This window comes from Streptomyces sp. NPDC045470 (assembly GCF_040646595.1).
Lineage (GTDB): Bacteria > Actinomycetota > Actinomycetes > Streptomycetales > Streptomycetaceae > Streptomyces.
Genome location: NZ_JBEZAN010000002.1, coordinates 632,764 through 686,869, shown reverse-complemented (window position 1 = coordinate 686,869; position 54,106 = coordinate 632,764). Strand labels below are relative to the sequence as shown.

At 72.6% G+C, this 54,106-nt stretch carries 58 protein-coding genes and 1 pseudogene (2 of these 59 running past the window's edge); 26 read left to right on the top strand and 33 right to left on the bottom strand.

The genetic code is table 11. From position 1 onward, the window contains the following. On the top strand, positions 1-564 hold the 3' portion of the coding sequence (locus tag AB0A97_RS09380) for a PAS domain-containing sensor histidine kinase (RefSeq protein WP_361146773.1). It extends 906 nt beyond the left edge of the window; 564 of the gene's 1,470 nt are visible here — the last part of the coding sequence; its start codon lies off the left edge, out of view; its stop codon occupies positions 562-564. Positions 565-995: 431 nt separating this feature from the next. Here AB0A97_RS09380 and AB0A97_RS09375 read toward each other — a convergent pair whose 3' ends face one another. Next, on the bottom strand, positions 996-1,253 hold the full coding sequence (locus AB0A97_RS09375; protein WP_003983230.1) for a WhiB family transcriptional regulator: 258 nt from the start codon (positions 1,251-1,253) through the stop codon (positions 996-998). 321 nt (positions 1,254-1,574) lie between these two features. Next, positions 1,575-2,543, bottom strand: coding sequence for a diacylglycerol kinase family protein (locus AB0A97_RS09370; protein ID WP_030017263.1), 969 nt, complete (start codon positions 2,541-2,543; stop codon positions 1,575-1,577). Between the two features lie 82 nt (positions 2,544-2,625). On the opposite strand from AB0A97_RS09370, the gene AB0A97_RS09365 reads away from it, so the two are divergent. Continuing rightward, positions 2,626-3,240 (top strand): hypothetical protein, encoded by a 615-nt coding sequence (locus AB0A97_RS09365; RefSeq protein WP_361146770.1) that lies wholly within the window; start codon positions 2,626-2,628, stop codon positions 3,238-3,240. 315 nt (positions 3,241-3,555) lie between these two features. Here the strand turns inward: AB0A97_RS09365 and AB0A97_RS09360 are convergent, their stop codons facing one another. The 4 genes from AB0A97_RS09360 to AB0A97_RS09345 form a co-directional block, all read right to left on the bottom strand. Then, positions 3,556-4,497, bottom strand: a complete 942-nt coding sequence (locus AB0A97_RS09360) for an RNA polymerase sigma factor SigF (protein WP_031001162.1) — start codon at positions 4,495-4,497, stop codon at positions 3,556-3,558. A gap of 43 nt (positions 4,498-4,540) precedes the next feature. Then, positions 4,541-4,954: an anti-sigma factor gene (locus tag AB0A97_RS09355; protein ID WP_003985353.1), complete on the bottom strand. Its 414-nt coding sequence runs from the start codon at positions 4,952-4,954 to the stop codon at positions 4,541-4,543. A gap of 269 nt (positions 4,955-5,223) precedes the next feature. After that, a complete protein-coding gene (locus AB0A97_RS09350) occupies positions 5,224-5,712 on the bottom strand; it encodes a GNAT family N-acetyltransferase (RefSeq protein WP_361146767.1) in 489 nt (162 codons plus the stop codon). 237 nt (positions 5,713-5,949) lie between these two features. Continuing rightward, complete coding sequence (locus AB0A97_RS09345; RefSeq protein WP_031001164.1) at positions 5,950-6,210, bottom strand: UBP-type zinc finger domain-containing protein; 261 nt, start codon at positions 6,208-6,210, stop codon at positions 5,950-5,952. Positions 6,211-6,316: 106 nt separating this feature from the next. On the opposite strand from AB0A97_RS09345, the gene AB0A97_RS09340 reads away from it, so the two are divergent. Beyond that, on the top strand, positions 6,317-7,921 hold the full coding sequence (locus AB0A97_RS09340; protein WP_361146764.1) for a Na+/H+ antiporter: 1,605 nt from the start codon (positions 6,317-6,319) through the stop codon (positions 7,919-7,921). A gap of 110 nt (positions 7,922-8,031) precedes the next feature. On the opposite strand, the gene AB0A97_RS09335 is transcribed toward AB0A97_RS09340, so the two are convergent. The 3 genes from AB0A97_RS09335 to AB0A97_RS09325 all read right to left on the bottom strand — a co-directional run bounded on the left by AB0A97_RS09335 (position 8,032) and on the right by AB0A97_RS09325 (position 10,018). Continuing rightward, on the bottom strand, positions 8,032-8,949 hold the full coding sequence (locus AB0A97_RS09335) for a pyridoxal-phosphate dependent enzyme (protein WP_361146762.1): 918 nt from the start codon (positions 8,947-8,949) through the stop codon (positions 8,032-8,034). 76 nt (positions 8,950-9,025) lie between these two features. Next, positions 9,026-9,619: an N-acetylmuramoyl-L-alanine amidase gene (locus AB0A97_RS09330; protein WP_361146759.1), complete on the bottom strand. Its 594-nt coding sequence runs from the start codon at positions 9,617-9,619 to the stop codon at positions 9,026-9,028. Positions 9,620-9,784: 165 nt separating this feature from the next. Next, positions 9,785-10,018, bottom strand: coding sequence for a hypothetical protein (locus AB0A97_RS09325; protein WP_361146756.1), 234 nt, complete (start codon positions 10,016-10,018; stop codon positions 9,785-9,787). Positions 10,019-10,260: 242 nt separating this feature from the next. On the opposite strand from AB0A97_RS09325, the gene AB0A97_RS09320 reads away from it, so the two are divergent. From AB0A97_RS09320 to AB0A97_RS09310, 3 genes are all read left to right on the top strand, one after another. Then, the gene (locus AB0A97_RS09320) at positions 10,261-10,932 is read left to right on the top strand and encodes an AraC family transcriptional regulator (protein ID WP_361147369.1); all 672 of its coding nucleotides are present in this window, start codon (positions 10,261-10,263) and stop codon (positions 10,930-10,932) included. A gap of 10 nt (positions 10,933-10,942) precedes the next feature. Beyond that, positions 10,943-11,854, top strand: coding sequence for a glutaminase (locus tag AB0A97_RS09315; protein ID WP_361146754.1), 912 nt, complete (start codon positions 10,943-10,945; stop codon positions 11,852-11,854). 65 nt (positions 11,855-11,919) lie between these two features. Continuing rightward, positions 11,920-12,168, top strand: coding sequence for a hypothetical protein (locus AB0A97_RS09310; RefSeq protein WP_361146751.1), 249 nt, complete (start codon positions 11,920-11,922; stop codon positions 12,166-12,168). 76 nt (positions 12,169-12,244) lie between these two features. Here the strand turns inward: AB0A97_RS09310 and AB0A97_RS09305 are convergent, their stop codons facing one another. From AB0A97_RS09305 to AB0A97_RS09290, 4 genes are all read right to left on the bottom strand, one after another. Further along, complete coding sequence (locus AB0A97_RS09305; protein ID WP_361146748.1) at positions 12,245-12,670, bottom strand: VOC family protein; 426 nt, start codon at positions 12,668-12,670, stop codon at positions 12,245-12,247. Positions 12,671-12,786: 116 nt separating this feature from the next. Then, positions 12,787-13,725 carry a beta-ketoacyl-ACP synthase III gene (locus AB0A97_RS09300; protein WP_361146746.1) on the bottom strand — a complete coding sequence of 313 codons (939 nt, stop codon included), beginning with the start codon at positions 13,723-13,725 and terminating at the stop codon, positions 12,787-12,789. Positions 13,726-14,054: 329 nt separating this feature from the next. After that, the gene (locus AB0A97_RS09295) at positions 14,055-16,340 is read right to left on the bottom strand and encodes a heavy metal translocating P-type ATPase (RefSeq protein ID WP_361146743.1); all 2,286 of its coding nucleotides are present in this window, start codon (positions 16,338-16,340) and stop codon (positions 14,055-14,057) included. A gap of 87 nt (positions 16,341-16,427) precedes the next feature. Then, positions 16,428-17,426: a YafY family protein gene (locus tag AB0A97_RS09290; protein WP_361146740.1), complete on the bottom strand. Its 999-nt coding sequence runs from the start codon at positions 17,424-17,426 to the stop codon at positions 16,428-16,430. A gap of 163 nt (positions 17,427-17,589) precedes the next feature. On the opposite strand from AB0A97_RS09290, the gene AB0A97_RS09285 reads away from it, so the two are divergent. Then, positions 17,590-19,143 (top strand): MFS transporter, encoded by a 1,554-nt coding sequence (locus tag AB0A97_RS09285; RefSeq protein ID WP_361146738.1) that lies wholly within the window; start codon positions 17,590-17,592, stop codon positions 19,141-19,143. A 33-nt stretch (positions 19,144-19,176) separates the two neighbouring features. Here the strand turns inward: AB0A97_RS09285 and AB0A97_RS09280 are convergent, their stop codons facing one another. Next, on the bottom strand, positions 19,177-19,761 hold the full coding sequence (locus AB0A97_RS09280) for a TetR/AcrR family transcriptional regulator (protein WP_361146735.1): 585 nt from the start codon (positions 19,759-19,761) through the stop codon (positions 19,177-19,179). A gap of 75 nt (positions 19,762-19,836) precedes the next feature. Between AB0A97_RS09280 and AB0A97_RS09275 the strand changes: the two genes are divergently transcribed. Beyond that, complete coding sequence (locus tag AB0A97_RS09275; RefSeq protein WP_361146732.1) at positions 19,837-21,240, top strand: FAD-dependent monooxygenase; 1,404 nt, start codon at positions 19,837-19,839, stop codon at positions 21,238-21,240. A gap of 32 nt (positions 21,241-21,272) precedes the next feature. Here AB0A97_RS09275 and AB0A97_RS09270 read toward each other — a convergent pair whose 3' ends face one another. The 3 genes from AB0A97_RS09270 to AB0A97_RS09260 form a co-directional block, all read right to left on the bottom strand. Further along, positions 21,273-22,403, bottom strand: a complete 1,131-nt coding sequence (locus AB0A97_RS09270) for a magnesium and cobalt transport protein CorA (protein ID WP_361147367.1) — start codon at positions 22,401-22,403, stop codon at positions 21,273-21,275. Between the two features lie 595 nt (positions 22,404-22,998). Next, complete coding sequence (locus tag AB0A97_RS09265; protein WP_361146729.1) at positions 22,999-24,300, bottom strand: MFS transporter; 1,302 nt, start codon at positions 24,298-24,300, stop codon at positions 22,999-23,001. Then, a complete protein-coding gene (locus AB0A97_RS09260) occupies positions 24,293-25,051 on the bottom strand; it encodes a FadR/GntR family transcriptional regulator (RefSeq protein WP_361146726.1) in 759 nt (252 codons plus the stop codon). The genes AB0A97_RS09265 and AB0A97_RS09260 overlap by 8 nt, the downstream gene beginning before the upstream one ends. 215 nt (positions 25,052-25,266) lie before the next feature. Here AB0A97_RS09260 and AB0A97_RS09255 point away from each other — a divergent pair, with 215 nt between their 5' ends. The 5 genes from AB0A97_RS09255 to AB0A97_RS09235 all read left to right on the top strand — a co-directional run bounded on the left by AB0A97_RS09255 (position 25,267) and on the right by AB0A97_RS09235 (position 28,232). Continuing rightward, a complete protein-coding gene (locus AB0A97_RS09255) occupies positions 25,267-25,788 on the top strand; it encodes a CrcB family protein (RefSeq protein ID WP_361146723.1) in 522 nt (173 codons plus the stop codon). Then, positions 25,785-26,159 (top strand): fluoride efflux transporter CrcB, encoded by a 375-nt coding sequence (crcB, locus tag AB0A97_RS09250; RefSeq protein WP_361146720.1) that lies wholly within the window; start codon positions 25,785-25,787, stop codon positions 26,157-26,159. The genes AB0A97_RS09255 and crcB overlap by 4 nt, the downstream gene beginning before the upstream one ends. Before the next feature lie 233 nt (positions 26,160-26,392). Next, a complete protein-coding gene (locus AB0A97_RS09245) occupies positions 26,393-26,752 on the top strand; it encodes an STAS domain-containing protein (protein ID WP_361146717.1) in 360 nt (119 codons plus the stop codon). Positions 26,753-26,917: 165 nt separating this feature from the next. Beyond that, entirely contained in the window at positions 26,918-27,661 is a 744-nt protein-coding gene (locus AB0A97_RS09240) for a GAF and ANTAR domain-containing protein (protein ID WP_361146715.1), read from the top strand. 25 nt (positions 27,662-27,686) lie between these two features. Continuing rightward, positions 27,687-28,232, top strand: a complete 546-nt coding sequence (locus tag AB0A97_RS09235; RefSeq protein ID WP_361146712.1) for a hypothetical protein — start codon at positions 27,687-27,689, stop codon at positions 28,230-28,232. A 179-nt stretch (positions 28,233-28,411) separates the two neighbouring features. Here the strand turns inward: AB0A97_RS09235 and snpA are convergent, their stop codons facing one another. Then, positions 28,412-29,056, bottom strand: a complete 645-nt coding sequence (snpA, locus tag AB0A97_RS09230; protein ID WP_361146709.1) for a snapalysin — start codon at positions 29,054-29,056, stop codon at positions 28,412-28,414. 224 nt (positions 29,057-29,280) lie between these two features. Here snpA and AB0A97_RS09225 point away from each other — a divergent pair, with 224 nt between their 5' ends. Beyond that, positions 29,281-30,240, top strand: a complete 960-nt coding sequence (locus AB0A97_RS09225) for a LysR family transcriptional regulator (protein WP_361146706.1) — start codon at positions 29,281-29,283, stop codon at positions 30,238-30,240. Positions 30,241-30,326: 86 nt separating this feature from the next. Here the strand turns inward: AB0A97_RS09225 and AB0A97_RS09220 are convergent, their stop codons facing one another. From AB0A97_RS09220 to sodN, 5 genes are all read right to left on the bottom strand, one after another. After that, complete coding sequence (locus tag AB0A97_RS09220) at positions 30,327-31,046, bottom strand: ANTAR domain-containing protein (protein WP_361146703.1); 720 nt, start codon at positions 31,044-31,046, stop codon at positions 30,327-30,329. 23 nt (positions 31,047-31,069) lie between these two features. Continuing rightward, the gene (locus AB0A97_RS09215; RefSeq protein ID WP_361146700.1) at positions 31,070-31,927 is read right to left on the bottom strand and encodes a GAF domain-containing protein; all 858 of its coding nucleotides are present in this window, start codon (positions 31,925-31,927) and stop codon (positions 31,070-31,072) included. Positions 31,928-31,954: 27 nt separating this feature from the next. Next, entirely contained in the window at positions 31,955-33,823 is a 1,869-nt protein-coding gene (locus AB0A97_RS09210; protein ID WP_361146697.1) for a CheR family methyltransferase, read from the bottom strand. Beyond that, complete coding sequence (locus AB0A97_RS09205) at positions 33,823-34,422, bottom strand: chemotaxis protein CheB (protein WP_361146694.1); 600 nt, start codon at positions 34,420-34,422, stop codon at positions 33,823-33,825. Before AB0A97_RS09205 ends, AB0A97_RS09210 begins: the two co-directional genes overlap by 1 nt. Before the next feature lie 182 nt (positions 34,423-34,604). Then, a complete protein-coding gene (gene sodN / locus AB0A97_RS09200) occupies positions 34,605-35,000 on the bottom strand; it encodes a superoxide dismutase, Ni (RefSeq protein WP_361146692.1) in 396 nt (131 codons plus the stop codon). Between the two features lie 186 nt (positions 35,001-35,186). On the opposite strand from sodN, the gene sodX reads away from it, so the two are divergent. After that, positions 35,187-35,651 (top strand): nickel-type superoxide dismutase maturation protease, encoded by a 465-nt coding sequence (sodX, locus tag AB0A97_RS09195; protein ID WP_032926229.1) that lies wholly within the window; start codon positions 35,187-35,189, stop codon positions 35,649-35,651. Here the strand turns inward: sodX and AB0A97_RS09190 are convergent. Further along, the gene (locus AB0A97_RS09190; RefSeq protein WP_361146689.1) at positions 35,555-36,184 is read right to left on the bottom strand and encodes a CGNR zinc finger domain-containing protein; all 630 of its coding nucleotides are present in this window, start codon (positions 36,182-36,184) and stop codon (positions 35,555-35,557) included. The two genes, sodX and AB0A97_RS09190, sit on opposite strands and share 97 nt — an antisense overlap. Positions 36,185-36,263: 79 nt before the next feature. Here AB0A97_RS09190 and AB0A97_RS09185 point away from each other — a divergent pair, with 79 nt between their 5' ends. Then, complete coding sequence (locus AB0A97_RS09185) at positions 36,264-37,025, top strand: class I SAM-dependent methyltransferase (protein ID WP_361146686.1); 762 nt, start codon at positions 36,264-36,266, stop codon at positions 37,023-37,025. Between the two features lie 99 nt (positions 37,026-37,124). Here AB0A97_RS09185 and AB0A97_RS09180 read toward each other — a convergent pair whose 3' ends face one another. The 3 genes from AB0A97_RS09180 to AB0A97_RS09170 form a co-directional block, all read right to left on the bottom strand. Continuing rightward, positions 37,125-37,898 carry an amino acid ABC transporter ATP-binding protein gene (locus tag AB0A97_RS09180; protein WP_361146683.1) on the bottom strand — a complete coding sequence of 258 codons (774 nt, stop codon included), beginning with the start codon at positions 37,896-37,898 and terminating at the stop codon, positions 37,125-37,127. After that, positions 37,895-38,842, bottom strand: a complete 948-nt coding sequence (locus AB0A97_RS09175; RefSeq protein ID WP_361146680.1) for an amino acid ABC transporter permease — start codon at positions 38,840-38,842, stop codon at positions 37,895-37,897. Before AB0A97_RS09175 ends, AB0A97_RS09180 begins: the two co-directional genes overlap by 4 nt. 85 nt (positions 38,843-38,927) lie before the next feature. Further along, positions 38,928-39,902, bottom strand: a complete 975-nt coding sequence (locus AB0A97_RS09170; RefSeq protein WP_361146678.1) for an ABC transporter substrate-binding protein — start codon at positions 39,900-39,902, stop codon at positions 38,928-38,930. A gap of 649 nt (positions 39,903-40,551) precedes the next feature. Between AB0A97_RS09170 and AB0A97_RS09165 the strand changes: the two are divergent. From AB0A97_RS09165 to AB0A97_RS09150, 4 genes and pseudogenes are all read left to right on the top strand, one after another. Further along, positions 40,552-41,700, top strand: a pseudogene (locus AB0A97_RS09165) (NADP-dependent malic enzyme); the annotation flags it as partial. Between the two features lie 278 nt (positions 41,701-41,978). Beyond that, positions 41,979-42,242 (top strand): hypothetical protein, encoded by a 264-nt coding sequence (locus tag AB0A97_RS09160; RefSeq protein ID WP_361146675.1) that lies wholly within the window; start codon positions 41,979-41,981, stop codon positions 42,240-42,242. A 113-nt stretch (positions 42,243-42,355) separates the two neighbouring features. Then, the gene (locus AB0A97_RS09155; protein WP_361146672.1) at positions 42,356-43,318 is read left to right on the top strand and encodes a zinc-binding dehydrogenase; all 963 of its coding nucleotides are present in this window, start codon (positions 42,356-42,358) and stop codon (positions 43,316-43,318) included. Positions 43,319-43,373: 55 nt separating this feature from the next. Beyond that, positions 43,374-43,997: a HutD family protein gene (locus tag AB0A97_RS09150; protein WP_361146669.1), complete on the top strand. Its 624-nt coding sequence runs from the start codon at positions 43,374-43,376 to the stop codon at positions 43,995-43,997. A 56-nt stretch (positions 43,998-44,053) separates the two neighbouring features. Here the strand turns inward: AB0A97_RS09150 and AB0A97_RS09145 are convergent, their stop codons facing one another. Beyond that, the gene (locus tag AB0A97_RS09145) at positions 44,054-45,025 is read right to left on the bottom strand and encodes a LysR family transcriptional regulator (RefSeq protein ID WP_361146666.1); all 972 of its coding nucleotides are present in this window, start codon (positions 45,023-45,025) and stop codon (positions 44,054-44,056) included. Between the two features lie 129 nt (positions 45,026-45,154). On the opposite strand from AB0A97_RS09145, the gene AB0A97_RS09140 reads away from it, so the two are divergent. Next, positions 45,155-45,754, top strand: a complete 600-nt coding sequence (locus AB0A97_RS09140) for a short chain dehydrogenase (RefSeq protein ID WP_361146663.1) — start codon at positions 45,155-45,157, stop codon at positions 45,752-45,754. 38 nt (positions 45,755-45,792) lie between these two features. Here AB0A97_RS09140 and AB0A97_RS09135 read toward each other — a convergent pair whose 3' ends face one another. Then, entirely contained in the window at positions 45,793-46,074 is a 282-nt protein-coding gene (locus tag AB0A97_RS09135; protein ID WP_361146660.1) for a hypothetical protein, read from the bottom strand. Positions 46,075-46,209: 135 nt separating this feature from the next. On the opposite strand from AB0A97_RS09135, the gene AB0A97_RS09130 reads away from it, so the two are divergent. From AB0A97_RS09130 to AB0A97_RS09120, 3 genes are all read left to right on the top strand, one after another. Continuing rightward, complete coding sequence (locus tag AB0A97_RS09130; RefSeq protein ID WP_361146657.1) at positions 46,210-46,989, top strand: TetR/AcrR family transcriptional regulator; 780 nt, start codon at positions 46,210-46,212, stop codon at positions 46,987-46,989. Between the two features lie 234 nt (positions 46,990-47,223). Beyond that, positions 47,224-47,433 carry a helix-turn-helix domain-containing protein gene (locus AB0A97_RS09125; protein WP_031001233.1) on the top strand — a complete coding sequence of 70 codons (210 nt, stop codon included), beginning with the start codon at positions 47,224-47,226 and terminating at the stop codon, positions 47,431-47,433. Continuing rightward, positions 47,433-47,996 (top strand): Clp protease N-terminal domain-containing protein, encoded by a 564-nt coding sequence (locus tag AB0A97_RS09120; protein WP_361146654.1) that lies wholly within the window; start codon positions 47,433-47,435, stop codon positions 47,994-47,996. The genes AB0A97_RS09125 and AB0A97_RS09120 overlap by 1 nt, the downstream gene beginning before the upstream one ends. 75 nt (positions 47,997-48,071) lie before the next feature. On the opposite strand, the gene AB0A97_RS09115 is transcribed toward AB0A97_RS09120, so the two are convergent. The 4 genes from AB0A97_RS09115 to AB0A97_RS09100 all read right to left on the bottom strand — a co-directional run bounded on the left by AB0A97_RS09115 (position 48,072) and on the right by AB0A97_RS09100 (position 51,580). Beyond that, positions 48,072-48,956, bottom strand: a complete 885-nt coding sequence (locus AB0A97_RS09115; RefSeq protein ID WP_361146651.1) for a hypothetical protein — start codon at positions 48,954-48,956, stop codon at positions 48,072-48,074. Between the two features lie 204 nt (positions 48,957-49,160). Continuing rightward, entirely contained in the window at positions 49,161-50,318 is a 1,158-nt protein-coding gene (locus tag AB0A97_RS09110) for a helix-turn-helix transcriptional regulator (protein ID WP_361146648.1), read from the bottom strand. 5 nt (positions 50,319-50,323) lie between these two features. After that, on the bottom strand, positions 50,324-51,202 hold the full coding sequence (locus tag AB0A97_RS09105) for a DUF4097 family beta strand repeat-containing protein (protein WP_361146645.1): 879 nt from the start codon (positions 51,200-51,202) through the stop codon (positions 50,324-50,326). A gap of 198 nt (positions 51,203-51,400) precedes the next feature. Then, the gene (locus AB0A97_RS09100; RefSeq protein WP_030017204.1) at positions 51,401-51,580 is read right to left on the bottom strand and encodes a DUF6104 family protein; all 180 of its coding nucleotides are present in this window, start codon (positions 51,578-51,580) and stop codon (positions 51,401-51,403) included. A 151-nt stretch (positions 51,581-51,731) separates the two neighbouring features. Here AB0A97_RS09100 and AB0A97_RS09095 point away from each other — a divergent pair, with 151 nt between their 5' ends. After that, positions 51,732-52,136, top strand: coding sequence for a CU044_2847 family protein (locus AB0A97_RS09095; protein ID WP_361146642.1), 405 nt, complete (start codon positions 51,732-51,734; stop codon positions 52,134-52,136). Then, positions 52,136-54,106: the 5' portion of a trypsin-like peptidase domain-containing protein gene (locus AB0A97_RS09090; protein WP_361146639.1), read on the top strand. The gene runs 303 nt beyond the window's last position; the window shows 1,971 of its 2,274 coding nt (coding positions 1-1,971); it begins with the start codon at positions 52,136-52,138; its stop codon lies beyond the right edge, outside the window. Before AB0A97_RS09095 ends, AB0A97_RS09090 begins: the two co-directional genes overlap by 1 nt.

Below are 54,106 nucleotides of genomic sequence, written 5' to 3'. Positions count from 1 at the left end.
GCCGCCCTGCTGCGTCTCCAGTCCCGCCGGATGGACTCCGAACAGGGGCGCGAGGCGCTCAACGAGGCCGTACGCAGGGTCGGTTCGATCGCGATCGTGCACGAGACGCTGTCCCAGAACCTGGACGAGCGCGTCGAGTTCGACGAGATCGCCGACCGGGTGCTGGCCATGGTCGCCGAGATCGCGCCAGGCGCCGTGACCACTCGCCGTACGGGCCGCTTCGGCATACTCGACGCCGAGGTCGCCACCCCGCTCTCCATGGTCCTCACGGAGGTCCTGCAGAACGCCCTCGAACACGCCTTCGTGCCGGGTGACCAGGGGTCCGTCGAGGTGGGCGCGGTCCGCGGCGGCAGCCGTACGGAACCCCGCCTGCTGGTCACGGTCCAGGACAACGGCCGCGGCCTCCCGGACGGGTTCGACCCGCACCGGACCGGGAATCTCGGGCTGCAGATCGTACGCACGCTCGTCGAGGGTGAGTTGGGTGGAAAGTTCGACATGGTGCCGGGAGCCGAACGGGGTACCCAGGTGATTCTCGACATTCCCGTACGCGCCGAGAAGCACTGATGAAGGAGCCGCTCATCAAGTGAGCGGCGGAAGTGTGAAATTCGGGAAATCCGGCGGAAAGCCCGCACGGTGCACCCGGCCCGCCGAATGGCCGTACAGCAGAACGAGGTAACGGAAGAGTGACGGCGGGGACGGTGAATGGACAACGGCTGGGAGGGGTAAGTCACCAGGGTCGTCCGGGAGATGAAGGTCCGGACCTTTGTGAGGCGAGAACGGAGACCGGGTGAGGGGCGTGCTGAGGGAGCTCGGGGTGGCCGGCCGGTGGTGAGGCGTCGGCGGCCGCAGCGGGTCCGGACAGCAGTAAGCCCCGGACCCATTCGGTCCGGGGCTCAAAGCTCACGTTGCGTGGGGAGCTCCCAGGCGCCCGGGGCGCTGGGGGAGCATCGGGGGTACTGCGCGCTGCGGCTCGGGGGCCACGGGGCGTCTGGCGGTCAGGCGCTGGCGTTGCGCGCCCGGTTGCGAGCTGCACGGCGCTTCATGGCGCGGCGCTCGTCTTCGCTGAGACCACCCCAGACGCCGGAGTCCTGGCCGGACTCAAGCGCCCACTGCAGGCACTGCTCCATGACGGGGCAGCGGCGGCAGACGGCCTTGGCTTCCTCGATCTGCAGCAGCGCAGGACCGGTGTTGCCGATGGGGAAGAAGAGCTCGGGGTCTTCCTCGCGGCAAACGGCGCGGTGACGCCAGTCCATGGCTGCTCCATCTCCTCGTGTGACGGGATCGTTGCTTGTGAATGTGAACGCTTTCACGAATCCCTCCACAAGGGAAGGGCCGAACCCCAGTTGAGAACTGGTGCGGTCCTGAAGAATGAGGAGGAGGATTCGGGCTCTCAAGGGGGCCGGTAGAAACGGCCGTCCCGATCGCCATGAAGAGACTCGCAAACCTCGGCGGCGGATACAACCCCTTCCGGAAACTTTTTTTTGATTCCTTGGTGTCGCCTAGGTCACAGCCGTACTTCTAGGGGGTGGAAGTCAGCCTAAACGTTCGACTGAAAGGACTTTAGGCCCTACTGCTCACACAATCACACGCAGTGCACGGCGAACGCCTGTGAACGTCACGCTCGTACGGAGTCCTAGGTGGTCACCGTCCATCTGGAAGGGCAGTGGCGCCTGCGAATGCAAGGTGAAGTCCGTCAAGTCATGGAGCGAGACCACGTGCTTGCCCCGGGGGCCGCGCTCCGGTGTTGACGCCAGGAGCTGGGTCGCGTAGCGGGTCACCGCAGATGCGGACAGTTTGGACAGGGCGAACACGTCGAGCGCCGTGTCGAAGGAGGCCGCCGGGGCCGGGTAGACCGGGCGATTGCCCAGGTAGGTCCAAGGGGCGGTGTTGCAGATTATCGACATGACGAGCTGTTCCACCGGGTCCTCGCCCGGGCGCTCCAGCGTGATCGTGCCGTGCCGGCGGTTCGACTCGCCGACGTACTGGCGCAGCACCTGCCGCATGTAGAGCGAGTGCGTCGAACGCTTGCCCCGCTCCCGCTGCTGTTCGACCCGGCCGACCACACCCGCGTCGAAGCCGAAGCCCGCGCAGAACGTGAACCAGCGAGCCGGTACGCCCTCGTCCTCCGTGCCGGGCGTGCCGGCGGCCAGGCCCAGGCCGACGGTGCGTTCGCTGCCGTCACGCAGCGCGTCCAGAAGGGCGCCGGTCGCCTCGACGACATCGTTGGGCAGGCCGAGGGCCCGGGCGAAGACGTTGGTGGAGCCGCCGGGGACGACGGCCAGGCGCGGGAGGGATTCGGGGGCGGGGCCGTGCGTCAGCAGACCGTTGACGACCTCGTTCACCGTGCCGTCGCCGCCGAGCGCGACGACCAGCTCGATCTGACCGCCCTCGGCCGCCTGCCGGGCCAGGTCCCGGGCGTGTCCGCGGTAGCGGGTCTCGGCGACCTCCAGCTTCAGGTCGCTGGCCAGCGCGTGGGTGAGGACTTCACGCGTACGCGCACTGGTGGTGGTAGCTGCGGGATTGACCACGAGAAGTGCGCGCATGTGCAGCAGGGTACCTACCTGCCGGTACCCGACCCACTCCCTGCCCGCCGTGCGGAGGGGGTCCCGGGGCTACCCTGCTGGGGTGAGCAGTGAGCAGAAACGGCCGGCGGCCGAGGCGGCCAAGCCCTCCCGGCGGGCCGAGGCGACGCGGGGCAGCAAGCCGGACCGGCGGAACGCGCAGGCCGGGGGCACGAAGGCCGGATCGGGCGGAAAGTCCGGGAGGACCGAGAAGTCTGGGAAGGGCGGCAAGGCGACCGGGCAGAGGCCGGACGGCAAGGGCGGCGCCACCGCCTCTCCCGCGCCGAGCGGGCCGCGGCCGGCCCGGCTCACCGCCGCCGCGGTGCTCACCGCCGTCGAAGGCCTGGCGCTGGCCGCCCTCGGCGTCTACATGCTCATCGACGGGCTGACCGGCTCGCCCGACAGTCCCCGCCAGGCGGAGACGGGCGGCCTGACCGTGATCGCGCTGGCGGTGCTGCCGCTGGTCGCGGCGCGCGGACTGTGGCTGCGGCGCCGCTGGAGTCGCGGCCCCTCGCTGATCACCCAGATCGTGGCGTTCCCGGTGGCCTGGACGCTGATCAACGGTGGCGGCGCGCTGATCGCGGCCGGTGTCGGCCTGGCGGTGGTCGCGGTCGCCGTACTCGGACTGCTGGTGAACCCGACGGCCACCGAGGCGCTGGGGATCACTCCCAGGGAGTGAGGACGGGGCCGGGGCCCGGCCCCCGCGGCCGGCTGGGGAGTGCGCCCAGGGTGGCTGTGGGCGACCGGACGCCGGTTCCCGGCCACCGGCCCGGGTGGTAAGCGCGGGTCTGCTCCTGGGGGTGCGGAGTGGCCCGCACGGGGCCCCGTACGGCACGTGTGTCGTACGACATCCCGCGCGCGGTTCGGCCACTCGGCGTCCCTCGCGTGATGCCCACGCCGCCGCACGACGGACGCCCCATGCACGACGCCCCGGGCTCGATACCGAGGCCGGGGCGGTGGCGGTGGTGCAGGCACAGGTGCCGGTGCTGCCGGGCTACTCCTCCACCAGGAGCTTGTCGCGGAGCTGGGCCAGGGTGCGGGCCAGCAGGCGGGAGACGTGCATCTGGGAGATGCCGACCTCCTGGGCGATCTGCGACTGGGTCATGTTGCCGAAGAAGCGCAGCAGCAGGATCTTCTTCTCCCGCGGCGGCAGGTCCTCCAGCAGCGGCTTGAGCGACTCGCGGTACTCGACGCCCTCCAGCGCCTCGTCCTCGGCGCCCAGGGTGTCGGCGACGGCCGGCGACTCGTCGTCGGTGTCCGGCACGTCCAGCGACAGCGTGCTGTACGCGTTGGCCGACTCCAGGCCCTCCAGGACCTCCTCCTCGGAGATCGCGAGATGCTCGGCCAGCTCGTGGACCGTGGGGGAGCGGCCGTGGCGCTGCGAGAGCTCGGCGGTCGCGGTGGTCAGCGACAGCCGCAGCTCCTGGAGGCGGCGGGGCACCCGGACCGCCCAGCCCTTGTCGCGGAAGTGCCGCTTGATCTCGCCGACGACCGTGGGCGTGGCGTACGTGGAGAACTCCACGCCGCGGTCGGGGTCGAAGCGGTCCACGGACTTGATCAGGCCGATGGTGGCGACCTGGGTCAGGTCGTCCAGCGGCTCGCCGCGGTTGCGGAAGCGCCGGGCCAGGTGCTCGACGAGCGGCAGATGCATCCGCACGAGCGTGTTGCGCAGCTCGGCGCGCTCCGCCGATCCGTCGGGCAGCTTGCGGAGCTCGTAGAACATCGCCCGCGCGCCGCTGCGGTCATGGGGGTCGTGAGGGTCATGGGGGTGGTGCGGGGTGTGCGGATCGCGCTCGTTCCGCTTGTTCTCGCTCTGGTCCATGTGGTCCGCCCGCTCTGCCTGCTCCGCCGCGTCCAAACGGCCGCCGTGGTCATCCGCGCCCACCGGTTGCGGCCGGGCATGATGCTGCTCGGGGATGGCCGTGACGGGCGCCATCCGCGTGCCGCTTTCAAGATCCTTCACGGGGCCCCCTGTTCGGTCATGACGGTCCGGGACCGGCGCCGCGCTCCTTGTACAGGCTGATGGTGACCGTACGGTCCTCGGCGACGGTGGAGTCGACCTTGCCGGCCAGCGCGGAGAGCACCGTCCAGGCGAAGGTGTCGCGCTCGGGGGCGCGGCCGTCGGTCGTCGGGGCCGAGACGGTCACCTGCAGCGCGTCGTCGATCAGGCGGAAGACGCAGCTCAGCACGGAGCCCGGCACAGCCTGTTGCAGAAGAATCGCGCACGCCTCGTCCACGGCGATCCGCAGATCCTCGATCTCGTCGAGGGTGAAGTCCAAGCGGGCTGCGAGTCCGGCCGTGGCCGTACGCAGCACCGACAGGTAGGCACCCGCAGCGGGCAGCCGGACTTCCACGAAGTCCTGGGTCCCGGGCTCGCCTGCGATCTGGGACACCCTCACCTCCAAGGTGACACAAGCTGGTTGAGCTGATATTCGCGCCGGTCGCGGCCCCTCTCGTGACAAGAGGAGAACGATCCGGCGCGGCACATGGTTCGCCTGCGACGCTATCGCGATCTGCGGGGCGATGTCGCCCGGAAGAGGCAGCGCCGGCTTCCGGTACGACGGCTGGACTCACAGCGTCCCGCAGTCCCACGACTGTCACTCATTGTAAGCCTACGGGTACGGACAGTGGCTAGGGGTCTGCACTGCCAAATCGGAACCAGTTACGCTGCGTTGACGTTCGAGACGCCCGCGAGGTTGTACAGCGCATCTCCAGTGAGCCGGAAGACGGTCCATCCGTCCATGGGTTCGGCGCCGATGGACCGGTAAAAACCGATGGACGGTTCGTTCCAATCCAGGACTGACCACTCGAAACGCTCGTAGCCGCGCTCCGTGCAGATCTCCGCGAGCGCCGAGAGGAGCGCCTTGCCGTGGCCGCCGCCGCGCGCCTCCGGACGGACGTAGAGATCCTCCAGATAGACACCGTGCGTGCCCGTCCACGTCGAGAAGTTCCGGAACCACAGGGCGAAGCCGACCGGGCCCTCGGCGTCCTCCGCTATGAGCGCGAACGCCGCCGGATGTGCGCCGAAGAGCGCCTCGCGCAACTGCGCCTCGGTGGCCTTCGCGGACTCCCGGGCGCGCTCGTACTCGGCCAGCTCGCGGATCATCGTGTGGATGACGGGTACGTCGTCGACCGTCGCGGTGCGGATCATGCCTGAAGGCTAGCGGGCGGCACTGACATCCGGCCCCGGGGTGCGGTGATCCCGCCGGGCCGGGCCTGCGCAAGGCACCCAAAGGGGACGGAAGGTGTCATGGTGGCTGCGCGGACGGGGCCTCGTCGGCTCGCACGGCCTGTCGGCTCTCGGGGGCCCTCGGCTCGCGGTCCGTCGGCTCGCGCGGTCCCTCGGCCCTCGCCGTCCGCCGGCCCGGTCGACGGTCCCGTCGCCGGCTCAGACGACGGTCTCGTCGACGAAGCACCACCGCCAGCTCTCGCCCGGCTCGTACGAGCGCATCACCGCGTGGCCGGTCGCCGCGAAGTGCGCCGTCGCATGCCGGAACGGCGAGGAGTCGCAGCAGCCGACGTGGCCGCACACCAGGCACAGCCGTAGCTGCACGGGGTGGCTGCCGACCGCCTCGCACTCGGGGCAGGTGGCGCTCAGCGCGGCGGGTTCGGGGCGCGGCAGACCGGGAACATGCGGGCACTCGCTCATGATTGCCAGGTTAGATCGCCGGAGCGGGCGCGGCACGGGCGGCCGCGACGGCGACCGGGGCGGCACGGGCCGGCCACGGTGGAACAGGACAGGACGGTCGGGACCGATGGATGTGATGCCACTACTGCTGCTGGTCGCGGGGAGCGCGGCGGTCGCCGGGGCCGCCCGGCGCACGCCCGTACCGGGACCGCTGCTGCTCGTCGCCACCGGCCTGGCGGCGGCCTACATCCCGGGCGTACCGGACTACACGCTCGATCCGCACATCGTGCTGCCGCTGTTGTTGCCCCCGCTGCTGCACACCGCGGCACTGGAGAGCTCCTACCTGGACCTGCGGGCCAACCTGCGGCCGGTGGCGCTGCTGTCGGTCGGCTACGTGCTCTTCGCGACGGTCGCCGTCGGGTACGTCGCCTACCTGGTCGTCCCGGACCTTCCGCTGGCGGCGGCGCTCGTCCTCGGCGCGGTGGTCGCGCCGCCGGACGCCGTGGCCGCCACCGCCATCGCCCGCAGACTGCGCCTGCCGAACCGGATCACGACGATCCTCCAGGGCGAGTCGCTGGTCAACGACGCCACCGCGATCACCGCGTACAAGGTGGCGGTGGCCGCCGCCGCGGGGGTGGGCGCGACCTGGACCGACGGCATCCGCGCGTTCGCGGTCGCGGCGCTCGGCGGCATCGGCGTCGGAGTGGTGCTGATGATCCCGCTGCACTGGCTGCGCTGCCGGCTGCGGGACGCGCCGCTGCTGGAGAACACCCTGTCGCTGCTCATCCCGTTCGTGGCCTATCAGGTCGCCGAGGAATTCGGGGCGTCCGGTGTGCTGGCGGTCGTCGTGGTCGCGCTCTACCTCGGACACCGCTCCTGGCAGGTCGACTTCGAGACGCGCCTCCAGGAGGAGGCCGTGTGGAAGATGGTCTCCTTCGTGCTGGAGTCGTCGGTGTTCGCGCTGATCGGTCTGCAACTGCCGGTCGTACTGCGCGGGCTCGGTGAGTTCAGCGGCGTCCAGGCCGCCTGGTACGCCGTCCTGGTCTTCCTGGTGGTGGTGCTCACGCGCTTCGTCTGGGTCTTCCCCGCGACGTTCCTGCCGCGCATGCTGTCCGAACGCATCCGCACCCGCGAACCCGGCACGAACTGGAAGGCGCCGGTGATCGTCGGGTGGGCCGGGATGCGCGGCGTGGTGTCGCTGGCGATCGCCTTCTCGATCCCGGTGACCGTCCAGGACTCCGGCGACGGGTTCCCGGCGCGCAACCTGGTGCTCTTCCTGACCTTCACGACCGTCATCGGCACCCTCGCCGTCCAGGGGCTGACGCTGCCGCCCCTGATCCGCGCGCTGCGGCTGCCCCCACGGGACGTACAGGGCGAGACGCTCGCCGAGGCACAGGCCCAGAACGAGGCGTCACGGGCCGCGGAGCAGCGGCTGGCCGAACTGCTGGAGGACGAGCGCAACGCGCTGCCGGGCCCGCTGGCCGACCGGCTGCGCACGGTCATGGAGCGGCGGCGCAACGCGGTGTGGGAGCGGCTGGGCACGGTCCACGAGGCGACGGGGGAGTCGGCGGACGACACGTACCGGCGGCTGGCGCGGGAGATGATCGACGCCGAGCGCAAGGTGTTCGTACGGCTGCGGGACGAGCGGCGGATCGACGACGAGATGATGAGCGTGCTGCTGAAGCGGCTGGATCTGGAGGAGGCCGCGGCGTACCGGGAGGGGGCCGACTAGGGCGGCGGGCTCGGGGCGTCGCCCTACGGGCCGCGGCTTGAGGACCGCGGACCACGGGGGCGTGGGTCCGGGGGCCGCGGATTACGGGGCGTGGGTCCGAGGGCCGCGCATCACGGAGTCGGAGCCCCTGTCACGACCGCCGTGACGGTGCTGCCGGGCGGGAAGGCGCCCTCCTGGGCCAGGGTCGTCAGCCCCAGGAGGAGCTTGGCGACGTAGAGGCGTTCCAGGGGTATGCCGTGCCGGTCCTCGAAGTCGGCGGCGAAGGCGTCCAGTTCGGGGGTACGGCGGGCGTATCCGCCGCAGTGGAAGCGGTCGTCCAGGTCCCAGGTGCCGCGCCGGCCGCCGAAGGCCGCGTACTGGAGGCGTTCGGTCTCCGCGGCGAGGAAGTGCGGTGTGCCGCCCTTGAGGACGGGTATGCCGAGGGCCCGCTGGTCCGGCGCCAGTCCGGCGGCCAGGCCAGCCAGTGTGCCGCCGGTGCCGCAGGCGACGGCGACGACGTCCGACGCGCCGTGCAGTTCCCGGCCCAGGGCCGTGCAGCCCTGGACGGCGAGGGCGTTGCTGCCCCCTTCCGGTACGGCGTAGTGCGGTCCGAAGCGTTCCCGGAATGCGGCGGCGGTCTCCGGCTCGGCCTTGCGGCGGTATGCGGCGCGGTCGACGAAGTGCAGGCGCATGCCGTCGGCGGCGCAGCGTGCCAGGGACGGGTTCAGCGGCTTGTCCGCCAGTTCCGCGCCGCGTATGACGCCGACCGTCGCGAACCCCAGGAGACGACCGGCCGCGGCGGTGGCGCGCAGATGGTTGGAGTACGCGCCGCCGAACGTGAGCAGCGTGTGCTCACCGGCCTCGGCCGCCGCCCGCAGGTTCAGCTCCAGCTTGCGCCACTTGTTGCCGGGCAGCTCGGGGTGGATCAGGTCGTCCCGTTTGAGCAACAGCCGCACACCGCGGCGCGCGAACCGCCCGTCCTCGACGTGCTGGAGGGGGGACGGCAGGCGCGGCCGCAGTGCGGCGAGGTCGGGGACGGCGGAGGTCACCCGGCCATTGTCGCGTGCCGGCGGGCGCTGCTTCACCCGCCGTCAGGCCCTACGGGCGGGACGGGTGCCGCGGGTGCTACTTGAGGCGGGCGCCGATGCGGGCGCGCATGTCCTTCATCGTGAAGCCCTTGGGGTCTATCTTGTCCGCGCGCCATTCCAGGTGGCCGACGACCGAGTACTCGTTCCAGCCATGGACCCGGCACAGCGCCGCCGCGGCCTTCTCGATGGCCTCCAGCTGGGCCTCGGGCCACGGGTCCTTGCCGTCGCCCATGTTCTCGCACTCGAAGCCGTAGAAGTGGACGTTGCCGTCGGCGTTGTACTGGTTGGTGGGGGGCAGCTGCTTCCGCTCGGCGATCACGGCGTTCAGGACGTCGCGGTCGCCGCTGCCCGCGTGGTTGGTGCGCCCGCAGCCGACCAGGTGCACCCGGCCGTCCTTGGTGATCACGCCGTGGCACAGCGGCCCCGGCAGCGCCGAGGTGCCGTGGTAACACAGGCGGACCGTGCTCTCCGTCCCGGACGTGACGGTGTGGTGGATCACCACACCGTGCACCGGGCCCCAGTCACCGTGGCCGTCGCGGTTGTGCGTACGCCACTCGCCGACCTCGACGATCTCCAGGCCCTCGTCTCTGAGGGCCTTGATGAAGGTGTTCGCGGACATGGGTGGGGCCATGGCCGACTCCGTTCGGTGCGCGGCGGCCGCCGACCGCGCACCGCCTCATAAAACGCTTGTACTGGAACGTCAGGTCACAGACCAGCCGTTCGTCGCGTGTACGAGCGGATGAGCGAGCGGTTTCAGCCGCTTTCCACCGCTTTCAGCCGTGGGAAGCACCGCCTTTCAGCCGCGCAGGAAACCGTCACCGTGCGTGGCGATGTGAGCCTCCAGCGCGCTCAGCGCCTCCTGGGTGGCGTCGGCGGTGCCGTTGCCGCGACGTTCCGCATAGTAGGCCGCGCCCAGCTTCTTCAGCAGGTCGTTGCCGGCCCGCTGCTGCTGGACCTCGTCGACCTTCTGCTTGCCCTGGTTGAGCGCGCTCTGTGCCTGCTCCTTGGCGCGGTCGAGAAAGCCTGCCATTGCTGCCTCCGGTGAGGTTGGGGGAGGGGCGGACGGCCCCGCTGCCGTCGCGGTGCCGTACCGGATCAACGGACCGGACGTTACCCGCGTTCCCGTGCCAGGCTGGGGAGGTGGACAGGGGTACGGAGGGGACCGCGGACGAAGAACCGGACGGGAAACCGGGCGCGGACCCGGGCTTGGAACCGGGCCCGGACCGGGACGCGGCCGCGGACCCGGGCGGGTACCGGGAGCGGGCCGCGCGGCTGCCCGGCGCGGTCGTCTGGGAGAAGCGGACGCCCGGCGGCCCGGCGCCGCAGCGGGTGCTGCCCGACGGCTGCACGGACCTGATCTGGTGGGGCGGCCGGCTGACCGTGGCCGGGCCGGACACCACCGCGCACACCCCCGCCGCGCGGCCGGGCGAGATCGTTGTCGGACTGCGCTTCGCCCCCGGCCAGGGGCCCGCCGTCTTCGGCGTGCCGGCCCACACGCTGCGCGATCAGCGGGTGCCGCTGGAGGAGCTGTGGCCCCGGGGCCTGGTGGACCGGCTGGCCGGAACGGTGGCCGGGACCGATTCACCCGGACGGGTGCTGGAGGAGATCGCCGTACACCGCCTCCGGGAGGCCGCCGGCCCGGCCGACCCCGCGCACAGCGCGATCGCCGCGGCGCTCGGCCGCGGCCGGTCCGTGGCGGAGGCCGCCCGGGCCGTGGGCATCGGCGAGCGGCAGCTGCACCGCCGGTGCCTGGAGGCGTTCGGGTACGGTCCCAAGATGCTGGCCAGGGTGCTGCGCCTCGGCCGCGCGCTGGAACTGGCCCGCGGCGGGACGCCGTACGCGGAGGTGGCGGCCCGCGCCGGGTACGCGGACCAGGCGCATCTGGCGCGTGAGGTGAAAGCGCTGGCGGGGGCCCCGCTGGGGGTGATCGTGGCCCCGAGGTAGCTTGTCCGTCATGGACTACCAGGCCGTTCTTGAGGAGGTAGCGGCCTATGCGAGGCCGTATGTCGGACATGGGCAGGTTGCCGATTACATACCGGCGCTGGAGAAGGTGCCGACGGACCGCTTCGGCATAGCGGTGGCCGACATCAACGGTGAGGTGTACGGGGTGGGGGACTGGGAGGTCCCGTTCTCCGTCCAGTCCATATCGAAGACCTTCTCGCTGGCGCTGGTCATGGCCAACGACAGCGAGGACATCTGGAAGCGGGTCGGCCGCGAGCCGTCGGGCACGCCGTTCAATTCGCTGGTGCAACTGGAGTGGGAGAACGGCGTACCGCGCAATCCCTTCATCAACGCGGGCGCGCTCGTCGTCACCGACCGGCTGCAGACGCTGACCGGCGACGCCAGCACCACGATGCTGCACTTCCTGCGCGAGGAGAGCGGCAACCCGGACCTCGCCTTCGACCAGGCCGTGGCGGACTCCGAGGCGGAGCACGGCGACCGCAACGCGGCGCTCGCCCACTTCATGGCCAGCTTCGGCAACCTGGAGAACCCCGTCCCCAGCGTCATCGAGCACTACTTCTGGCAGTGCTCGATCGAGATGAGCTGCCGCGACCTGGCGGCGGCCGGCGGGTTCCTGGCCCGGCACGGACTGCGCGCCGACGGCAGCCGCCTGCTGGAGGCGCGCGAGGCCAAGCGGATCAACGCGGTGATGCTGACCTGCGGCACCTACGACGCGGCCGGCGAGTTCGCGTACCGGGTGGGGCTGCCCGCCAAGAGCGGCGTCGGCGGCGGGATCGTCGCGGTCGTACCGGGCCGCTGCACGCTGTGCGTGTGGAGCCCCGGCCTGGACAGCCGCGGCAACTCGGTCGCGGGCGCGGCGGCGCTGGACCACTTCACGTCGCTGACCGGCTGGTCGGTGTTCTGAGCCGGCCGCCCGGTGGCGGGCGGTGCTTCCCCGGGCGCATCGTGGGGGCGAGGAGGTGCGTCGCCATGGAGCACGAGATGCGCGCCGAGTACGCCGAGGACGCTGCGGGCACTGCGGACGCGGAGGCAGGTTCGCCGCAGACGCACGACCCGGTGAAGCTGTGGCACATGGTGCGGCTGGACGGTACCCGGTCGATGTGCGGCCGCGAACTGCGACCGGACGCGGCGGTGCAGTCCGCGGACGTCTGGGGCACGGCCGCGGCCGAACCTTTCTGCCACTCCTGCGGGGCGCTGTACCTGCGCGAGGTGCCGTAGCCCCGGCGGCGGGCCTCAAGAGGGCTCGCATCCGTATCCATACCCGCGTATCCGTACCCGTGCCTGTCCCGCGCGCCTACGCCAGCGCCGCGAACAGGTCCACTCCGTGCCCGTCCGGGTCCCGGACCATCGCGTACCGCTGCCCCCAGGGCGCGTCCCACGGTTCCTTCTCGCCGGTGTACCCGGCGGCGGTCAGCTCCGCGTAGACCTTGTCGACCCCGGCCGGGTCCGCACACTCGAAGGCCAGGCCCGTCGGGGTGCCGGCCCCCGGCGGCGTCCACTCGGGGTCGATGGAGCGCGCGACGGCGTACGTGTCCCACATCAGGCGCAGACCGCCGGGCAGTGTCGCCTCGGCGTGCGGGGCGGTGTCGGCCTCCGCCGGGACCGGCAGGCCCAGGCGGCGGTAGAAGGCGAGGGAGGCCGCCATGTCGGCGACGACGATGCCGATCGCCGCCAGGCGCGGTGTCGTGGTTCCGGGGGTGGGGTGCGTTTCGTTGCTCATACGGGGAGCGTAGGGAGCGCCGCGTGGCCTGGTCTTGAACGAATCGGACACCGGTACGGGACGGGCACCGCTGTGGACAGGGGACGGGCACCGCTACGGCACGGGAGGCGGCGGCTTCACGGGCACCGGATGACCTGCCCCGCGTACGACAGGTTGCCGCCGAACCCGAAGAGCAGCACAGGGGCGCCGGGCTGGATCTCCCGCCGTTCCACCAGCTTGGACAGGGCCAGCGGTACGGAGGCGGCCGAGGTGTTGCCGGACTCGACGACATCGCGCGCGATCACCGCGTTGACCGCGCCGATGCGTTCCGCGAGCGGCTCGATCAGCCGCAGGTTGGCCTGGTGGAGCACGACTCCGGCGAGGTCCTCCGGCTGGATGCCGGAGCGCTCGCACACCTGGCGGGCGATGGCCGGGAGCCGGGTGGTCGCCCAGCGGTAGACGGTCTGGCCCTCCTGGGAGAACCGGGCCGGGGTGCCCTCGATGCGGACGGCATCGCCCATCTCCGGGACCGAACCCCACAGCACCGGGCCGATCTCCGGCTCCGACGCCGCCGTGACGACCGCGGCGCCCGCGCCGTCCCCGACGAGCACGCAGGTCGAGCGGTCCGTCCAGTCGACCACGTCGGTGAACTTCTCGGCGCCGACGACCAGCGCGTTGACGGCCGAACCGGCCCGGATGGCGTGGTCGGCGGTGGCCAGCGCGTGGGTGAAGCCCGCGCAGACCACGTTGAGGTCCATGGCGGCGGGGGCCGGCAGGCCGAGCCGGGCGGCGACCCGTGCCGCGGTGTTGGGGCTGCGGTCGACGGCTGTGCAGGTGGCCACCAGGACGAGATCGATGTCCTGGGCGGTCAGACCGCTGGCGGCGAGCGCCTTGGCCGCCGCGGCCGCCGCCATCGCGTCCACGCTCTCGTCGGGGGCCGCGACGTGCCGGGTGCGGATGCCGACACGGCTGCTGATCCAGGCGTCGTCGGTGTCGACGATCTTCGCGAGGTCGTCGTTGGTGAGCACCTCGGAGGGCTGGTAGTGGCCGAGAGACAGGACGCGTGAGCCCGTCATGGGATCCCCTGAGCGTGTGCGGACGGTGTCTGTCCAGTGTTGGGGGTGTGGGTGCCGAGGACGTTGCGAGAACCGCCAATCTTCGGGGACGAGAACTGGAGGGAAATCACGGACTATGCGGAACGGATGCTTCCGGCGGCTGTCGGGCGGAGGCCGTGATCTCGCGCACGATGTCGGCTCGGGGCGCGCGCACGATGTCGGTCCGGGACGCGTGCACGACGTCGGTCCGGATCCCGCGTACGCCGTCGGTCCAGACCTCGCGTACGACGTCGGCGCGGCCCGTACAGCGGAGTGCTGCACGGGCCGCGCCGAGGGTGGGTGCCCGCCGCTCAGCCGAGCGGCTTGAAGCGGCGCAGCCGGAGGCTGTTGGCCACCACGAAGACCGAGGAGAAGGCCATCGCGGCCCCGGCGATCATCGGGTTGAGCAGCCCGGCGGCGGCCAGCGGCAACGCGGCGACGTTGTAGCCGAAGGCCCAGAAGAGGTTGGCCTTGATGGTGCCGAGGGTGCGGCGGGCGAGGCGGATGGCGTCCGCGGCGGCGCGCAGGTCGCCCCGTACCAGCGTCAGGTCGCCCGCCTCGATGGCGGCGTCCGTGCCGGTGCCCATCGCCAGGCCCAGGTCGGCCTGGGCGAGCGCGGCCGCGTCGTTGACGCCGTCGCCGACCATGGCGACCGACTTGCCCTCCGCCTGGAGTCGCTTGACGACCGCGACCTTGTCCTCGGGCAGCACCTCCGCGACGACATGTTCCGCGTCGATGCCGACCTCGGCGGCGACCGAGCGGGCGACGGCCGTGTTGTCGCCGGTGAGCAGCACCGGGGTGAGGCCGAGGGCGCGCAGCCGCCGGATCGCCTCGGCACTGGTGGGCTTGACCGCGTCGGCGACGACGAGCACGGCGCGCGCCTCCCCGTCCCACGCGACGGCGACCGCGGTGTGCCCGGCCTCCTCGGCGGCGGCCTTGGCGTCCGCCAGGGTGGCGGGCAGCTCGATGGCCCACTCGGCGAGGAGCGAGGTACGGCCGACGAGGACGGCGTGGCCCTCGACGACGCCCCGGACACCGCGGCCGGGTACGTTCGCGAAGTCCTCCGGGCCGGGCAGCCCGCCCGTACGCTCGTCCGCCGCGGTCGCGACGGCGCGGGCGACGGGGTGCTCGGAGGAGTGCTCCAGGGCGCCGGCCAGGCGCAGCGCCTCGGTCTCGGACACGCCGTCGGCGAGGTGGACGGCGGTGAGGGTCATCGCGCCGGTGGTGACCGTGCCGGTCTTGTCCAGGACGACGGTGTCGACGCGGCGGGTCGTCTCCAGCACCTCGGGCCCCTTGATCAGGATGCCGAGCTGGGCGCCGCGGCCGGTGCCGACCATGAGCGCGGTCGGCGTGGCCAGACCCAGGGCGCACGGGCAGGCGATGATCAGTACGGCGACCGCGGCGGTGAACGCGGCGACCGCGCCCGCACCGGTGGCCAGCCAGTAGCCCAGGGTGCCGAGGGCCAGCGCGATGACGACCGGGACGAAGACGGCGGAGATCCGGTCGGCCAGGCGCTGGGCGGCGGCCTTCCCGTTCTGCGCGTCCTCGACCAGCCGCGCCATCCGGGAAAGCTGGGTGTCCGCGCCGATCCGGGTCGCCTCGACGACGATCCGGCCGCCCGCGTTGACGGTGGCGCCGGTGACCGGGTCGCCGGGGGAGACCTCGACGGGCACGGACTCGCCGGTGAGCATCGAGGCGTCCACGGCGGAGGACCCGTCCACGACCGTACCGTCGGTGGCGATCTTCTCGCCGGGACGGACCACGAACCGGTCGCCGACCGCCAGCTCACCCACCGGTACGCGTACCTCGCGCCCGCCCCGCAGCACCGCCACGTCCTTGGCGCCCAGCTCCAGCAGCGACTTCAGCGCGGCCCCGGCCCGCCGCTTGGAGCGCGCCTCGAAGTAGCGTCCGGCCAGGATGAAGGCGGTCACCCCGGCGGCGGCCTCCAGATAGATGTTGCTGCCGCCGTCGCCGCGTTCGATGGTCAGCGTGAACGGGTGGGTCATACCGGGCATCCCGGCGTGGCCGAAGAACAGGGCCCACAGGGACCAGCTGAGCGCGGCGAGCGTGCCCATGGAGACCAGGGTGTCCATGGTCGCCGTACCGTGCCGCAGGTTGGTCCAGGCGGCCTTGTGGAACGGCCAGGCGCCGTACGCCACGACCGGCGCCGCCAGGGTCAGCGACAGCCACTGCCAGTTGGTGAACTGCAGCGCCGGGACCATCGCCATCAGGATCACCGGTACGGCCAGCAGCACCGAGACGGTCAGGCGCTGCCGCAGCGGGGCGAGCGGGTCGGCGGCGCCCGGCTCGGGCGCCGTGGCCGGGGCCGTGCCGGGATCCGGTGGCGGCGGGGCGGGGGCAGGGGGCTCCGGGACGGTGGCCGTGTAACCGGTCTTCTCGACGGTGGCGATCAGATCGGCGACCTCGACGTCGGCGCCGTCCTCGTAGGTGACCTTCGCCTTCTCCGTCGCGTAGTTGACGGTGGCGGTGACGCCGTCCATCCGGTTGAGCTTCTTCTCGATACGGGCGGCGCAGGAGGCGCAGGTCATGCCGCCGATCTCCAGCTCGATGCCGCGCTCGTCGACGGTGGTGGTCATGGCTGCTCCTTCGGGAGGCGGGGGTGACGGCAGGGGCGGCCGCCGTCGTCCACTGCCAGAACTTTATACCCCTAGGGGGTATGAGTGCTACCCCTCCCCGGTATGCGACGGCGCAACCTCGCCTGACCCGTCCGAGACCGCCCGTAGCACCCGCCCGCCCAGCCGCCGCAGGTGCTCCGCCAGCTCCGGCGGCTCGTGGACGGTGAACTCGCTGCCGAGCATCGCCAGCCGGAACGCCGTCCACTCCAGCGAATCGGGCCGGGTGCGTACCCGGCACGCCCCTTCGCCCAGCGGCTCCACCGCGACCACCGCGCGCCCCAGCCGATCGCACACCTCGGTGGCGGGCGTCTGCACCGTGACCACCGCGGCGCAGCCGGGCCCCATGCCCTGCATCCGCTCCCTGACGAACGTGGCGGCATCCTCGGCGGGCAGCTCGCGCGGCGGCGTCCGTACCCCGGTGGGGTACGGCTCGCTCAGCCGGTCCACACGGAAGATCCGCCAGTCCTCCCGCTCGTCGTCGTACGCCACCAGGTACCAGCGGCGCCCCGCCGCGACCAGCCGGTGCGGCTCCACCAGCCGCTTGGAGCGGACGCCGTCGCCCGCCCGGTAGGTGAAGCGCAGCCGCTCCCGGTTGGCGACGGCCGCGGCGAGGGCGGTCAGGTGCGCGGGATCGACCGTCGGGCCGTCCCCGGCGGGCATCGGTACGGTGGCGGTGCCCAGCGTGCCCACCCGCCGCCGCAGCCGGGACGGCAGGACCTGTTCCAGCTTGGCGAGGGCCCGTACGGACGCCTCCTCGATGCCGTCGACGGTGTGCCCGGCCGCCGAGCGCAGTCCGACGGCGATGGCCACCGCCTCCTCGTCGTCCAGCAGCAGCGGGGGCATCGCGGTGCCCGCCGCGAGCCGGTAGCCGCCTTCCGCGCCCATCGTGGCGTGCACCGGGTACCCGAGGTGGCGCAGCCGCTCGATGTCGCGGCGGACGGTGCGGGTGGTGACCCGCAGGCGGTCGGCCAGTTCGCTCCCGGGCCATTCGCGGGGTGTCTGGAGGAGGGACAGCAGGTTCAGCAGGCGGGCCGAGGTCTCACTCATGCCGTCGATGATGCCGGGCTCAGTAGGACCGGGGCTGTCCTCTATGGACCGTAGGGTCGAGATCTGTCCCCGAGCCCCGGAGCCGGGGCTCTTCGCGGAGTGCCGGAGCCTGTGAAGCCCGGACCTGCCGCTCCCGTCCTGAAGCATCCCAGGAGTCACCGCCATGCCCACCCCGCCCACGACCACCCCCGGCGCGTCCGACCCGGCCGACGCGACCGGTGCAGCCGACGCGACCGGCCGCAGACGCTGGTTCGCGCTCGCCGTCGTGCTGACCGCCGCCTTCATGGACCTGGTGGACACGACCATCGTCAACATCGCCGTGCCCAGCATCCAGCGGGACACCGGCGCCTCGTTCGGTGCCGTCCAGTGGATCACCGCCGGCTATGCGCTGGCCTTCGCCGTCGGCCTGATCACCGGCGGCCGGCTCGGCGACATCCACGGTCGTCGGCGGCTCTTCCTGCTAGGTATGGGCGGGTTCACCGTCGCCTCCGCGCTGTGCGGCATCGCCGCCGACCCGGGGCTGCTGATCGCCGCCCGCGTCCTTCAGGGCGCGATGGCCGCGCTGATGGTGCCGCAGGTGCTGGCGATCATCCACGTCACCTTCCCCGCACACGAACGCGGCAAGGTCTTCGGCATGTTCGGCGCCGTCATAGGGCTGGGCGCGGTCTGCGGTCCGCTGATCGGCGCGCTGCTGACGCAGTGGGACATCCTCGGTCTCCAGTGGCGCCCGATCTTCCTGATCAACCTCCCGGTCGGCATCGCCGGCATCGTCCTCGGGCGCCGTTTCATCGCCGAGTCGCGCGCTCCCAAGGCGCTGCGCCTGGACCTCGGCGGCATGGTCCTCGTCGCGCTCGCCCTCCTGATGGTGCTCCACCCGCTCACCCAGGGCCGCGAGACGGGCTGGCCCGCCCGGGGGTTCGTGTCGATGGCCGCGAGCCCGCTCGTCTTCGCCGCCTTCGTACGGTACGAGCGCGCCAAGGCCCGCAAGGACGGCTCACCGCTCGTCGAACTCTCCCTCTTCAAGCTCCGGACGTTCGTCGCGGGCGCCGGTGTGCAGCTCACCTTCGGGGCGCTCTCGGGCCTGTTCTTCCTCGTCTGGACCCTGTGCATGCAGCTCGGCCTGGGCTGGAGCCCGCTGCGCGCCGGGCTGACCGGGGTGCCGTTCTCGGTCGCCTGCTCGGCGGCGGCCGGTGTCTCCGTACAGAAGCTGGTGCCCCGGTTCGGGCGCAAGGTGATGCAGGCCGGAGCGCTGATCATGCTCTCCGGTGTGCTGCTCTACATCGCCGAAGCCACGCGGTACGGCACGGACTTGACGTCCTGGCAGATGGTGCCCGCCCTGCTGCTGATGGGCGGTGGCATGGGCCTGATCGTCGCCCCGATCACCGACGCGGCCCTTTCGGAGGTACCGCCGGAACACTCCGGATCGGCGTCCGGGGTCTTCAACACCACGAGCCAACTGGGCATGGCGTTCGGCCTCGGCCTGTCGTCGGTGGCCTTCTTCGGCGTCCTCGACGGAGCGGCCGGGCGGGACCCGAGGGCGACGGTCGTCGACGCGACGGTCACCTCGCTGTGGTGGGTGGCGGCCGGCTTGGCGGTCGTCTTCCTGCTGCTGTTCCTGATGCCGGGGAAGCCGCGTACGGCGGGGAGGGGCGACGGGCCGCGAACGAGCGGAGAGCCGCGGGAGAACGGAGCAGTGGAACGGGTCCTGACCCGCTGACACGGGCCGGTCGGGCCGTCCGTCGCGGGGCGTCTACGCCTCCGGCGGGTAATCCCTGCCGTTCAGGGCCCGGTAGAGGAACCGGGTGGTCGCCTCGATGGCCTCCTCCTCGGTCATCCCGGGCCACGGTTGCGCGGGCGCGTCCAGCATCGCGCTCATCATCAGCAGGGTGGTCTCGGGGGAGGCCGGCAGGTTCTGTACGTGTTCCAGGTGGTCGGCCAGGTCGTCGAGCTGGGCGCGGCGGAACTGGTCGAAGGTGCGGGTGAAGTCCTCACTGACGAGCGCTGCCTGGCGGAGCGCGACCATGGTCGCCGCATGCTCCTGGTGCACGCGCCAGTAACTGGCCACGTGGTAGCGGATCGCTTCCGGGTCGGTGAAGTCCGACTTGTGCTGATCGGTCGCGGCGTAGGCGTCGTTCGCCGCGGACAGTTCGTCCAGCAGCGCCCTGAGCAGGTCTTCCTTGCTCGTGAAGTGGCGGTAGAAGGAGCCCGCGGCCCGGCCGGCCTCCGTCGTGATGTCAGTGATCTTGGTGTTCAGGTAGCCGCGGTCGGCGAACAGGCGCTTGGCCGCCTCGATCAGCGCCGCCCTCGTCTCGACCGCCTGCTCCGCGCGCTTCACGTCTCCTCCAGCTCTCTTGACATCGCACGCTAGCAGCCTCACGATGAATACACATTCAGCGAATGGGGATTCATCATGCGAGTGCTTGTGGTGGGCGGCGGCCCGACCGGGCTGACCCTGGGGATCGAACTGGCCCGGCGCGGCGTCGGAGTGCGGGTCGTCGACAAGGCGACCGCGTACTTCGACGGCTCGCGCGGCGACGGCCTCCAGCCGCGCACGCTGGAGGTCTTCGACGATCTGGGCGTGCTGGACGCCGTACGGGCCGCCGGTGCGCCGCCCGGGCCGCTCCGTGTGCACGTCGACGGCCGGTACGTGGGCGAGCACTGGATGGCCGAATTGCGCGAGCCCCTGCCCGGGGTGCCGTATCCGAACGGGTGGGTGCTGGGGCAGTCGCAGACCGAGGAGATCCTGCGGGCGCGGCTGCTGGAGTTCGGCGTACGGGTCGAGCTGGGCACCGCGCTGGTCGGCCTGGAGCAGGACGCGGACGGGGTGACCGCGCGGCTCGCCACGGGTGAGGAGGCCCGGTTCGACTACCTCGTCGGCGCCGACGGCGGCGCCAGTTTTGTCCGCAAGGCGATCGGCGTGGACTTTCCCGGCACCACCGACGAGACCTTCCGGGTGCTGGTGGGCGACGTGTCCGCGCCCGGTCTCGACCCGGCGGTCGGCCACTGGTTCGCCGGGCCGGACAACCCGGTGTTCGGTGTCGCGCTGACCCCGCTGCCCGGCACCGGGCGGTTCCAGTTCATCTCCCCCCTGGGCGAGGGCGACGACGCCTCTCTGGAGACGATGCAGGCCGCCCTCGACCGGTTCTCGGCCGGTGTGCGTCTGACCGGACACGGCTGGTCGACGGTGTGGCGGCCGAACGTACGGCTGGCCGAGCGGTACAGGGCCGGGCGCGTCTTCCTGGCCGGCGACGCCGCGCACGTCCACCCGCCGACCGGCGGACAGGGCCTGAACACCGGCGTGCAGGACGCCTACAACCTGGGCTGGAAGCTGGCCGCGGAGACCGCGCTGGACAGCTACGAGACCGAGCGGCGGGCCGTCGCGGCCCGTGTCCTCGGCGTCAGCACCGGCCTGCTGGAGAAGTACGTCGCGGGCAGCGCCGACGCCCACAAGCGCGGCGAGGAGAACTTCGGCCTCGACATCACCTACCGGGCCCCGGACGCCACCGGTGCCCTCGTCACCGGCGACCGCGCCCCGGACGCCCCGCTGCTCGACGCGGACGGCAAACACGTCCGCCTCTTCGACCTCTTCCGCGGCCCGCACTTCACCCGGCTGGTCTTCGGCGCGCCCGCCCCGGACGAGGAGCATGCCTACGCTGTGCTGCGACCCGGCGAGGAGCCCGGCGGCGAGATACCCGGCGACGGGCGTCCCGGCCGCGGACGGTATGTCGTCGATGCCGAGGGCCACGCCTTCGCGGGTTATGCGGCGGCGTCCGGCGACACCTTCCTGGTCCGCCCGGACGGCTATCTGGCCTGAGAGGTCCGTGTCATGAGAGGAGGTGCCAGGCCCTACAGCCACCCGTTCCGCTTGAAGCCCCGGTGGATGAGGAAGCAGAGCGTGAGCGTGACGGCCATGACCAGGGGGTAGCCGAAGGTCCAGTGTTTCTCCGGCATGTGCTCAAAGTTCATGCCGTAGATGCCGCACACCATGGTCGGGACGGCGAGGATCGCCACCCAGGCGCTGATACGCCGCATGTCCTCGTTCTGCGCCACGGTGATCTGCGCGAGGTGCGCCTGGAGTATGGAGTTGAGCAGTTCGTCGAAGGCGTTGATCTGCTCGGTGACCCGCTCCAGGTGGTCCGACACGTCGCGGAAGTACGTGGTGATGTGCGGGTCCACCAGGGCCATCGGCTGGGTGGCCAGGGCCTGGAGTGGGCGGGCCAGGGGCGCCACCGCCCGTTTCAGCTCCAGGAGTTCCCGCTTGAGCTGGTAGATCCGGCCCGCGCCGGTGCCGGAGCCCTTGGTGCCGCCGCGCCGTTCCTCACTGCCGCTACGGCGCGGGCTCGCGGCGAAGACCTCGCTCTCGACGTCGTCGATGTCGTCCTGCACGGCGGCGGTGACGTCCAGATAGTCGTCCACGACCAGGTCCGCGATGGCGTGCAGCACCGCCGAGGGGCCGACGGCCAGTTGCTCCGGGTCCGCCTCCAGTTGTTCGCGCAGCGGGCCCAGCGAGCCGTGGCCGCCGTGCCGGACCGTGATGACGAAGTCGGCGCCGGTGAAGACCATGATCTCGCCGGTGTCCACCACCTCGCTGGACTCGGTGAGCCGGTCGTGGTCCACGTAACAGACCGTCTTGAACACCGTGAACAGCGCGTTGTCGTAGCGTTCCAGCTTCGGCCGCTGATGGGCGTGCACCGCGTCCTCGACGGCCAGCGGGTGCAGCCCGAACAGTTCGGCGATGCCGGCGAACTCCTTCTCCGACGGCTCGTGCAGTCCGATCCACACGAAGCCGTCGCCGGAGTCGCGGACCCGCCGGAGGGCGTCGTCGGCCGGGTGGTCGCCGGGCTGCCGGACCCCGTGCTCGTAGACGGCGCAGTTCACCACGGCAGTGCCCAGCGGTGACCGGGCGGGGTGGCTGAGGTCGACACCACGGCGCTGCTGCTGCGGCAGCCGGACCGCTTTACGAAGGTTGCTGATCACCGACACCGCACCAGTATGGACCGGCCGTACGGCGGGGCGGGAGGCGTGTCGGCGGCTCCACATCCCTCCCGCCCGTACGGGCCGGCCCACTCCGGCGCGTCCGCACCGGGTCGGCCCCCGGACGTACCGGGGGACGTACCGGGGCGGCCTCCGGGGATGCCGGGGCGGCCTCCGGGGATGCCGGGTCGGCCTCCGGGGATGCCGGGTCGGCCTCCGGGGATGCCGGGCTGGCCCCCGGACGTGCCGGGGACGGCCCGGACGTACCGGGTCGGCCCTGGCGTACCAGGATCGGCCGGGGGCCCCGGATCGGCTGGGTGGACTCCGAGGACGGCCCGGACGTACCCGGATCGACTGGGTGGACTCCGAGGGTGGCCCGGGCGTACCGGGATCGGCTCGGACGTACCAGGATCAGCCGGGTGTACCGGGGACGGCCGGACGTACCGGGGCCGGCGGGGTGGGCCCGGGCCGCGGCCCGGGCCGGGACCCGGCGACGGCCGCGGCGGCGCCCGGCGACGTGCCGGGGCTGGCGTCCGGCGGCGTGCCGGGGCTGGCGTCCGGCGGCGTGCCGGGGCCGGCCCCCGCCGACGTGCCGGGGTCAGCGTCCGGCGACGTGCCGCGGACGCGCGGCGCCGAGGCCCATGACGACCTGCGGGACGAGCAGGACGAGCAGCACGACCACCGGCACCGTCCAGCCGCCCGAGGCGTCGTGCACGGCGCCCAGCACCGCGGGCCCGGTGGCCGCCAGGATGTAGCCGAAGCACTGGGCCATGCTGGACAACTGCGCGGTGTGCCGGATGTCCGGGGCGCGCTGGACGATGAACAGCAGGGCCAGGCTGATCGCCGCGCCCTGGCCGAGGCCCAGCAGCGTCATCCACACGTACGCGCCGCCGGCCGGCGCGGCCAGCATCCCGGCGAAACCGGCCGCGCAGAGCACCGCGCCGACCGTGGCCAGCGCACCGGCCGGCAGGCGACGGCCGACGATCACCGGGGCGAGGAAGGAGCCCACGATGCCCAGCAGCGAGGAGAACGACAGCATCCAGCCCGCGTCGCCCGCGCTCATCCCGGCGTCGGTGAGCATGGTCGGCAGCCAGGCGGCCGCCGCGTAGTAGCTGAGCGACTGGAGGCCCATGTACGCGGTGACCTGCCAGGCCAGCGGGGAGCGCCACAGACCGCGCACGGGGTGGGCCGCCTCACGGGCGGCGGAGGCGGAAATCCGCGTACGACTGCGGGTCTGCGGCAGCCACACCACCAGCGCGATGACCGCCAGCGAGCCCCAGCACGCCAGCGTGGCCTGCCAACTGAGCCCGGCCGCGCGCTGCACCGGCACGGTGACACCGGCCGCCAGGGCCGCGCCGCCGAACAGCGACATCGAGTACAGCCCGGTCATCAGTCCGGACCTGGCCGCGAAGTCGCGCTTGATCAGGCCCGGCAGCAGGACGTTGGCGACGGCTATGCCCGCGCCGATGACGATCGTCCCGGCGAACAGCGCCACCACCGAGTCCAGCAGTCGCAGCGCCGTACCCGCGCAGATCAGCGCCATGGTGCCGAGCAGCGAGCGTTCCATGCCGAAGCGGCGGCCGAGCCGCGGCGCGATCGGGGCGAGCAGGCCGAAGCAGAGCAACGGCAGCGCGGTCAGCAGGCTGGTGGCCGCGGCCGACATGCCGCTCTCGTCGCGGATGGTGCCGGCCAGCGGGGACACGGCGACGAGGGCGGGACGCAGGTTGAGCGCGAGGAGGATGACGCCGGCGCCCAGGTAGAGGGCGCGGCGCCCGGTGGCACCCGGCGCCGGGGCGGGCGGGGAGGCCTCCCCGGTAGGTGCGTCAGTGGGTGTGTCCGGCCGCGCGGCGCCGCCGGTGCCGGGGGCGCTCAGGGTGGCGGCCGGTCCGTGGTCATGCATGGTCTTCTTCTCCTGGGCTTGCTTCGCGTGCTCGGGGGGCCGCCGGAGCCTCGTCGTCGGGCCGGGTGGCGCGCAGCGCGTCCATGGCCTCGGTCAGGTGGGCCAGCGCGGCCTGCTCGGCGGCGTCCGGGTCTCGCGCCTCGATGGCGTCGACGATGGCGGTGTGCGCGTCGAACTGGTGCCGGACGGAATCGGGCAGCGGCCTGCCGATGACCGCCTGGAGCGTGGCGCGCAGGGCGTCGCTGAAGTGCTCGTACAGCTCCGCGAGGACACTGTTGTGCGCTGCGGCCGCGACGGTCCGGTGGAAGCGCATGTCCGCGTCGATGAACGCGGTGACGTCGCTGTTCTCCCAGGCGCGGTCGCGCTCGGCGAGGGCGGCCCGCAGCGCCGCGAGGTCGTCGTCGGTGCGGCGCAGCGCCGCGTAGCGGGCCGCGTCGCGCTCCAGGGACGCCCGGACCTCGTACGCCTCCAGGTCGGCGGCCCGGCGCAGCCGGCGCTGTACGGCCGCGCCGAAGTCGCTGTTGGCCCGTACGTACGTCCCGTCGCCCTGTCTCGGTTCCAGCATCCCGGTGTGCACGAGGGCGCGGACCGCCTCGCGGACGGTGTTGCGGCCCACGTCGAGCGTCTCGACGAGGACGGGTTCCGCGGGGATCTTCCCGCCGACCTGCCACTCGCCGTCGGTGATGAGCTGTTCCATCTGCTCGATGACCAGGTCCACCAGGCTGGTGCGGGCGGTGCTGCGCAGCGGCATGGACGCCGTCCTCCCTCTCGATTCCACCGGTGATAGGAACATCCCATGTTTGGCGGTGTCAAACAGCCGGGGTTAGCCTGGGACCGCCGGAGATCCCGCGATCACGGCACGGCGGTGGGGCCCGCCGGACCCGAACCGCGGCCTGCCGAGGCCGCCAACGGTCCCTGCTTGCAGAGCGGAACGCAGTACGCACGCACCGCGCGAGTAGGAGACGTATGACCACCGGAGCCCCCCGCCCGGCGACGGCCGCCGCCACGGCCCGCCCGGCCGCACCGCGCACCGCCGAGTCCTCCGGAGCGCAGTCGGCCCCCTCCCGTGCGCAGCCGCCCTGGCAGGGGCAGTGGCCCGCCGTCGGCGCGGTCGCGCTCGGCGGCGGCATCGGCGCGGTCCTCCGGTACGGAGCCACGCTGCTGTGGCCCACCGCCCCCGGGACGTTCCCCGTGACGGTCTTCCTGGTCAATGTCGTCGGCTGCGCGCTGATGGGCGTCCTGATGGCACTGATCGGCGAACGGGGGGCACCCCACCCGCTGCTGCGCCCGTTCCTCGGCACCGGTGTCCTCGGCGGGTTCACGACCTTCTCCACGTACACCGCGGACATCCGGCACCTGACGGACACCGGACGGCTCGCCCTCGGCCTGGCCTACCTGGCGGCCACCCTGCTCGCCGCGCTGGCGGCCGTGTGGGCCGCGCACGCGGGCACCCGGTACGCACTGGCCCGGCGCGGAGGTGCGCGGTGAACTGGCTGCTCGTGGTGGCCGGCGGGATGGCCGGCGCACCGCTGCGCTTCCTGACGGACCGCTTCGTGCAGTCCCGGCTCGGCACGGCCTTCCCCTGGGGGACGTTCACGGTCAATGTCGTGGGTTCGCTGGTGCTGGGTCTGGTCACCGGTGCGGTGGCGGCGGGCGCCGCTCCCTCGTCCCTGCACCTCCTGCTCGGGACCGGTCTGTGCGGAGCGCTGACGACGTACTCGACCTTCTCGTACGAGACGCTGCGGCTGGCCGCCGACGGAGCGCGGTGGCGTGCCGCTGCGAACGCGGCGGCGAGTGTGGCCGCCGGTCTCGCCGCGGTGTTCGCCGGTGTGGCCCTCGCCGAAGCGCTGTGGGTCTGAACGGGGCCGAGCGGGCCCGGAGCGGTACAGGGGTGACCGTACGGGACGGGTGGGCGCGCCCGTGCGATGCGGCCCCCGTGCGAGTGAACGAATGAGGTCGAGTTTCGAACGGAACCTTTCTTCACCGCCGCCCGACGCCCAGCCGGAATACGCTGATGGCCGCGGTGCCCCGGACCCCGGTTCGCACGAAGGACAGTCAGTGCGGCATGTTTGAATTCAGGGGCGGTATCGCTATGGACCTTCACCACCGGATCCGTGTCAACAAGATCAACGTCGTGCGGCCCGAAGGGGAGTTGGACCTCATGACCGCCCCGCGCCTGCGCGCCCTGCTGCGGTGTGGGCACAGTCGCGCCGTCGGTCCGCCCCGGGTGATCGTCGATCTCGGCGCGGTGACCTTCATGGACTGCTCCGCGCTGCGGGAGCTGTGCGCCGCGCAGAACTGGGCCGTCGAGCAAGGCGGCTGGCTGCGCGTCGTGCACGCCCACCGCGGTATCGCCATCCTGCTCAGGGCGACCCGGCTGACCGGCCGCTTCCCCCGCTACGCGAGCGTACGGGACGCGCGCCGCGACCAGCTCGCGAACTGCTCGCCGTAGACCGGGTGTCCGACCCCCGCCGGGTTCCGGCCGCCGGACCCGGGGATCACGGTGCAGACGGTCTCCCGCCGGAGGCTTGCCGGAGGCATAGTAGCCGTGCGGCTTCGATCCGAGAGACGATGGACACGGGCCACGACCGGACGACGGTGGAAAGGGATGGTTGCCATGGCCCGTGAAGAACCCCTGCCCCAATCGCGGGCGGACTTACCCGAAGGACTCCTCGGCGACGTCGACTGCGCGGAGCTGCTGCGCTGCCTGTCCGCGGACTGCGCCGGCCTGCTCGGCGCCACCGCGGCCGTCGTCCTCCTCGCCGACGCGCACCACCGGCTTCGGGCGGTCGCCGAGTACGGAGACACCGCCCGCCTGCTGGGACCGGACGGGCCGCAGGAAGCCTGCGACCCGTACGCCGACTGCTACCGCAGCGGCACCGCCGAGACGGACATCGCCCTGACCGACCCGCGCACCGCCGCACGCTGGCCGCACTTCACCGCCCTCGCGCGGGAGCGGGGCCATGTGACGGCACACGCCCTGCCGATGCGCCTGCGCTCGCGGACCGTCGGCGTCCTGGCGCTCTTCTCCGGGACCGCCGCACCGCTCGGCGAGCAGACCGGCGCTTTCGCCCGCTCCCTGGCCGACCTGCTGGCCGTCGCCGCCGTACAGCGCGAGATCCTGGAACGCAGCCACGCCGAGCGGACACAGCTGCGGCACGCGCTCAGCTCCCGCGTCGTCATCGAACAGGCCAAGGGCATGCTCGCCGAACGCTGGACGACGAGCGTGGACGAGGCGTTCACGGTCTTCCGCGCCTATGCCCGCGCCCACCGCCGGCGGCTGCCGGACCTGGCCCGCCAGGTCGTCGACGGCACGCTCGACAGCGGCCTCGTCATGGAGTACTTCCTCAACCGAAGGTGATTTCCTGGATCCTGTGGAGGACCGGATGGCAGAAGTCTTCTTGCGGCGCCTGAGCAGGTGGCAGGCCGAGGCACAACGCGAGGCCGTCGCCGACCTGTACGTCGAGGCGTACCGCGGCCCCTCGGGCGAGGAGTTCCGCGGACGGGGGGCCTTTCTGCAGCGGTTCGCGGAGCACGTCCAGCGTCCCGGCTTCGAGATGGTGATCGCCAGCGGCCCGGCACTGGTCGGCTGCGCCTATGGATTCCCCGCCGAGCGGGACGGCCGGTGGTGGCAGGGGTTCAACGGGCAGGTACCGCGTGAGCTGGAGGAACTGACCGCCTCGGGCCGGGTGTTCGTCGTCGCCGAGCTGATGGTGCTGCCCGCGCACCGGCGCGGCCACGTCGCCACCCGGCTCCAGGAGACCCTGCTGATCCGCAGCAACGCCACGGCGGTCGTCACCCTCGTCGAGACGGCGAACGGCGCGGCGCGCTCCGCGGTACGGGCGTGGGGGTGGCAGCCCACGGGCCGGCTGCGCCGGTCCGAGGACGGAGAGCCGGAACTGGAGGCGTGGAGCCGGGAGCTGGCGCACTGAGGAACGGCGCAACGGTACGACCAGGGCCGGGCGCGCGGCGCGGAACGCGTACGCGCGCGGCAGGGCTCCGAGGAGCCCGCCGCGCGCGTAGACGTTGTCGGACCGCGGCGCCCGCGCGCCGTGGTGTCCCGGATCCGTGGCGTTGTCACGCCGTGCCGGACCCGCCGGGGAGAGGCCCGTCAGGGACGTACGCCCTTGAGTCCGTTGGCCCAGAGCTGGTCGACCTTGGCCCGCTCGGTCTGGTCCGGCTGCGAGTTCGTGCAGGACGGGCCGGGGCCGCCGCCGGACATCAGCTCGCTGCACGGGCCCTCGTAGTGGTCCGGCAGACCCAGCACGTGGCCGGTCTCGTGCGTGGTCACGCGGGTCGAGTCGTACTCCTTGTTCTGCTTGTAGTCCAGGAAGACGAAGCCCTTGCCGTGGCCGTCGGTGCTGGCGTAGGAGCCGCGCGCGTCGTCACCCTCGCGGTACTGGAAGTCGCCGCCGCTGCCTTCCTGCAGCTTCACGTTCTGCACCGCGCCGTTCCAGATCTGGGCGCTCCGGGCTATCTGGCTCTTGAACGTGGGGGCCGCGCTCGCGTCGTAGGTGACGGTGACGACCTTGAGGTTCGGGTGGGCCGCCTGCTTGGCCTTGACCGACTCCATGACGGCCTGGAAGAACGCCTTGGTGTCGGCCTGCTCGGCGGCCGAACCGGCGTACGCGGCGGTGACCCGGTGGGTCTGGAGTGCGGAGGAGGCGGAGGCCGCCGTCGCGGGGACCGCGGCGGCCAGCGTGGCGACGAGGCCCAGGCCGAGGGTTGCCGACAGTGCCGTCTTGGGAGATCTCATGGTGGGGGGACTCCTTATCGTCCGTGGGGCCGTACGGTCGCCGTGTGGGGCGGCGGCCGGGGCCCTGCGGAGGAACTCTTGGTGGCGGAGAGTCTGTTCGAGAAGATCCCGGGGCGCGGAGATGGCAGGTGGCGATAGCACCAGGGGATACCCCGAGGGGAAGCCGGCCCGAGCGTGTCCGAAGAGTCTGGTGTGACGTGCGCAAACGTCGTTATGCTCCGGTCGTGGAGCTCGAAGTGAGGCACCTTCGTGCGCTGTGCGCGATCGCCGACGCGGGCAGCGTACGCAAGGCCGCGCGACAACTGGGCATGACCCAGCCTTCCCTGACGACCCAGCTCCGCCGCATCGAGAACGCCCTGGGCGGCCAGTTGTTCTTCCGCGAGCGGACCGGCAGCCGGCCGACGCCGCTGGGGCACTCGGTGCTGAGCCGGGCCCGGCCGATAGTGGCCGACATGCGGGCGCTGGTCGACGAGATCGCCTCCGCCTCCCTGCGGGCCGACGGCGCACGGCTGTGCATCGGCAGCACCAGCAGCCGGGCGGTGGCGGGCTGGCTGCGACGGCTGCGGGCCAGGCTGCCCGACACGGACACCGCCATCCGTATCGACGTGTCCGCCAACGCGCTGTTGCAGATGGTGGCGATGGGGCAGCTCGACGTCGCCTTCGTGCACGAGGTGGAGGGCGCGCCGCTGCGCCGGCCGGACGGCCTCGTCGAGCGGGAACTGATCGCCCGGGAGCCGCAGTTCGTCGCCCTGGCGGCCGACCACCCGGCGGCCCGCCACCCGGTGGTCGAACTGGCCGAGCTGGCCGGTGACCAGTGGATGGTCGACCCGTCGGTGGACGGTGAGTGGACGGGGCTGCGCCGGGTCTTCGCGGCCGCGGGGCTGGACCCCCGGGTGGTGCACGGGGACTACCTCACGGCGGCCGACCTGGTCGCGGCGGGCGAGGTGGTCGCCCCCTGCCAGCCGACGTCCCGGCCCCGGCACGGCATGGCCATCCGCCCGCTGCGCGGCGACCCGCTGGCCGTCCGGCTCTTCATGGCCCACCGCCCCGGCGCCGCCCCGGCCGCCCCCGCCGACGCCCTCTTCGCCGACCTTACCGCCTCGTACATGGAGGTGGCCTGGGAGAGCACGGCGTACCGCGAGTGGCTCGTACGGCACGACGGGCCGTTGCCGATCGGGACGTGAGGCGGGGCGGGACCCGGCCGTGCGGCCGTGCGCGCCGCGCGTGACCTCCGGTCAGGCGGCTTCGCCCGCCGCGACCACGCGTGGCGTCACTTCGGGTCGAGCCGGCCCTCGACCACCTCGCGGGCGACGTCGGTCAGCAGCCGCCGGTGGGAGCGGGCGTAGCCGCGCAGGACGGTGAAGGCGGCGTCGGGGGAGAGGTTGTGGCGTGCGGTGAGCGCTCCCTTGGCCTGTTCGATGACGAGGCGGGTGCTCAGGGCGTGCTCCAGTTGGGCGGCGAGGGTACGGCTCGCCTCCACCTCGTGCTCGCGCAGCAGCGTCACGGCGGCGAAGTCCGCGAGCGGCTGGCCCAGCACCATCAGGTCACCGGTCAGCTCGGTCCGGCGGGTGGCGAGCAGGACCAGGGCGCCGACCGGTCCGGTGTGACCCCGTATCGGCAGGGCGGCGGCGTGGGTGCAGCCCAGGGCGAGCGCGCGGGGCGCGTAGCGCGGCCAGCGCTGCCGGGCCACCGCCCCGCTCAGGGCCGTGCCGCCGAGCGCCCGGCCGGTGCGGCAGCAGGCGGGGCCGGGGCCTTCGCCCCAGGCGACCGCGTCCGTTTCGAGGCGGCGTACGTCGGCGTCGGAGGCCGCCACCCGGGGGGCGGAGCAGGCTCGGGGAGAGAAGGTCACGGCGGTCGCCCGGACCGCGAGCAGTTCCTTGCTGCGGTCGGTGAGCCGGTCCAGCAGCGCGGGGACGCCGGGCGGCCCCTGCCCTCCGCCGCCCGCCAGCTCCACGAAGACGGAGGCGAGATGGTGCGGAGCTGTGGTCATGGGTGGAGATCCCCTCGGTGCGTTCAGCTGCCCTGGGCGAGTTTCAGCGTGCCGCGCAGGATCTGTACGGCGATGGCGTCCGGCGGCTGCCCGTCGGCGAAGGCGCGTGCTTTGATCATGGCGAGCGCGTCCTGCACCCGGCGGCCGGCCTGGACGGAGAGTATTCCGGCGGCCTGCTGGACACAGTCCCGGTGGTCGGCGTCCTCGTACAGCTCGGGGTCGGCGTCGGGACCGAGGAGCACCGTACGGGTCAGTGCGTCGGCGATCACCGTGAGCGTCTCGGCGGCGACCGGGCCGTCGCCGGGGTCGAAGGCCGCGAGCGCGCCGATACAGCTTCCTTCGGTACGCAGCGGAGCGGTGAGCACCTCGTGGATGCCCAGGGAGGTCAGCGCGGGACCGTACGCGGGCCAGCGGCTCTCGATGGCCCGGCCGGCCGCCGAGATCAGGCAGCCGCCCACCGAGGCGTCGTGCGCCGGCCCTTCGCCGAGCACGAATTCCAGGTCCTGCGCGGCCCGGGAAGGCTCGTCCGACGAGGCGACGGAGAGCTGGCCGTGGTCGGGGCCCGTCAGGGTGAGCGCCACGCTGGCCGTCCCGCACGCTTCCGCGACGCCGGTCATGAAGCGCGGGCGGCTGGTCTCGTCCCCGCCCCATGCGGACAGACGTTCGGCGTAGGCGTCCTGGATGCGGGCCGAGGACAGGTGGCACTCCGCCGACCGCCGGTAGGCGTTCGCGAGATGGAGATGGAGGCCTCCGTCGGCCGAGGCCGCCAAGATCTCCTGTTGTTCGGCGCACGCGACGGCGTGTTCGGCGCGCTGGCGTGCCCTGGCCGCACGGCGACGCGCAAGCTGTGCCTGGACGTCCCTGCGTTGGCCCCGAACCATGTTCTCAGCGTACGCCCATGGTGGCGCTCAGTCGCCGTTGTCGCCGCGGTCCGCTTCCAGCAGCAGGACGACTCCGCCGTTGTGCCGGTCGAACGGGGAACAGAGCACGTTGCAGGTGATGGGCCGTCCGATCCGGTTGACGGCCGAGACCCGCGAGGGCGCCGTCCGCTTGCCGGACTCCAGGCACTTCTCCACGGCCGGGAGCAGCGTCTCGGTGGGCAGGCCGAAGTCCAGCGCGAAGAACGGTTCGTCGATCACCTCGTCCGGGCGCAGCCCCCACATGTCCACCGCGCCGCGGTTCCAGCTCTTGACCCTCAGCTCCTTGTCGAGGACGACCACGCCCGCTGCGATGGAGGTGACGACCCCTTCGAGGAAGGCACGGGCCTCGTCCAGCTCCTCGGTGCGGGTACGCATCTCCTCGTTCATCGTCTCCAGTTCCTCGTTGCCCGACTGGAGTTCTTCGTTGGTGGTCTCCAGCTCTTCGTTGCCCGACTGGAGTTCCTCGTTGGTGGTCTCCAGTTCCTCGATGCTCGACTGGAGCTCTTCGTTGGTGGTCTCCAGCTCCTCGTTGGTGGACTGGAGTTCCTCGTACGCCGTCTCCAGGTCCTCGCGGACCCGCTTGTTCTCCGACTTGAGCTGGGTGGCGACGGTGACGTCGGTGAAGGTGATGTTGGTGGCGGCCAGCAGCCCGTTGGAGCCCGTCAGCGGCTGGATGAGGATGTCGAAGTACTGGATCTCCTCGCCGACCCGTCGCTCGGCGCCGTTGACCCGCAGGGTGCGGCGCTCGTGGGTGGCCTGCTCGATGAGGGAGCGCAGTTCGACGGGGCGGTAGGAGATCTCCAGGTCCTGGAAGGGCCGGCCGATGTCGTTGGAGCTCAGGCCGAACTGGGCCCGCGCCTGGCCGTTGATCAGCACCGCGGTGCCCTCGCCGTCGACCGCGATGGCCGGGGCGGGGTTGGCGTCCAGGATCAGGTCGCGTAGCTGCCGGCTGCGGGCCGCGTTGGTCAGCTTCTCGGTGCCCGCCCCGACCCGGATCTTCGCGGGTGCGGAGTGGTACGGCGGTCCGGCGTCCCCGGGGCGCCGCCGGAAGGCGCGCTGGCGCATGCTGAGCACTTCGAACCGCTCGGCGTCGTTGAGCAGCATCTCGGCCTTGCCGAGGAAGAGGAAGCCGCGCTCGCGCAGCGCGAAGTGGAACCGGTCGATGATCTGCCGTTGCGCCTCGACGTTGAAGTACATCAGGGCGTTGCGGCAGACCAGCAGGTCCAGCCGGGAGATCGGGGCGTCGCGGGTGATGTCGTGCCGCCCGAAGATGACCCGGCGGCGCAGGTCGGTGCGGAAGGTGAAGCGGGTCCCGTTCTGCTCGAAGTAGGTGTCGCGCAGCTCGGGGGAGAGCGGCTCCAGCGCCTTCGCCGTGTACAGACCGGAGCGGGCGTCGCGCAGGGCCTCCTCGTCCACGTCGGTGGCGTAGATCTTGACCCGGTTCAGGGCCTCCTCCACGCCCATCGCCTCGGCGAACATGATGGCGAGGGAGTACGCCTCCTCGCCGCTGGAGCAGCCCGCGCTCCAGACCCGGATCTCCTCGTCGGCGGCGGTGTCCGCGAGCAGCTCGGGCACCACCTCGCGCTGCAGGAACGTCCAGGCGTCCGGGTCGCGGAAGAAGGACGTCACATTGATCAGAATGGTGTTGAAGAGCGCGTTGAACTCCTCGGCGTTCGTCTCCAGGCGGTCGCGGTAGTCCGCGTAGGTCTCGGTCTCGACATCCGCCATCCGCTTGCGGATGCGCCGGCCCAGCGACGAACGCTTGTAGCCGGTGAAGTCGAATCCGCGGGCGTCCCTCAGGAAGCCGAGCAGCCGCTCCAGCTCCTCGTCGGTCTCGACATCCCGAACGTGACCCATCACTGCCTCTTGGCCTCGACAAGACCGCGGATCACCGCGGCGATCTCCTCCAGAGGCAGCACGAAGTCCACCGATCCCGTGCTCACCGCTGCCTCTGGCATTCCCTTGAACTCGGCGGTAAGGGGATCTTCCGCGATCACCGTGCCGCCGCGTGACCTGACGGCGTCCACCCCCATGGCGCCGTCGCTGCCGGTCCCGGTCAGCACACAGGCGATCGCCTGCGCCCCGTAGGCCCCGGCGACCGACTCGAAGAGCAGGTCGGCGGAGGGACGCAGGAAGTGGACCAGTTCGCTCCCGGAGAGCGTCAGCGTACCTCCGGGGCCCACCAGGAGGTGCCGGTCGGGGGGCGCGATGCAGACCGTGCCGGGCCGGGCCCGCTCGCCGTCCTCGGCCAGCTTGACCCGCAGCGCGGTACGCCGGCCGATCACCTCGGCGATGACGGTGCGGTGCCGGGGGTCGAGGTGCTGGACCACCAGGACCGGAACCGGCAGGTCCGGCCCGAGGCCGCCGAGGACCGTGGTCAGGGCCTTGATGCCGCCCGCGGACGACGCGAGGGCCACGACCTCGAAGCGGCCCGCTGCGCCGCGGTCTGTCGTCACGTTCCGAGCCTATCGAAAGCCGGGCGCGGCGGCGGGGGCGCGGAGCTGCCGACGTGCGGAAACAACCGCCCCCGGCCTGCCGGGCGCCGGCGGACGGCGCCCGGCAGGCCGGGGGCGGCGGTGCGTACCGGAGCGGCCGCGCGTCCCGGTCGGGACGCGCGGCCGCCGTGGCGCGGGGCGGGTCAGCCCTGCTTGGTCTCCCAGAAGATCTTGTCGATCTGGGCGATGTAGTCCAGGGCCTTCTGACCGGTCGCCGGGTCGTTGGAGCCCTTCGCGCCGCTCAGCGCCTTGAGGGTGTCGTTGACCAGCTGGTGCAGCTCCGGGTACTTCTCGAAGTGCGGCGGCTTGAAGTAGTCGCTCCACAGCACCGAGACGTGGTGCTTGGCCAGCTCCGCGCGCTGCTCCTTGATGAGGACGGCGCGGGTACGGAAGTCCGCGTCCTCGTTGGCCTGGTACTTCTCCTGGACGGCCTTGACCGATTCGGCCTCGATACGGGCCTGGGCCGGGTCGTACACGCCGCACGGCAGGTCGCAGTGGGCGCTGACCTTCACCTTGGGGGCGAACAGGCGGGAAAGCATGTTCAGTCCTTCCTCGTGATCGTCTTCTCAGGTGCGAGATTACTCGCCGGGGGAAGGCTTTTCTCGGGTGGCTCGGGGTCTTAGGGCAAAAGGCCGGTTCCGGGCCGGGTCTGATGGAGGATGGGACCGGTGACGGACGACCGGGCCGTGGTGGTCACCGGGCTGGGACCGGGAGGTGTGACGGGGATGCCGGAGCGGGTGGAAGAGCGCGGGCCGGAGCAGGGTGAGGAGCACGGGCGGGAGCGCGGCGGACTGCTGCGGGCCTTCGGCCTCGCCGAGGTCTACAACCCGTCGATGGTGCCGACGCTGCGGCCCGGCGACCAGTTGGTGGTGCAGTACGGGGCGGTGGTGCGGGCGGGTGACGTGGTCGTGCTGCGGCACCCGTTCCGGCAGGACCTGCTGATCGTCAAACGGGCCGTCGAGCGGCGCGACGGCGGCTGGTGGGTCCAGGGGGACAATCCGTTCGTGGAGAACGACAGCCGCGAGTTCGGGGTGGTGCCCGACGAGCTGGTGATCGCGCGCGCCTGGGTGCGGGTGCGGCCGCCGCGCGGTGTTCAGCGCTCGCTGTCGGGCGCGCTGTCCTGGGCGGTCTCCGCGGTGCGTCCGGTACGGGCCGACCGCTCGCTGTCCAGGCGCTTGCGGGCCCGGTAGGCCGCGACGTTGGCGCGGGTCGCGCAGCGGTCCGAGCAGTAGCGCCGGGAGCGGTTGGTCGAGGTGTCGAGGTAGGCGTTGCGGCACGGGCGTGCCTGGCAGATGCCGAGCCGGTCGACGCCCAGCTCGGTGAGCTGGAAGGCCAGGCCCATGGAGGCGGTGGCGGTGTAGCCGGCGGTGGCGTTGGCCGCGTGGTCGGCGATGTGCAGGTGCCACTTGGGGCGCCCGTCCTCGTCGCGGAACTCGTGCCCGGAGACCTGCGGGCTCACCGGGAACTCCATCATCAGCGCGTTGAGCAGGTCCACCGCCCGGACCTCGTCGCCCTCGTCCGCCGCCTCGAAGACGGCGCGCAGCCGGGCCCGTACGCCGCGCAGGCGGGTCACGTCGCTCTCGTTGGCCCGGCGGGCCATCTGCTGGGCGGGCCCGAACAGCTCGCGGACGGCCTCCACCGAGGTCAGGGTGTCGCCGCCGCGCTCGGGCTGCTCGGTGTTGACCAGGCGAACGGCATAGTCCGAGTAATAGGCCAGTTCCACTTGTAGTCCTTACGGGCGCGGTCTAGTGTTCGTAATAGGTGTTGTTGCTACGAGGGTATTACGGCCTGGAGGTAACGGTATGACCGAGACTGTCGTCGGTACTGACTGGCAGGGCTGGCAGGACAGTTGGGACCGCCAGCAGGAGTGGTACATGCCGGACCGCGAGGAGCGGTTCCGCGTGATGCTCGACATGGTCGAGGCGCTGGTGGGCACCGAGCCCCGGGTGCTGGACCTGGCCTGTGGCACGGGCAGTATCTCCGACCGGCTGCTCAAGCGCTTCCCCAAGGCCGTCAGCGTGGGCGTGGACCTCGACCCGGCCCTGCTGGCCATCGCCGGCGGACACTTCGCCGGCGACGACCGGGTGACGTTCGTCCGCGCGGACCTCAAGGACCCCCGGTGGACCGACGCCCTGCCCCACGACTCGTACGACGCCGTGCTCACCGCCACCGCCCTGCACTGGATGCACACCGGGCCGCTGCGCGGGCTGTACGGGCAGCTCGGCGGGCTCGTCAGGGAGGGCGGTGTCTTCATGAACGCCGACCACATGCCCGAAGGGGACACCCCGCGCATCGACGCCGCCGAGCGCGCCTTCCGGCACGCGCGCCAGGACGAGGCCAAGGCGGCGGGCGCCCTGGACTGGCGTGGCTGGTGGGACAAGGCCGCCGCCGACCCGGTGCTCGCCGGGCCGACCGCCGAGCACTTCGCGATCTACGGCGAGCACGCCGAGGGTGACACCCCTTCGGTGACGTGGCACTGCGAGGTGCTGCGCGAGTCCGGTTTCGGTGAGGCACGTGCGGTGTGGCGCTCGCCCTCGGACGCGCTGGTCCTCGGGCTGAAGTAGCGCGCGTACGGTTCGTCCGACGGCCGGGCGGTACGTACTGGGCGCCTGCCGCGCCCGTACGTACCGTCCGTCGTGTGTCGTACGGCCGTGCCCGCCGGGTCAGAGCACCTTCGACAGGAACGACTTGGTGCGCTCGTGCTGCGGCTTGCCCAGCACGTCGCGCGGGTGCCCGGACTCGACCACCACACCGTCGTCCATGAAGACCAGCGAGTCGCCGACCTCGCGCGCGAAGCCCATCTCGTGCGTGACGACGATCATCGTCATGCCGTCCGACGCCAGGTCCTTCATCACGTCCAGCACATCGCCCACCAGCTCCGGGTCGAGCGCCGAGGTCGGCTCGTCGAAGAGCATCAGCTTCGGCTCCATGGCCAGCGCGCGGGCGATCGCGACGCGCTGCTGCTGGCCGCCGGAGAGCTGCGACGGGTAGTTGCCGGCCTTGTCGGCCAGGCCGACCCGGTCCAGCAGCTTGCCCGCGCGCTCCCGGGCGGTCGCCTTGGACTCGCCCTTCACCTGGACCGGCGCCTCCATGATGTTCTCCAGCGCCGTCATGTGCGGGAAGAGGTTGAAGCGCTGGAAGACCATGCCGATGTCACGGCGGCGCGCGGCCACCTCGCGGTCGCGCAGCTCGTACAGCTTGCCGTTGGCCTCCCGGTAGCCGACCAGCTCGCCGTCGACCGACAGTCGGCCGGCGTTGATCTTCTCCAGGTGGTTGATGCAGCGCAGGAACGTCGACTTGCCGGAGCCGGACGGGCCGATCAGGCAGAACACCTCACGGGGCGCGACCTCCAGGTCGATGCCCTTGAGGATGTGGGCCGTGCCGAAGGACTTGTGGACGCCCTCGGCCTTGACCATGGGGGTGGGCTTGCTGGTCATGCGGCACCTCCGGCCGACGAACGGTTCGCGCCGCCGGACAGCCGGGCCCGCAGCCGCTGGACCGGCGTGGGCGGCAGTTGGCGGCTGGCGCCGCGGGCGTAGTAGCGCTCCAGGTAGTACTGGCCGACGCTGAGCACCGAAGTGGCGATCAGGTACCAGACCGCGGCGAGGATGAGCATCTCCACCACGGGGCCGGCGTCACGGCCCACGTTCTGCGCCGATTGCAGCAGGTCGTAGTACTGCACCGCGATGACCAGCGACGAGGTCTTGAGCATGTTGATGACCTCGTTGCCGGTCGGCGGCACGATCACCCGCATCGCCTGCGGCACGACGATCCGGCGCAGCGTCTTGCCGTGGCTCATGCCCAGCGCGTGCGCCGCCTCGGTCTGGCCCTCGTCGACGGCGAGCAGGCCGCCGCGGCAGATCTCCGCCATGTACGCGGCCTCGTTGAGACCGAGGCCCAGCAGCGCGCACAGGAACGGGGTCATGAAGTCCGACCACTCGTCCTTGTAGATCGGCATGATGTCGATGTACTGGAAGACCAGGCCCAGGTTGAACCAGAGGAACAACTGGACGTAGACCGGCGTACCGCGGAAGAACCAGACGTAGAACCACGCGACCGTCGAGGTCACCGGGTTCTTCGACTGCCGCATCACGGCCAGGACGACGCCGAGGACGATGCCGATGACCATCGACAGTACCGTGATCAGCAGGGTGTTGCGCAGACCCCGCAGGATGTCCGCGTTGAACATGTAGTCGGGTATCGCGCCCCAGTTGACCTTGCCGGCGGCGAAGGCCCGCACGAGCAGGACGAGCAGCGCGAGAACGACCAGCGCCGCCACCCAGCGCCCGTAGTGCCGGACGGGAATGGCCTTGATCGGCTCGGGAGCGGGCGGCGGGGCGTCCGCCGGCGGCTGGGCCGGCTTGTCGACGTCAACTGACACGGGTGTTGCCTTTCAGCGTTCGGCGGGAGGGACGGGCCGTGCGCGGCCGGGCGGGCACGCGGGCGGGCGGGGCTCGGGCAGGCGCTCAGCTGCCGCCGTTGAGCTTCACTTCCTTGACCGCGGCGTCCGTGACGTTCCACTTCTTGAGCACCTGCGCGTAGCTGCCCTTCTTGACGATGGCCTCCATGGCCGCCTTGAGGGCGTCGCGCAGCTTCGGGCTGTCCTTGGGCACCGCGATGCCGTACGGGGCGGCCTTGACCGGCGCGCCGCCGACCAACTGGAAGTCGTTGCCGCCACCGGAGGTCTTGACCGCGTACGCCGCGACCGGGTAGTCGCTGGAGACCGCGTCCACACCGCCGGTACGCAGCCGCGTCTGTGCCTCGGTGTCGTTGTCGAACGCCTCGATGGAGATCGCGTCCGTGCCGGACTCCTCGCACTTCTTCGTCTGGTCCTTGGCCAGGTCGTGCGAGACGGTGCCGCGCTGCACCGCGATCTTCTTGCCGCACAGCGCTTCCCAGCCGTCGATCCCCTGGGTCTTGCCCTTCTGCGTGTAGATCGAGACGCCGACGTCGAGGTAGTCGATGAAGTCGACACCGTCGCTGACCTTCTTGCCGGTGGTGCTGTCCACGCCCTGCTGGCGGTCCTTGGTGTCGGTCATCGCCGACATGGCGATGTCGTAGCGCTTGGACTTCATGCCGCCCATGAGGGTGTCGAAGGTGGCGTTGTTGAAGTTGAGCTTGACGCCCAACTCCTCGCCCAGCGCTTCGGCGAGGTCCGGGTCGATGCCGGTGACCTTGCCGTCGGTACGGAACTCCACCGGCTTGTAGGTGATGTCCGAACCGACCTGGATCATCGCCTTGTCCTGGATCTCCTTGGGCAGGAGCTTGAACAGCGGGGCGTCCGGGTTGCGGTTCTTGGCAGCCTCGCGCTTGGCGATCGCCGCGTCGGTCTGGTCACCGCAGGCGCTGAGCAGCAGCAGCGAGGCCGCGACCGCGGTCGCGGCGGCCACGGCTGAACGAGACCTGCCGGGGGCCGGGCGACGGGTGGGGCGTGCGGTCATGCTGATCCTCCTGCGGATGAGGGAGAAGCCGACTGAGCAGGGGCCGGGCACACACCTTCGGGCGTCGCGACCTCGTTCGGTGACGGAATCCTGCCATCCGGACACCGCTATCCGGACTGCCGTCCAGGTCAAAATCGGATAACGGACGGGGACGAAGCCGTACATCCCAGGTGTCCCTTGGGGAGAACGCGCCAAGTGACCGGCAGAGCGCCCGGCCGGACGGGCCCGCGTCTCGCAGTACGGACACCGCACGGGGAACTTCCGACGGTTCGCGCTGTTCACCCCTGATGCCGAGGTTGTGACCCCAGAGGTGACTCATGGGTAACGAATCCGACTCGTCGGGGCGCACGCCCGTCCGGTAGAAAGGTTCGTTACACCCCTCATCCGGGGCTCAGGGCGCGCGTGCGGCGCGCCCGGCGTCCGTACCTCCCCCCGCGGGACGGCCATCCGTCGCGCAGGGCACGGACGCGGTGCCCGCCCACCCCTTGACCAGGGAGTGGACACCCTCAACTGATTGACGAACAAAGGGGTTGAACCAGTGACAGCCAAGACCGCCCAGGCCCACGACGGCGGCAAGACGCCCGAGCACGCGGACACGGACGCCCAGGGCACGCCCGGCTCCGGACCGGACGGCGGGGAGCAGTGCCAGGACCCCGCCTTCCTCCTGCACCGCGGCGGCAAGATGGCGATCCAGGCGACTGTTCCGGTGCGCGACAGCGAGGACCTCTCCCTCGCCTACACACCCGGCGTCGCCAAGGTGTGCAGCGCCATCGCCGAAGAACCCGAGCTGGTGCACGACTACACCTGGAAGTCCCAGGTCGTGGCCGTCGTCACGGACGGCACCGCGGTGCTGGGCCTCGGTGACATCGGGGCCGAGGCATCGCTGCCCGTGATGGAGGGCAAGGCCATCCTCTTCAAGCAGTTCGGCGGCGTGGACGCGGTGCCGATCGCCCTGGCGACGACCGACGCCGACGAGATCGTCGACACCGTCGTGCGGATGGCGCCGTCCTTCGGCGGCGTCAACCTGGAGGACATCTCCGCGCCGCGCTGCTTCGAGATCGAGCGCAAGCTCCAGGAACGCCTGGACATCCCGGTCTTCCACGACGACCAGCACGGCACCGCCGTGGTCACGCTGGCCGCGCTGCGCAACGCCGCCCAGCTGACGAACCGTTCGCTCGGACAACTGCGCGCCGTCATCTCCGGCGCCGGCGCGGCCGGGTTCGCCATCGCCAAGATCCTCGTGGAGGCCGGTATCGGCGACGTCGCGGTGTGCGACCGCAAGGGCGTCGTCACCGCCGACCGCGACGAGCACCTCACCGACGTCAAGCGCGAGCTGGCCTCCTTCACCAACAAGGCCGGGCTGACCGGCTCCCTGGAGTCGGCCCTGGACGGTGCGGACGTCTTCATCGGCGTCTCCGGCGGCACGGTGCCGGAGGAGGCGGTCTCCAAGATGGCGAAGGACGCGCTGATCTTCGCGATGGCCAACCCGAACCCGGAGATCCACCCGGACGTCGCGCACAAGTACGCGGCCGTCGTCGCCACCGGCCGCAGCGACTACCCGAACCAGATCAACAACGTGCTGGCCTTCCCCGGCATCTTCGCCGGCGCCCTCCAGGTGCGCGCCAGCCGGATCACCGAGGGCATGAAGCTGGCCGCCGCCGAGGCGCTGGCCTCGGTGGTCGCCGACGACCTGAGCGCCGAGTGCGTCATCCCGTCGCCGTTCGACGAGCGGGTCGCCCCGGCGGTCACCTCGGCGGTCGCGGCCGCCGCCCGCGCGGAGGGCGTCGCGCGCCGCTGACATCGCGTCCGTGGGAAGGCCCCGCCTCCGGGTGGGGCCTTTTCGCTGCGCCGAACCTTGGGGAAGGCGGCTCCGGTAGCCATGACGTGCCTGTTCACGTGGGCCTTCGCGCTCCTCACGGTCATCGCCCCGGTGGCGGTGACCGCGCTGTACATCCACCTCTTCTGCGCGGGCACCTTCCGCCGCGCGACGCGGCCCTGGGCCGAGGCAGCGGCCTTCGCGGGGAGTTCACGGTACTGGCCTTCGCCTGGGGGCTGCGGGAGGCGTCCGCCTGGGACATGAGGGAGACCTGCGAACTGCTCGGGCATCCGTACGACCCTGACGTCCGTTCCGATGCCGCCCTCCAGCAGAAGCACGTCCTCCCGCTGTTCAGCAACAAGTGCGACGCCGCGTACGACCTGGTGCCGGGCTACGTCAACCCGCTGTTCCGGTCCTGCGTCGCGCTCACCGCCGTACTGACCTGCTGCGCGCCGGCCGCCGCGGTGCGCGGCCGCCGCCGGGACCGGGCGGCGCGGTGGCGGGAGTCCGCGCAAGGGGCCTGACGTCGGCGAGCGGGCCTGACGGCGGCCAGGGGACCCGACGGCGGTCGGCGGCGCGGCGCGTGTCACACCGCGGTCCGGTACCGCCCGGCCCCCGTGCGCCCTACGTTGGGATCATGTTTGCTGCCTACGCCGCCCGCATCGACCGCGACCAGCCGCTGAACGGCCTCGAACTGGGGGAGCGCCCGGCCCCCGGCGCACGCCCCGGCTGGACGACCGTCAACGTCAAGGCCGCCTCCCTCAACCACCACGACCTGTGGTCGCTGCGCGGCGTGGGCCTGGGTGAGGAGGCGCTGCCCATGATTCTCGGCTGTGACGCGGCCGGCACCGACGAGGACGGCAACGAGGTCGTGCTGCACTCGGTGATCGGCCAGAGCGGCCACGGCGTCGGCCCGGACGAGCCGCGCTCCATCCTCACCGAGCGCTACCAGGGCACCTTCGCCGAACAGGTCACCGTCCCCGCCTGGAACGTGCTGCCCAAGCCGAAGGAGCTGTCCTTCGCCGAGGCCGCGTGCCTGCCGACCGCCTGGCTGACCGCGTACCGGATGCTGTTCACCAACGCCGGGGTACGGCCCGGCGACAGCGTGCTCGTCCAGGGCGCGGGCGGCGGTGTGGCCACCGCGGCGATCGTGCTGGGCGCGGCGGCCGGGCTGCGGGTCTTCGCCACCAGCCGCAGCGAGGACAAGCGCAAGCGCGCCGTGGAACTGGGCGCCGAGGCCGCGCTGCCCAGCGGTGAGCGGCTGCCCGAGCGGGTGGACGCGGTGATCGAGACGGTCGGCGCCGCCACCTGGTCGCACTCGGTGAAGTCGCTCAAGCCCGGCGGCACGCTCGTCATCTCGGGCGCCACCAGCGGCTTCCACCCCGAGCGCACGGAGCTCAACCGCATCTTCTTCCTGGAGCTGAAGGTCGTCGGCTCGACCATGGGCAGCAAGGACGAACTGGCCTCGCTGCTGAACTTCTGCGCGGCCAAGGACGTCCGGCCCGTCATCGACACCACCCTGCCGCTGGACCGGGCGCGCGAGGGCTTCGCGAAGCTGGCCGAGGGCGAGATGTTCGGCAAGGTCGTCCTGACGGTCTGAGACCCCGACGGTCCGGGGCGCGGGAGCACGGGAGACACCGGGAGAGGCGGAGAGGTTGCGGGTGCTGCGCGCGGCCGGGCGTACGGCGACGGCCTGGAGCAACGGCGGCGGGGTGACGCGGGAGATCGCCGCCGCGCCGCCGGGCGCGGGCTGGGACACCTTCGACTGGCGGGTGAGCCTGGCCGAAGTGGGCCGTGACGGCCCGTACTCCGCGCTGCCCGGCGTGGACCGCGTCCTGACGGTGGCCGACGGCGCCGGACTGGAACTGACCGTCGACGGCACCCGCCACGTACTGCCCGGCCCGTACCGCCCGTTCGCCTTCCCCGGTGACGCCCCGACCGGCTGCCGCCTCCTGGACGGACCGGTCGTCAACTTCAACGTCATGCTGCGGCGCGGGCGTTCGGCGGCGACCGTGGAGATGGCCCGCGGGAACCACGTCGCCGAGCCGCGGCCGCGGGACGCCGGGGACGCGCCCGGGGAGCGGCGGACGCGGCTGGTGGTCGCGCTGTCCGGCCGTACGCGGCTGTCCGGCCCCGATCTCGGCCGCACCCTCACGCTGGAGCGGCACGACGCCGCCCTCATGCCCGCGGACGCGGGCGTATCGCTGCACGCCGACGGTGTCACGGCCGTCGTCACCCTCACCGTACGGACGGCGGCGCCCGGTGCCCGCACGGTCTGAACAGGCCGCCGGCCACCGGTTGGTCCCCACCGCCGGCCCGGTCCGCGCGGCCGCCGCTACGCGGTCCGACTCACCGGACCGGCGGCGGAACCGTCCTGGCCGGATGCGTCGCGGCGCCCGGCGGCCGGGGGAGTCCGCGCGGCGTCCGTGACCGGGATGCCGGTCGCGCCGGTGCGGCGCAGGGTGTGCCGCGCGTGGGTGGTGAAGGCGTCGGTGGCGGGGTGGGTGGCCGCCCGGGGGCGGGCCAGCAGGACCGTGACCGGGCCGGCGTCGGTGATCGGTACGTAACGGACACCCGGGTGCGGATGGCTGTGCACGGTGGCCTCGGCCGTCACCCCGGCCGCCGCCCCGGTCGCGATCATGGTCAGCCACTCGTCGACGTTGGCGACCTCGAAGGTGCTGCTCGGCCGCTGTCCGGCGGGCCACAGCGCGGCGCTGGTGGTGCACGCGGTGGCGCACAGGGCGATGGCGTGGTGCGTCAGGTCGGCCAGCGAGACCGCCGTCCGCCCGGCCAGCGGGTCGCTCTCGCACAGCGCGGCGATCCGGCGCTCGCGGTACAGCGCCACGGTGTCCAGCATCCCGTCGTCCGCCGGGACCGTCCGCAGGAAGGCGAGATCGACGGTGCCACGGCGCAGCGCCGCCTCCGCGTCGTCGAGCCGGTGCACCTCTACGGGCTCGCCGGGGTGTTCGTGCCGCCACTCGCGCAGCAGCGGCACGGTGTGCCGGCCGAGCGCGGCCCAGGCGAAGCCGACCCGCAGCGGGCGCGGCCCGGCGACCGCCTCGGCGAGCGCGTCGTCGAGCTGGGCGAGGATGCGGTGGGCGTGCTCGTGCAGCCGCCGTCCCGCCGGGGTGAGCCGCAGCCGGCGGGTGGTCCGCTCGACCAGTGAGGTGCCCAGGCGGCTCTCCAACTGCTCCAGGGTGCGCGAGAGGGCGGGCTGGCTGACGCGCAGCACCGCCGCCGCGCCGGTGATCGTGCCCTCGTCCCCGATGGCGGCCAGCGCCCGCAGATGCCGCAACTCCACGTTCACCGCACGTCTCCGTCCGCACCCCGGCCGGGCTGCCCGCCCGCGCCCCGTTCACCATTCATGACCCCCGAGCATAAATCCCGTACAGAAGGTATTTCCCTCCGCCGGACGGCCCGGCCTAGCGTCGGCGGCATGAGGATTCTGCTGATCGGCGCGACCGGACGACTGGGCGCCGCCGTACACGAGACGCTGGCCGGACGCGGCCACGAGATCATCACGGTCGGCCGCAGCGGCGGCGACCTGCGGCTGGACATCTCCGACCCGGCGCAGGTCACCGAGGCGTACGACCGGGCCGGCACCCTGGACGCGGTGGTGAGCGCGGCCGGCGACACCCCGTTCGAGCCCGTCGCCGGGATGGCCACGGAGGACTACGTGGCGGGCTTCCGCGGCAAGGTGCTCAGCCAGATCGAGCTGGTGCGCCAGGGCACCGCCCGTATCGCCCGACGGGGCTCCTTCACCCTGATCGCCGGGGTGCTCTCCCGCGACCCCGTCCCCACCGGCAGTGCGGCGGCGATGGCCAACGGCGCGGTGGAGGCGTTCGTGCGGGCCGCCGCGCTCGACATCGCCCCGCAGCGGGTGAACGCCGTGAGCCCGACCGTGGTCACCGAATCCCTCGCGGAGTACGGGGACTTCTTCCCCGGCGTCCAGCCGGTCGGCCTGGCGCAGGTGGCCGCGGCATACGTGCGGTCGGTCGAGGGCGGGCAGACCGGGCAGGTCTACGAGCCGGTGTGACGGCCGGGCGGCGGACCCGCGGGCGCGGGCGGGGGTGCTCAGCCCGTGTGCGTGCCCGCGTGGGCGCGGGTGGCCCCGGCGTCGCGCTCGCGGGCGAGCGCCTTCTCGCGCCCCTTGTCCAGTACGGCGAGCAGGGCGACGGTGATGACGATCGCCGCGCCCGAGGCCACGAAGTTCCAGGGTGCGTCAAGGTAGTTGACGGGCCGCATGGGGTGGCCGTGGTCGTCGCCGACGATCCGGTAGAGGATGGCCGCCGGGCCCTCCCAGAAGCCCGCGGTGAACACCAGGATGGACAGCAGTCGGTACCAGGCTTCATTCATGGTCGTCTCCCCGTTCCGTGCCGGTATTTCTCCGTTCGTGGATACGACCGTATCAAAGTTTCGCCCCGGGCGCCTTGACTATCCTTGTCGGACCTGATATTCGTCACGCTTTCCGTGGCGCGGTACGCTCTTCCTGTGCGTGACGAAAAGATGGCCGAGTGCCGGATCTGCGGTGCCGGGCTGCCCGAGGCGGTCCGCGGCCGCCCGCCCGCGTACTGTTCGCGGAGCTGCCAGGCGAAGGCGTACCGGCGGCGCAAGAAGGCGGCCCGTACGGCCGTGGAGGAGCCCTCCGAGCCCTCCGTGTCCTCTCCCGTAGAGGCGCCTCGGTCGCCCGTCGGCGGCGCGCGGGAGCGGCGGCGGCGCGAGGTCGCTGAAGCCGTCTGGCGGATCGCGGCGGCGCGCGGCCTGGAGTCGGCAAGTATGCGCGAGGTCGCGGCGGAGGCCGGGGTCTCGCTGCGGGTGGTGCAGTACTACTTCGGCAGTAAGCACCGGTTGCTGGTCGAGTCGCTGCGCCTGCTGCACGAAGAGAACGACCGCCGCGCCCGCGCGCGCATGGCGGACCTGTACGACGCCGGTGACCTGCGGGCCGTACTGCGCGCCGTTCTGGTCGAGTTCCTGCCGCTGGACGCGCAACGCGCGCTGGCGCTCCGCGTGTTCACCGCCTACTTCGTCCGCAGCCTGACCGACCCGGCGATGGCCGAGGTCTTCCTGCACGGCGAGCAGGTGGTGGAGTCCCTGGTCGCCACCCTGATCCGGGAGGCCGGCGGCGTGCGGCCCGGCGTCGATCCCGCGCGCGAGGCCGACCTGCTGGTGTCGGGCGTCTCCGGGCTGGGCCTCGACGTACTGCACGGACGCCGCACGATGGCCGAGGTCCAGCGCACCATCGACTATCACCTCGACCGGATCTTCGCCTGAGTCGGCCGGGGTGTCACCCGGGGGTCCGCCGGGTGGCGTAGCCGCGGTGGTGCCCGTATCGGGTCGTCTCGGGCCGGCAGATATCGGGAATCGACTCATCGCCATGGATGACGGCGGTGGGGTGTCGATGGCGGGTGCGTTCCCGGCGCGTGTCGTCGTCCGTCCACGGTGGCGGACCGCGGTCGATCGTCAACCACCGTTGACACGCGGTGTGTGTCAACCTACATTGACGGCATGAGCGAAGCAACGAAGCTCGCCGAGCGGGCGGGCGACCAGGACCCCCGGATCGGCCTGCGTGCGGTGGCCGCGCTCCGCCGGCTGTTGGAGCAGTTGGAAGCCGTACAGGTGCGCAGTGCCCGGGTGAAGGGCTGGTCGTGGCAGGACATCGCCGCCGAGCTGGGGGTCAGCAGGCAGGCGGTCCACAAGAAGTACGGGAGGCGTTGATGTTCGAACGGTTCACGGCGAGCGCCCGCGACGTGGTGCGCGGCGCGCCCGCCCACGCGGTCCGGCCGGGCCCAGGCACGGTCGGCGAGGGCGAACTGCTGCTCGCCCTGCTGGACGGCCGGGGCTCCCCCGGCGCCGAGGCGCTCGCCGCCCTGGGGGTGCGCGAGCGCCGGGCATCCGTGGAACGCTCGCTGGACGAGGCCCGACGGCGGGGCGGCCTGACGGCCGCCGACGCGGAGGCACTGGCCGGGCTCGGCATCGACGTGACGGAGATCGTCACCCGGGTGGAACGGGCGCACGGCGTCGGCGCGCTGGACTCCGCCTCCGCGCCGAGGGAGCGCCGCGGACGCTCGTTGCGCGGGCCGTTCCGCCCGGAGGCCAAGGCCGTACTGGAACGGTCGCTGCGCGTCGCGCTCGGCCGCGGCGACAAGCACATCGGCGACGAGCACCTGCTGCTCGCCATGGTGTCCGGCCCGGGCCTCGCCGCGTCCGTACTGGCCGAACACGGCGTCGAGCACGCCGATGTCGTACGGGCGCTGGGGGAGCGGGCCGCGGCGGGGTGAGCGGGCCCGCCGCGGTGGTGTGACGGGCGGGTGTGGGGCGGGCGTGGGGGGCGGGCGTGGAAAGGCCGCCGCCCGCTACGGGTACGCGACCTTCACCGCACCGATCCCCGACGTGCCGTGCCGCGGCAGCAGCCCGGCCTCGGAGACCGCGCCCAGCAGCGGGTTGAGAAGCTGGGCGAGCCGTTCCGCGCGGGACCGGCCCAGCGCCCGCCAGGGCGCGGCGGCCAGCCGGTCCGTCATGCGCTCGACGTCGTCCCGCCCCTCACGCGCCCGGTCCGTCGGCCGCCCGGCCGGGTCGATCCAGCCGCGCGCGGCGAGCCGGTCGTGCGCGGCGCTCCACTCCTGCGACGTCCAGCCGCGTCCCTTGAAGTTGGCCTTCGGCACGGCACCGATCGCGGCGAACGACACCAGCGCCTCGCACGGTTCGAGGTCGTAGGTCAGCAGGGCCGCCAGATGCCCGTCGCCGCGGTGCTCGCGCAGCACCGTGACGGCGTGCCAGAGCGCCAGGTGCGGGGCGTCCGGCCAGGGCAGGTCGCGGTTGGCGGCGGCCAGCGGGCGGGCGGCCGTCGAGGCGTTCTCGGCGGCCTGCCGGGCCAGCCGGGCCGCCTCGGCGAGCTGCGCGGCGGACATCCGGGCGGCTCTCGTCAGGCCGGTCATTATGCGGTCCACCGCCTGTAGCCGGGCGTCCAGGACCTTGCCGGGCGCCGCCGTCGACCAGATCGCCGGCACGTACCGGGCGATCATCCGCGGACTGAAGCTGTAGAACGTCGCGGCCACCAGCTCGGGACCCGCCGCGCCGAGCGGCGCCGTGCGCCAGGCGAAGTAGCTGGGCCAGCGGGAATCGGTGTCGTAACCGAGTGCCGCCGCCTCCTCGAACGCCTCGGGCGCGAAGTAGAGAATGGCGTGGACGGGCTCCAGTTGGCGCCACATCCGGCGGGCCACGGCAGGGTATTCCGACATCGCTTACCTCTTGGCCTTCAAGATCCGTTCAGACAAGGAGAGTTGAATGTAAGGGCGGACACGGCCACAGGTCTGCGATTTCCTCCGGCAGAACCCGTCGTCGGGCAAAAAGCCGTGCGAGGGTCTGAGTTCCCCGATTACGCGCGGTGAATCCAGACCCTCGCAGACAACTGTGCGTGACGGACGGGCGATCTGCCGGAGCGGTCAGTGCGGTGGTTCCTGCCCGGCCGCATATGCCTCCGGGTCACGCAGCAGTGCTCCGACGTGCGCAGCAGTCGACGCCAGACGGCGGCGTACGTCCGTGAGCTGCTCGGCGCTGACGCCGTGGTCGCGCGCCGCGTCCCGCAGGTCGTCCCGGAAGCGGTCCAGCAGCCGGTCGAAGTCCCGGGCCGGGTCGCCGGTTCCGGTCTCGGACGCCCACGCGGGCTCGGCGGGCGCCCGGCCGCCGCTCTCCGTGCGCGCCGCCCGCGAGCCGTCCGTCCCACCGGCTCCCGCCGCGGCGTCTTCCTTGGTGAGGCGGGCACCCGGCGCGTCCGACGGGCCCCGCCCGCCCGCGCCGCCGGGGCGGTCCGCGTCCGCCGGGCCGTCCCCGGCCGGCTCCGGTCCGGCGCCGAAGCGGCCCATCTCGCGCGAGACTTCCGACAGCGCCTCGCGCAGCGCCCCCGCCCAGTCCCCGGTACGTACGTGCTCCTGGGCCTGTTCCTGTACGCGCCTGATGGCCTGCTGCACCTCGTCCCGCACGAACGACTGCGCGTCCCTGGCCTGTTTGCGGGCCCGCTGCGCGTCCTGTTTCGCGCGCCGGCTCTCCTCCTTGGCCCGCCGCGCCTGTTCCTTCCACTCCTCCTTGGCGCGCCGGAACTCCTCCTTCGCCTGCCGCCAGCCCTCCTTGTCGCCGAAGCGGCCCTCGAAGTACTCGGCGGCGTCGGGGAAACCGTGCTCGGCACCGTCGCCCTCGGCGGCGCCCCGCCGGCCCTCGCGGGCCTGCTGCGCCGCCTCGCGCATCTCGCGGCGCAGGTTCCGCGCCGAGCCGCTCACGTCCTCCCGGATGTCGGAGGCCAGCGCCGCGACCGACTCGCGGATCTCCAGCTCCAGGTCGGCCAGTTCGCCGCCCCGGTCCGCCAGTTCGGCGCGGCCCGCCGCGGTGATCGCGTAGACCTTGCGGCCGCCCTCGGTGGTGTGGGTGACCAGACCCTCGGCCGCCAGCTTGGCCAGCCGCGGGTAGACCGTCCCGGCGGACGGCGCGTAGAGCCCCTGGAAGCGCTCCTCCAGGAGCCGGATGATCTCGTAACCGTGCCGCGGGGCCTCGTCCAGCAGCTTGAGGAGGTAGAGGCGGAGGCGGCCGTGGGCGAAGACGGGGGGCATGGCTTTCAGAGCACCTTCTTGTCGGCCTGACCGGCGCTGTCGCCGGGGGAGTCGTCAGGGGTCCCGGTCGGCGGGCGGCGCAGCAGGGCCAGGCCCCCGGAGACCGTGGTGACCTTCAGCGTGCCGTTGCCCGAGCCGAGCCGGCCGGTGATCCGCTTGGCTCCCCACCGGCCGCTGACCCGCAGGTCCTCGAAGGCGTTGGCGACCGTGCCGCTGGTGGTGTTCGCGTCGACCCGGATGTCGCCCGGCGCGGGCAGCCGGATGGCGACCTCACCGGAGACCGTGGTCAGCCGCACGTCCGCGCCCTCGGCCGACGGATCGAGGTCCAGGGCCATGTCACCGCTGACCGACTCGGCCCGTACGGAGCCGCCGGACCCTTCCAGGAGCGTCAGGTCGCCGGAGACGGAGTTGAAGCTGAGGTCCCCCGTGACGGCCTGCCCCTCGACCCCGCCCGACACGGTCTCGGCCCGCACGGGCCCGGTCAGGCCGACCAGGGTGCTGTCGCCGGTGACCCCGCGCAGCTCGGTACGCCCGGAGATCCCCGAGACCACCGCGCTCGCGCCCACCGTGCCGACCTCGACGCGGGTCGCGGCGGGCACGGTGACCGAGACGACCGCGGTGCGCTGCCAGGTCCCGCGGCCGATCATCTTCAGCAGGCCCTTCCAGGGCAGGTCCTCGTACGTGACGGTGAGCGTCCCCGCCTCCCGCCGGACGGTCAGCGGCGGCCCGGAGACCTCGCTGATCTCCACCCGCGCCGCGCCGCCGTCCGTGGTGCCGACGACATTGACGGTCCCGCCGACCACCCGCACCTCCAGTGCGGTGACGGCGCCCTCGATCTCCAGCGTGCGCGGCTCGGCGACCGACCACTCGGCCCGATCTGACATGTCCTGGCCTCCCTGGCATGACGGCGACGCAACATATCGCGTGTCTTCCGACACGATATATCGCGCTCGGGGGTGTGTCCAAGGGCAGGGCTCCGGGCGCCGGGCCACGTAGAAGTGCCCGGCCGGTACGGCGGGCAGATCGCCGGACGGCCGGGCACGGGCGGGCAGCGGGCAGTTCGCAGCCCGTAGGGTGCGGGGTCAGTCGTCGTCCTCGTCGTCCAGCCGCGCCAGCCAGGTGGCCAGCCGCTCGACGGGAACCTCGAAGTCGGGGTTGAGGTCGACGAAAGTACGGAGCTGTTCGGCGACCCAGCCGAGGGTGACCTCCTCCTCGCCGCGCCGGCTCTCCAGCTCCTCGATACCGCGATCCGTGAAATACACGTGCTCTCCACCAGGTTTTCGGGACGTTCCCGGCCAGGATAGGCAGGCGTCGCGACCCCTCGCGTCACTCGCACCCTGGGGATAACCTGATCACCTGTCAACGGCCCTGGGGCAGTGGGACTCTGCCGCTCAGGGGGAGCAGGAGGCCGTGATGCGCGATCGCGCACATCTCATCGAGCTGCCCGACGGTACGGCGGTCTGGGCCCGGGTCTCCCGGCTGGACGTCGCCGGGGGAGCGGACGAGGAATACGACGACGTGGGGGCGTGGGACGCGCTCGGCGCGCGCGTCGAGGGGCTGCGGGACCTGGTCGGCGGGGTCGCGGCGAGCCTGCGCGAGGCGACCGAACGGGTGGCGCCGGACGAGACCAGTGTGACCTTCGGCGTCGAGGTGGCGGCCAAGCCCGGCCGGGCGGTGGCGCTGCTCGCGGACGGCGAGGCCAAGGCGAACCTGTCGGTGACGCTCACGTGGCGGAAGCGGGAGACGCCCGAGGCCGGCCCCGTCCCGGGGGAGGACGGCCGCGCCGACGGCCGAGGGCCGCACGACCCGGGTGAGTGATGGCGGCCCCGGAAGGCGGCCACGGGCCCGGACGGGGGGACCGCGCGGACCGCGAGAAGTACGCGCGCCTCCTCGGGCACGCCGGCCGGGCGACCGTCGCCATCCGTCCGGCGCCCGGTGTGACCCCGGCGCCGTTGTGGGGCAGCGGGGTCTTCGTCGCCCCCGGCTGGGTGCTGACCTGCGCCCACGTGCTCACCAGCGGCGACGGGCGGCGCCGCGCCACCGGTCCGGACGGGGAGATCGGCGTGGCGTTCGACGGCCGGGTGGTCGCCGCGCGCCTGGAGTACGACCTGAGCCGGCCGGCGCCCGTACGGGCAGCCGGGGAGGAGAGACCGGGAGCCCCGGGAACCCGCGAAGCCCCGGGAACCCCGGAAGCCTTGGGCGCCGGCCGGGAGGCGGCCGCCGGGAGCGGCCCGCCGCCCGCTCCGGGCCCCCGCGTGGACCTGGCCCTCCTGCGGCTCCTCGACCCGGAGGTCCCGCACCCGTGCGCCTGGCTCAGCGATCAGCCGGCCGCGCTCCTGGAGGACGCGTTCATCTTCCGCGGCCACGACCAGTACCCGCCCGGCGCGGCGGGGGCCCCGTACGACGCCGGTCGCGGCCCCGGTTCCGGCCCCGTCCCGGGCGCCGCCCACGTCCCGGGCGCCACGCCCGACCCGGGCGCCACCCCGGTCCACCCTTTCATCGCCGTCCGCTTCGGCGCCCGCGACGCCCGCGGCCTCCAGTTCGGCACCGACGTCCGCGTGACGCCGGGCGCGTCCGGCGGACCGCTGCTGGACTGCGACCGCGGCGAGGTCGTCGGCATCGTCAAGGGCAGCCACCGCGAGGACCGGCTCGGCCTCGCGGTGCCGGTCACCGAGCTGCGCGGGCTGGCGCCGCACCACCTCGTGCCGGGCGCCACCGGGCTCGGCGACGACCCGTACCACGCGCTGACGGGCCTGCACGACCGCTGGCACTGGGCCGGGCAGGACCTCGGCGGGCCGGGCGAGCCCACCTGGTTCGACGCCCAGCACGCGATCATGTCGGGGCGCGGCCGGCTGTGGGGCGTGCAGGAGCGCTTGCAGGCGCTCGACCTGCTGGCGTCGCTGCCCGCGCCCCGGGACCCGCTGGTGGTGGCCGCCGCGGTCGCCGAGGCGCTGGGCCGCGCGGACCCCCGGGGCCGTACCGGCCGGGCCGGGCCGTGGACGCTGCGCACCTGGCGGGACGGGCACGGGGCGCTCTACCAGGGCAGCGACCCGTACACGGAGCTGTGCGCCTTCGTGCACTATCTGCGCATCGTCGCGCAGCGCACGGCCGACGAGGCGCGGGAGGTCCCCGGTGACGAGGGCGTCGCGCTCCGCACGGCGGCCGAGCGGCTGGAACTGTTCGTGACGGCCAAGGCGGTCGTCCTGCTGCCCAGGGACCGGGAGCGCATCGGACCGGTACGGCGCCGCCCCGACGCGCTGCTGGTGGAGTTCGAGCCGCTGTTCTACGACGACGCGGGCGGCCGGCAGCTCTTCAACTGGTCGGTCAGCGAGGGATACGGGCAGGGCCGGTGGCAGCGCGTCGAGATCCAGGAGTCGCGGGACGGTGTGCCCTTCGAGCAGGCATGTGACCAGGTACTGCAACGACTCGGCCCCCGGCTGCTGCGCGCCGACGACGCGGCGGGCGGCGCACGGGTGCGTCTGGAGGTCGCGGTGCCGGAGGAGCGCTGGCACACGCCGGCGGACCGCTGGCGCGTACCGGCCTCGACGCGCCGGGCCGCGCGCCTGCGCCCGCTGGGCCCGGCACGCGCGGTGGTGCTGCGCGACCAGGGGCGCCGCCAGGAGGTGGACCCGGCCTGGCTGCGGCGCTGGCAGGGCCTGGCCGCGGCCGGGCGGCTGACCGCGCTGCGGGTGCCGGCCGGTCCCCGCGCCTCGGTGTCGGGGCTGTCACGGCTGCTGGAGGAGGCGGACGAGGGCGCGGTACCGGCGCTGTGCCGGTCGGTGGCGGAC

Bases quoted from the DNA above. Each gene is read 5' to 3' on its own strand.
- AB0A97_RS09345 (WP_031001164.1), bottom strand. From the start codon at position 6,210: ATGAGCGAGTGCCCGCATGTTCCCGGTCTGCCGCGCCCCGAACCCGCC.
- AB0A97_RS09370 (WP_030017263.1), bottom strand. From the start codon at position 2,543: ATGCGCGCACTTCTCGTGGTCAATCCCGCAGCTACCACCACCAGTGCG.
- AB0A97_RS09350 (WP_361146767.1), bottom strand. From the start codon at position 5,712: ATGATCCGCACCGCGACGGTCGACGACGTACCCGTCATCCACACGATG.
- AB0A97_RS09260 (WP_361146726.1), bottom strand. From the start codon at position 25,051: ATGCCGCTGCGCAGCACCGCCCGCACCAGCCTGGTGGACCTGGTCATC.
- AB0A97_RS09310 (WP_361146751.1), top strand. From the start codon at position 11,920: ATGGAGCACGAGATGCGCGCCGAGTACGCCGAGGACGCTGCGGGCACT.
- AB0A97_RS09160 (WP_361146675.1), top strand. From the start codon at position 41,979: ATGAGGGAGACCTGCGAACTGCTCGGGCATCCGTACGACCCTGACGTC.
- sodX (WP_032926229.1), top strand. From the start codon at position 35,187: ATGCCGGAGCGGGTGGAAGAGCGCGGGCCGGAGCAGGGTGAGGAGCAC.
- AB0A97_RS09215 (WP_361146700.1), bottom strand. From the start codon at position 31,927: ATGGTTCGGGGCCAACGCAGGGACGTCCAGGCACAGCTTGCGCGTCGC.
- AB0A97_RS09125 (WP_031001233.1), top strand. From the start codon at position 47,224: ATGAGCGAAGCAACGAAGCTCGCCGAGCGGGCGGGCGACCAGGACCCC.
- AB0A97_RS09290 (WP_361146740.1), bottom strand. From the start codon at position 17,426: ATGAGTGAGACCTCGGCCCGCCTGCTGAACCTGCTGTCCCTCCTCCAG.
- AB0A97_RS09120 (WP_361146654.1), top strand. From the start codon at position 47,433: ATGTTCGAACGGTTCACGGCGAGCGCCCGCGACGTGGTGCGCGGCGCG.
- AB0A97_RS09305 (WP_361146748.1), bottom strand. From the start codon at position 12,670: ATGAGCAACGAAACGCACCCCACCCCCGGAACCACGACACCGCGCCTG.
- AB0A97_RS09095 (WP_361146642.1), top strand. From the start codon at position 51,732: ATGCGCGATCGCGCACATCTCATCGAGCTGCCCGACGGTACGGCGGTC.
- AB0A97_RS09325 (WP_361146756.1), bottom strand. From the start codon at position 10,018: ATGGCAGGCTTTCTCGACCGCGCCAAGGAGCAGGCACAGAGCGCGCTC.
- AB0A97_RS09255 (WP_361146723.1), top strand. From the start codon at position 25,267: ATGACCACCGGAGCCCCCCGCCCGGCGACGGCCGCCGCCACGGCCCGC.
- AB0A97_RS09245 (WP_361146717.1), top strand. From the start codon at position 26,393: ATGGACCTTCACCACCGGATCCGTGTCAACAAGATCAACGTCGTGCGG.
- AB0A97_RS09330 (WP_361146759.1), bottom strand. From the start codon at position 9,619: ATGGCCCCACCCATGTCCGCGAACACCTTCATCAAGGCCCTCAGAGAC.
- AB0A97_RS09185 (WP_361146686.1), top strand. From the start codon at position 36,264: ATGACCGAGACTGTCGTCGGTACTGACTGGCAGGGCTGGCAGGACAGT.
- AB0A97_RS09360 (WP_031001162.1), bottom strand. From the start codon at position 4,497: ATGGCGCCCGTCACGGCCATCCCCGAGCAGCATCATGCCCGGCCGCAA.
- sodN (WP_361146692.1), bottom strand. From the start codon at position 35,000: ATGCTTTCCCGCCTGTTCGCCCCCAAGGTGAAGGTCAGCGCCCACTGC.
- AB0A97_RS09105 (WP_361146645.1), bottom strand. From the start codon at position 51,202: ATGTCAGATCGGGCCGAGTGGTCGGTCGCCGAGCCGCGCACGCTGGAG.
- AB0A97_RS09155 (WP_361146672.1), top strand. From the start codon at position 42,356: ATGTTTGCTGCCTACGCCGCCCGCATCGACCGCGACCAGCCGCTGAAC.
- AB0A97_RS09375 (WP_003983230.1), bottom strand. From the start codon at position 1,253: ATGGACTGGCGTCACCGCGCCGTTTGCCGCGAGGAAGACCCCGAGCTC.
- AB0A97_RS09300 (WP_361146746.1), bottom strand. From the start codon at position 13,725: ATGACGGGCTCACGCGTCCTGTCTCTCGGCCACTACCAGCCCTCCGAG.
- AB0A97_RS09235 (WP_361146712.1), top strand. From the start codon at position 27,687: ATGGCAGAAGTCTTCTTGCGGCGCCTGAGCAGGTGGCAGGCCGAGGCA.
- AB0A97_RS09115 (WP_361146651.1), bottom strand. From the start codon at position 48,956: ATGTCGGAATACCCTGCCGTGGCCCGCCGGATGTGGCGCCAACTGGAG.
- AB0A97_RS09170 (WP_361146678.1), bottom strand. From the start codon at position 39,902: ATGACCGCACGCCCCACCCGTCGCCCGGCCCCCGGCAGGTCTCGTTCA.
- AB0A97_RS09220 (WP_361146703.1), bottom strand. From the start codon at position 31,046: ATGACCACAGCTCCGCACCATCTCGCCTCCGTCTTCGTGGAGCTGGCG.
- AB0A97_RS09180 (WP_361146683.1), bottom strand. From the start codon at position 37,898: ATGACCAGCAAGCCCACCCCCATGGTCAAGGCCGAGGGCGTCCACAAG.
- AB0A97_RS09140 (WP_361146663.1), top strand. From the start codon at position 45,155: ATGAGGATTCTGCTGATCGGCGCGACCGGACGACTGGGCGCCGCCGTA.
- AB0A97_RS09135 (WP_361146660.1), bottom strand. From the start codon at position 46,074: ATGAATGAAGCCTGGTACCGACTGCTGTCCATCCTGGTGTTCACCGCG.
- AB0A97_RS09285 (WP_361146738.1), top strand. From the start codon at position 17,590: ATGCCCACCCCGCCCACGACCACCCCCGGCGCGTCCGACCCGGCCGAC.
- AB0A97_RS09340 (WP_361146764.1), top strand. From the start codon at position 6,317: ATGGATGTGATGCCACTACTGCTGCTGGTCGCGGGGAGCGCGGCGGTC.
- AB0A97_RS09295 (WP_361146743.1), bottom strand. From the start codon at position 16,340: ATGACCACCACCGTCGACGAGCGCGGCATCGAGCTGGAGATCGGCGGC.
- AB0A97_RS09240 (WP_361146715.1), top strand. From the start codon at position 26,918: ATGGCCCGTGAAGAACCCCTGCCCCAATCGCGGGCGGACTTACCCGAA.
- AB0A97_RS09275 (WP_361146732.1), top strand. From the start codon at position 19,837: ATGCGAGTGCTTGTGGTGGGCGGCGGCCCGACCGGGCTGACCCTGGGG.
- snpA (WP_361146709.1), bottom strand. From the start codon at position 29,056: ATGAGATCTCCCAAGACGGCACTGTCGGCAACCCTCGGCCTGGGCCTC.
- AB0A97_RS09110 (WP_361146648.1), bottom strand. From the start codon at position 50,318: ATGCCCCCCGTCTTCGCCCACGGCCGCCTCCGCCTCTACCTCCTCAAG.
- AB0A97_RS09210 (WP_361146697.1), bottom strand. From the start codon at position 33,823: ATGGGTCACGTTCGGGATGTCGAGACCGACGAGGAGCTGGAGCGGCTG.
- AB0A97_RS09265 (WP_361146729.1), bottom strand. From the start codon at position 24,300: ATGCATGACCACGGACCGGCCGCCACCCTGAGCGCCCCCGGCACCGGC.
- AB0A97_RS09315 (WP_361146754.1), top strand. From the start codon at position 10,943: ATGGACTACCAGGCCGTTCTTGAGGAGGTAGCGGCCTATGCGAGGCCG.